Here is a 50,529-nt window from a genome sequence, read left to right on the forward strand (position 1 = left end):
GGAGGGCCAAGAATCCTCCATCTCTTACGCAGCACCACATCAAGAAACTGCGCCTACACCAGCAGCTCCTTTCGGCGTTCGTGACACACTCAGGGGTAGAGGGGTCGCTCCCTCCACCGGATGTCCAACGGAGAACTCTCCAGGACCAACCGGGGACACGGCGTGCACGGAAACCGTCCGGAACCGGTACAAGCCCATGAGCTGGGATGAGTCCCTTCGCGGCGGCAGGGGAAGATGCAGCCCTGGCAAGGATTGCTCCACCGCTCCGTTGCTGCTTTGAGGAGAACCGAACAGAGAGCGGGTTCAGCTACCGCACCACGATCATCAATGTCAGCCGCCTGTTCGACTATGATCCGTTCTAGGTCAAGATCGTCAAGGAGGAGGGATGTTGGCCGTGACCGAGCCCCTTCAGGCCATCACAGCCCGCATGTCCGTCCCCGAGGGCCAGTACGCCGTCTCCGGCACCGGCACCGGCCCCGACGCCGACACCGCCATTCCCTGCCCTGACAGCATCGACCCCACTGGTCTGATGGCTGCGGGCACCGACGGCGCGCTTGTCATCACCGGCGCCGACTATGAAGAGATCACCCTCACCGTGCAACTGTGGGACACCCCTCCTCCGCTGGAGCTCACCCCGTGGAGCGATTGCGTCGAGGACTCCTACACGGCCACCGGCCAGGTCTACCTGCACGACGTCGAGGGCCGAACGCCGCGGAACCTGCCGGACCTGGCCTTCGCCGGTCCCGGCAGCTACCGTTTCCGCCTCAGCGTCCGGGGTCGCGACGAGGCGGCCTTCGGTGCGGAAGATGCCGAGAACGAGGCCCCCGGCAGCTGCGCAGAGGAACACCTCCTGCAAATCTGGCCCGCCGCGCCCGCCCCCGCTGTGAGCCACAAGCTCACCGACCAGGTCGGCGCCGAGTGGCGCAGAAGCAGCGCAGAGCGCTAATCAGGGCTGACCAAGCTCGGCCCGGAGCTGCGAGAACCGCTGCCAACGACACGGTCGGCGTGGCTGGGTGACGACGGGCGCTGGTGCCGTCAGGGTGGCCGAATACCTCTTGACCGTTACCCATTGGACCTCACCGATGCGCAGTGGGAGTTGATCGAGCCTTTACTACCCGAGCCGAACAGCGGCGGGCGCCCGGAGAAGCATCCGCGCAGGGAGATCGTGAATGCAATCCTGTACGTGGTGCGCTCGGGCTGCCCTTGGCGGTATCTGCCTACCGACCTTGTAGGTGCCGAAAACCCCATCCATGGGCTGTGACCTACCGGTTCTCGACACAGCTGAAGACCACAAGGCGGGGTACGCCAGGATGATGCATCGTGCTGCTGCGACTGCCCTACCTGGCGCTCACGAGCCTGTTCGCCATCGTACGGCTGCTGCCGATGAGCGACACCAACAAGGACATCGAAATCTTGGCGCTGCGCCACCAACTCGTCGTCCTGCAACGTCAGATTGACAAACCCCGCCTCACCCGATCCGACCGGGCGTTCCTCGCCGCTCTGCTCCACCAACTCCCCCGGCTCAGGCTGCGACAGCTCCACCTGATCGTCTCCCCCGACACCGTCCTACGCCGGCACCGCGACCTACTACGCCGCCACCACGCCAAGGCATCCCGCCCGAAACGGCCTGGCCGGCCGCCCACCCACCGCCGCATCCAAACCCTCGTCCTGCGCCTGGCCCGGGAGAACCCGAACTGGGGCTACCGACGCATCCATGGCGAGCCGGCCATGTCGGCAATCAAGGTCGCCCCCTCCACGGTATGGGAGATCCTCCACCGCAATGGGATCGAGCCCGCACCTCAGCGCGACCGCCAGACCTGGAGCACCTTCCTGCGCAGCCAAGCGCAGGCCATTCTCGCTGCTGACTTCTTCGAGACCCAGACCCTGACCCTGACCGGCGTGCGGCTGTACGTCTACGCCGTCATCGAGCACGCCACCCGCCGCGTCCGCGTCCTCGGCGCCACCGCCCACCCCACCGCAGCCTGGACCACCCAACTCGCGAGGAACCTCGTCATGGACCTCCACGACGCCGGCGCCACGACGAAGTACCTGGTCCGGGACCGCGACCGCGACAGCAGGTACGCGGCCGCATTCGACGCGGTCTTCGAAGACAAAGGCATCGCCATCGTCAAGACCGGCATCCGCGTACCGCGCATGAACGCAATCACGGAACGCTGGGTGCGCTCGTGTAGAGCCGAGCTCCTCGACCGCACCTTGATCGTGAACCTGACCCACCTGAGGCACGCGCTCCGCGAGTACGAATCCTTCTACAACGAACACCGGTCCCACCGGACTCTCCGCGCCGCGGCTCCCTTGCGCCCGCCACCCAACCGATCACCGCACCGGAACAGCTGAACGGCCTCGACGTCCGCCAGCGCGATCGACTCGGCGGCATCCTCCACGAGTACCAACGCGCCGCCTGAGCTGCACGGATGAGGTTTTCGGCACGTACAGGCACATGCGCCACAGTTCAGGCGGAGCCATACGCGCCATGACATGAAACGCAGGCGAGCAGGCCCCGCCACATGTTCAGGCGGACCTGGCGGTAAGGCCGCCGGGGACGAGCAAGTCCCGGATTTCGTGGAGAATTCGGGGTTCAAGAAAACGATGGCGGGCGTTCAGCTCATTTATAGCCTTGACGAACGAAGGCTCCTCACCGAACTCACATGACGCAACCATGTTGCCGCCGTAATCCTGCCCGCTTATCCGTAAGGTTCCGGCCCTAACCACGTCGATCGCGGCCGCAGCGTCGCGAAGCAGGGACGGCGTCGGATCGGTGATAGGGAACTCCAGTGCCCACCTGATGCCCGTAAGGGACGTCCGGCGAGGGTCCGGCCAGTTCTGGAGCGCCATATTAAGCAGCTCGACGTAGGTGTTGCGGCCGGAGGCCACGATGGACAGCAATGTCGTCCCCGAGACGCGAGGATTGATCTCGATCACGTGGTAGACGCCATCCCGGTAGATCATCTCAACCTCGAGGGCACCGTTGACGTCCAACTCTGAGCAGAGCCGGACCAAGCGCTCGGCGACGTCCTCGAAGTTCCTCTCGGCCTCCGGTCTGGGCCCGGCATAGCGGACCAATCCAAACAGGAAAGAGGGCTCGCCTCCCGTCCTGCCCTTCCACACGAGGGGTTGCACGTGATAGGTGCCGACCCTGCCAATGATCTCAACCGAACATAGTTCGCCATCCAGACACCGCTCCAGCAACGTGTTGCCGTCGAGCGGGGAACGGAGGTACTCCGCCAGGGCGGCCGGGTTCCCCAGGTAGCGGATGCCGTTCCCAAAGCTGTCCCACAACGGCTTGCTGAGCAAGGGGAAGCCGATCTCGTTCGCCCTGCGGGCAAGGTAGTCGCGGTAGCCAGGCATGGGAACGGTCCTCCCGTTCAACACATCGCCGTCAACCGCGACGTCGTCAGGCACACAGAACCCGGCGCGGCGCAGGAGCGCCTTGGTCTCGGCCTTGTTGGCCAGCAGACACGTAGTCTCCGCACCGTGCATGACATTCGCTACACCATCGGCGGCCAGTTCGGCAGCGACCAGGGCGTCCCGCAACGCGTTCTCATCACGCAGCGAGATCGAGACAAATGCGTTGGCTCCCCACCGCCGGATCTGCTCCGCGATCTGGCGGGGAGTCGCGTCTGTGGGCACCCTCTCTGACGGGCCGGGGAAGTCACCAGGGCCGCAGTCTCCGTCGGTGAAGAACAGTTTCGCTTCAGCCCCGGCCGCGCGGAGGTGCTCGTCCAGTTGCTGCACGTGGGGCGCGGCCCGGTGGATCTCGACGGTGCGGAGGAACGCCACCCGTCCTGCTTCAGGCGTGGACACGTCGGCTCCCGGCCTCCGCTCGCCCGCGGATGTTCCAGAGGCTGCGCCGGATGTAGGTGCGCTGCAGCCAGCGGTCTCGACCGTCGTACTGAGCGCTGAACTGGGTTCGGGCGTGCAGACCTTTGCGATTGTTGATCAACAGTGCCTGGCCGGGCATCAGCCGCACCACACTGGCCACCTCCGGAGCCCGGCAGGCGACCTGGAGCTGCTCCAAGGCATCAGCCGCCTCGGGGGTGAGGCAGCGTACGCCGTTGGCCGCGACCGCGATCTCGGGGGCGTGACCAGGCCCGGAGAGTATCGCGATGGGGTCGGAGTAGACCTCCTTGCCCCCCGCGAACATGCGCACGTACCCGCCGGGCGCGTTGAGCTGGAACAGCGGCGAGCGCAGGATCTCCACAGCGTCTCGGTCGAGGACGTGCAGGACATCTCGAGCGTCGGCGTACCACGTCTCGGCCTCAGCGACCGGGTCGGCGCGCAAGCAATTGAGTACTAAAAAGTCCGGATTGCTGATGTCGTAGCGGCCACTCGGGTCGTGGACGATGTCATTGTGGAAGTTGAGGAAGACTTTCGAGCCCTGGCTGGTCTGAGTTGTGGCGCCAGGCTCGGTAGGGATCACGTCGTGCACCACACGGCCTTCCTTCTCCGTGACGAATCCGACCGGCTCGCCGAGCAGCCCTGATAACCCGAGCAGCACACCTTCTGCGACGAAGCTCGACTTGCCGGCGCACGGCCCACCGTTGGGAGGCGTCGGTGGGAGATCCGGCTCCGTCGGCAGATTGCTGATCAGCATCACGCCGGGAGTGTCGATGTGACGTCCGAAGTCGAGGATGGCCCGCAGCATCGGAAGCGGGAGCAGGGCAAAGATCTGGTGGGCGCGTGTCATGGCATCGTCGACGTCCAACGTGGGGTCGGGCAGGATGAGCAGCCGGTGGAGAATATCGTCGCGGACATCATTGGTTAGAGCCAGCTCGATCAGGCCATTACCCGGCCGCTGCTGCTCGGTCATCGTCATGGTTGTTGCCTTCCTTGTAGACATGGTCGGGATCGCTGTCATTGCGCGGGCTGCCATGATCGTGGCTGTCGAATCGGCGACGGTTGTAGTCGAGCATGCTGAGCAGGCCAGCGGAGGAGATCCGGGCCGTTCGGGCGGGCGAGTACGCCGCGATGGGCATGCCTCCCGTCGATGCCCACTGCAGCCGCCCTACGGGGTCGATGATCGCCCGGGCTTGGTTGGGATTGTCGGGATGCAGACAGTAGGGCACGTCGAGCAGCCCTCGCCGGAAGGCAGAGACCAACGCGGTGCCCACCGATGAGTGCTGTTCGAGCACGGCATCGATGAGTGTGCGGGCCTCCTGGTAGATGTCGTGGCCGTCATCGTGGGCACCGCCGAGCGCCGTATCCCGTGCTGCAGCGGCCGCCCACTTCAGCGCCTCCACGTTCTCCCCGATGGTGGGAATCCGGAATGCCTCGGCGACGGTCTTTACGATGAGGCGCTCACTGCCGGTGAGCGCCGCCAGCCGGGCGCTCTGGCCAAGCAGGGATAACGCTCCCTTGCGGCTCTTTGGGTAGACCCCCATGTAGGTATAGATGGTGACGTGCCAAGCGGCCTCGCCGATCCGTTCGTCGGCCAGCCTGCGCAGGGCCCTGATCGCTTCGATGTCTTGCTGCTGGTTTGTCTGCTGCGCGTAGCTCAGTGAGATGCTCCGCACTCCGTGCTGGAGGAAGAAGAGCGCTTCCAGGATGTTCAGGGCGACCAGTAGTCCAGGGGGGCAGAGCTGCCCGAGCATGCAGCCGCCGAATGTCTCCAGGTGGACCGGACCGCCCGGCCCTTCGTAGGCGGCCAGCAGTTCGCAAGAGCGCGCCCATTCTGCCACCACCGCGTACAGCGGTTCCCTGCTGTACGGCAGACAGTACGAGATCGGACCGCCCTCTGTCGCGGTAATACCAGCCGCAAGCATCTCCTGGAAGATCGCGTACGGTCGCGCGGAACCGTGCCGGAGCTGGATCGGGAAGATGCTCTGGTCGAACTCCGCGATCAGCTCGCGGGTCATGGCCGCCCCGTGCGCAATTAGCGGAAACCCGTTCAACGGCGTGCCATGCAGCAATTCCTCGCGGGCCCGCCGTAGATCGCCCGTCCTTGTGAAGCTGTCCAGCGTGATCGTGCCGACGGCCTCGACCCCTGCGTCGCGCACGGACCGCAGGCCCTCCAACATGCGCACCGGGTCGGAGAATCCCATCCGGGACTGCACCACCATCTCGCCGCTGCCCGCGACCCGCCCGCCAAAGAAACCCAGACCTATCAATGGATCTCCACCTCATCCAGCAGCAGCTCTGCCGAGGTGGGTGAGAAAACGCTGGAACTCCCGCACCGAATCAGCGGTGGCGAAGACACCGTCGAAACCCAGGCGCAGTAGCATCTGGATATCGTCGTCTGCCACTGTCCCTTCGACATTGAGCTTGCCACCGATCACTACAGCAAGACTTCGCAACTCGGCGCGTTCGCGGACCTGGCGGATATATCCGGGCGCCTCGATGAGCCCATGGCCGTTGACCGTGCTCAGGACGAGGAGCTGGGGTCGTTCCTTGAGGCAGCCGGCGACCAGTTCTTCGACTGGGACGCAGGCTCCGAGGTTCCGCACCGTGAATCCGTATTCTTCGAGCAGGAGCTGCAGGAATACGAGATTCCAGGTGTGCGCATCTGATGCAATGGTGGATACTACAGCACGAGGCTTATTCAGCTCTTTTCCTATAGTTCTCATCCATCCCCGTTCAAATGAAGTCGAGCGTGTTTAGAAATACGACCACGAGGGCGGGATACACCTAGGAATATGAGTCATATTTCCGTCCCAGTAGGCGAAACGAGCGCCACGTCGATGTCCATTTCCCGAGCCAGGCGTTCGACGCCGGAGAAGTCTCGGACCAGCAAGGAGTTTCCGCTGTCGCGTTTGCAGTCCTCGACGATATCCGTGGCCTGCTTGATCCCAACATGTTGCAGAATCCTCGGCCACGCCTCGTAATCCTGCGCGGCGAAGGCCCGGACTGCCTTGGGCAGAGCTTGCCCGAAGCTGCGCTGCTGCACCGGACTCATGTGAGCGTAGAGCTCTCTGGCTACCTCCACCATCACGGACCCGTGCGCGGCCTCATCGCGAGCGTGCAGCCTGGGCACCAGGGCGTGCATCGGTTGGATCGTCTCGTCCCGGGAGAGCAGCTCCAAGTAAGCGTTCACACTCACTTCGGTCACCGTGGTCCACACCAGAGCGAGTAGATCTCGGTGCCAACCGTCGGAGACCTTTTCCTGCTCAGCCACCAGGTCCCGATAGGTCACCGCGTGCGGATAGACCGGCTCGCATCCGAGCTCACGCACCTCACGGGTGTGGTGCATGGCCATCATGTGCATGTAGGTGTGCCACGTCTCGTCAACGTGTGCCTGCTGCACTGCCTGCTTGACCTCGATGCGGTCGCTGCCGGGAAACACTCCGTGCACGATCTTCGCAAACGTGGGATTGGCTATTTGCTCCTCGGCGGTTATGACACGGGCGTTGTACATCAACCAGGCGTGCGTGAGCACGGCCTGACGCTTTTCGAACGGAGCGTCGACGAAATCGGGATGTTCAGCGAAGGGCAGGAATTTAACTGGATAGTCCGGCACATGCGGGTCGTGCTCTCTCGGGGCAGCCAGGACATCCATATGACTGCGAATGGTTGCTCTCCGCGGCCAAGCTGCGGATAGCCGCCGCAGCATGTCCGCCCCGATCTCGGTGTCTGTCATCGCATCGCCGCCTTCCTCGTGGAGACGACCTCTTGAATGGTGTCTTCGAGAATGTCCATGCCGCTGTGCAAGGCCTCGTCGTCGATGGTCAACGGTGGCATGATCTTCACGACCTGGTTCGCCGCGCCGGAAGTTTCGAGCAGGAGGCCTTTACTGAACGCTGCCAGCGAGATCTCGGTGGCGAGAGACTCTTCAGCGAAGAACAAGCCCTTCAACAGGCCTCGGCCGCGCTCCGCAGCACCGAGCGAAGTGAGCCTGTGCACCCGCTCGGCCAGCAGCAAGCATTTCTTGTCCAGATCGGCAACGAACTGCGGCGACGACCACAGGTCGAGAGCCGCCGTGGCGGTGACAAAAGCGAGGTTGTGCCCACGAAAGGTGCCGCTGTGCTCGCCGGGGCTTTGCAGGTCGAGGTCAGGCCGGATCAAGGTGAGCGCCATCGGCAGTCCGTAGCCACTGATCGACTTGGCCAGGCAGACGATGTCAGGCCGCAGGCCGGACTCCTCGAAGCTGAAGAAGGAGCCGGTACGGCCACAGCCGGCCTGGATGTCATCGACGATCAGGACGATGCCCCGTTCGCGTGCCGTTCGTTCCACCCTCCGCAGCCATCGTGGTCCGGCGACGGCCAGCCCTCCCTCACCCTGCACGGTTTCCAGGACGATCGCCGCCGGCGCATCAATCCCGCTGCCAGGGTCGTCTAGCAGCCGTTCCAGGTAGTCCACGGTGTCGACGCCCTCGCCTAGATAACCGTCGTACGGCAAGCGGGTGACCCCGTCCAAAGGCAGACCGGATGCCGCTCTTTTGCCCAAGTTCCCCGCCAGGGCGAGGGCTCCTAGCGACATGCCATGGAAACCGTTGGTGAAGGCGATCACGTTGGTACGGCCGGTCGCCCTACGCGCAACCTTCAGCGCGGCCTCAATCGCGTTGGCACCGGTGGGACCGGTAAATTGGACCCGGTAGGCAAGTCCGCGGGGACGCAGGACGACGCCGTCTAATCGACGCAACAGGTCTGCCTTGGCCTCGGTGTGAAGGTCCATGGTGTGGACGGGGCCGTCGGCCGCCAGGTAGCCGAGGAGCGCCGCCTTGATCGCCGGATGATTGTGACCATAGTTCAGCGCTCCCGCCCCGGACAGAAAGTCGATGTAGGAACGCCCTTCCTGGTCCCAAAGTGTGTGCCCGCGCGCCTTGACGAAGACTGCGGGGAACCTCCGGCAGTAGGTCCTGACGTTGGATTCAAGTTCGTCGAAGATGGTGGTCATGGCTGTCTCCTGGTTCGTTAGTCGTCGTACGCAACGCAGTCGGCTGCAGCGCTCTCCAGGTGTCGGATGACCGGGGGCAGCACGGCCGGATGATCGGCCTCGGCCCAGATGGTGAACACCCGCTCTAGGCCACCACGCCGCCAGTCGAGCGACTGGCCGATCCGCACACCGCCGTCCACCGCCCAGACCCCTGGGTGGGAGCGGAACGAGAAGGGCTCGCACGCCTCCCGCACGGTGACCTGCCTGAGCGGCGGCAGGACGCGGAAAGCGAGCACGCACCGATCGAAGACCGGCTCCCTTGGCTTGACGTCCTGGTCCAGGGCGATCTCAAGCGCAAGCCGGATCGGGTCGAGATCACTGGCCCGGCGCAGCAGCCGCCCCGTGGTGCCGCCCATCCGACCGTTGACCTCGATCACCCGCGGCCCATCCGGGGTGAACTTGATCTCCACGTGGGAGATACCAGTGGTGATGCCTACCGCGTGGATGGCCGCCTCGGCCACCTCCAGCACCTGATCGCGGTAAGCTCCTGGCAGGCTGTCCGGCGCCACAAAGCCGGTCTCTCTGAACGGCGGGGTCAGCGGAAGCCGTTCGACCACCGCGAAGTGCCAGCAGCGGCCGCGGCTCACGGCGGTCTCGACCGAGCAGTAGTCCCCAAGCCAGGGCGAGGAGGGGTGCTGGCCTGGGGATAGCATTTCCTCCACGACCCAGTCTCCCGAGTCGGACGAAGGGCTGATCGCCCGGACATCGGCCCAGGACGCACAGGGGTATACGTCTACGCTTGCTGTGCCACGCGCGGGCTTGATGACGGCTGGCAGGCCGATCTCCCGCACGGCCCGTTCGAAGTCCTCCGGCCCCTCGACAGTGACCTGCCGGAGCGGCGTCACCCCACTGCCGTTCAGCACCGCCCGTTGCCGTGCCTTGTCAGTGAGCGCGGTGACGACCTCCGGCGAGTGGAAGGGCAGCCCGAGATGACGGGCCAGCCGCGCGGTCTCGGCCAGCATGAACTCGCTGTAAGTGGTGATCCCCTGCACACTGCCCGCGAGCAGAGTGCCAATGGCCTCGTCCGAGAGGTCGGCGAGGTCGAACGTGTCAGCCATCTCCTCCATGAAGGGCAGGACGAACCGGGTGTGCTCCTGGTTGCTGTCAACGACGAAGGCCACCTCGCACAGCCCGTCCGCGGCATCCATGATCTCCGCGGGGCTGGCGGAGCCGAGGGCGTACACAACCAGGACGGTCGAAAGCGCTGAGGTCACGCTCACTCCGCCGCAGCGAACTGGATGTGCGTCACGCCCCGCGGCGCCATCACGCTTGCGACGAACGAGCGCGTGTCCTCGGTAGTGTTCGGGCCGCAGTCGGTTAACCCGGTGACGGCCGGATCGCTCCAGAACTCGTGCAGCGCAGTCTCGTGCGGAGTCAGCCAGTCACTGGCTATTTTGAACACTGGTCACCTTCTTCAGCAGTTGCGACAGCGTCTTACTGCGGCTAGCGGGTGTGGCCTGTATGTTGTGGTCGAACGTGCTCTGCTTGATCCAGGCCGCCATCTTCGCCACGGTGTCGAGCTGGACCAGCAACGCGTACTGAATGCCGACCCTGAACCGGTCCTTGATCCGGCTGATCAGCCGCAGGCCCATCAGAGAGTGGCCGCCAAGCTGGAAAAATGTGTCCTCCCGGCCGACTGTGGCCACGCCGAGCACCTCCCGCCACAATCTCGCGACCTCCGTCTCGACGTGGTCCGCGAACACCGGATCCGCCATCTCCTCAGGGGGCGGTGTCTCGGTCGGCGCGACTGAGGCGATCCAGCGCTCGTGCCGTATGTGAACGTCCATTTTTGACACCACGGTTACCGCAGATCTTGCTCCGGTCACGATCGCCTCGATCATCCGGAGAGACTCCTCGGGTGCCAGCGCGAACCGATCGAGCTCAGTCCGCACTTTGCGTTCCGGCTCGCCGGCTAACCGCCAGCCGTCCCAGGTGGCGGCGAGCCAGCGTTCGTCACCGGCAAGCCACCGGCTCTCCGCGAACGCCTCCAGTGCGGCGTTGGCGGCGGCATAGGCGGCAAGGCCCGGACCGCCGAACCGGGAGGCGTTCGACGAGAACAGCAGGCAGAAGTCCGCCTCTCCCACGACTTTCGCCAGCGCCTCGGCACCGTGCAACTTCGGCCTGTGCTGCATGTGGAAGTGCTCGGCGCGCAACGCCTCGCCGAGCACGCGCATGGAAGGGCCGGTGGTGACCGCCGCCGCGTGGAACACCCCGGCGACCGGAGCGACACGGTCGAACAGAGCGGCCAGCGCGTCCTGGTCACCGACATCGCAGCGGGCGATCTCAACGCGGTCGCCGTACGACGTTTGGAGGCGCTGAAGCGCCGCCGCGGTCAGCTCGTCGAGGCGATCCGGCGCGCCGCTCCTACTCGTGAGGACCACACGCGCGTCATAGTCGGCGCACAGGTGCCAGGCGAGGTGCAGGCTGAACCTGCCGACGCCGCCGGTGAAGACATATGTGCCACTGCGGCGAAACTCTCGGGTGGGCGGGCCGACATTGGCCGGCACCAAGGCCTGGCCCCAGCGGCCAGACGGGCGGACCGCGCGCAAGGCCCGGTCGGCGGGTTCCCCGATCTCAGCTCGCCACGCGGACATCTCGCACAGATCAATCGCCTGCCAGCTCAGGCCCGCGTTCTCCTGCGCCAGCACGCGCAATGCGCTGACCACGCCGTAGCGTTCGGGCACAATCTCGTCCCCGTCGTCCACTGCCACGGCTGAGGTGAGGACTAGACTGACGCCCACCTGGGCGGGACCGACGGCGTCGACCGCAGCCGAGACAAGCTCGGTGACCAGCGCGGCGTCGCCGCCCGGTGCGATCACGAGGTGTACGGAGCCCCGCACCAAGGCGCGCAACTCCTCGCCGGAGGCCACATGCGGACCATCGGCGCCGGGCAGCGCCTCGCCCGCGAACATCAGACTTGCCTGGTTGAGTGGCCGAGCGGCCCTGATCCTGGGCAGCCGTACCCAGCTGGGCATGGTGAGCCACGATGCGGGATCGGCCAGCACGCCACCAGTTGGAGCGGCGGGACCGACCGCGGGCCAGTGCCGTACGCGGTCGAAGACCGTCCCTCGCAGCGGAACCCGGCGGAACACCTCGCGCCCGTACAGCTTCCCCGGATCGAGCCGCACGCCGGCAAGGTGCAGCTGGGCGAACGCCAGTGCCAGCACCGCACCGTCCTCAAGGGGCTCCCCTGCGTGCCGCATCGAACCGAAGGTCCGCACGCGCCGTTCCCCCGCGACTGCGCGAACGAACCCGCCAAGCGGCCGGCCAGGCCCGATCTCCAGGAAGGTGCGCGCGCCCGCGTCGAGGAGAGTGGCGACGCCCTCGCCGAACCGCACGGTCTCCCGCATGTGGCGCACCCAGTAGTCCGGATCGGCGAGTTCCGCGGTCGTGATGAAGCGGCCGGTGGTGTTCGATATCCATGGGATCTTCGGTGCCGTGAAGCGGATCATGCGCACCACCTCGCCGAACTCGTGCAGGATGGGCTCAAGCAGCGACGAGTGGGCCGGCGTGGCAATCGGCACCATCTTGGCCTCGACACCGAGCGCCGCAAGCCGTGCCGCAACCTTCTCCAACTCGTGGCGGTGGCCGGAGAGCGTGCAGATGTCGTCGGCGTTGACCGCGGCCAGCGACACGGTGTCGAGGTGGCCGCCTGCGCGCAACCACTCCGCCGAGGCGAACACGCTGAGCATGCCGCCCTTGACCTTCGCGAACAGCTCGGCGCGGCGGATCACGAGGCGCAAGCCGTCCTCAAGCGACACGCTTCCTCCGATCACTGCGGCGGTGTATTCACCGAGGCTGTGACCGAGCTGCCACGTGGGACGCACGCCGCGCTCCAGAAACGTCCTGGCCAGCGCGACCTGCACCAGGAAGATCGCGCTGAGGCCGACCACCGGATCGTCGTAGTCCGGCTCACCCGTCAACACGTTATCGATCACGTCGATGCCGGTGGCCGCGCGGAACGCCGTGCGGCACACCTCCATCTGCGCGCGGAACACGCGGTCGGATTCCAGCAGTTGGCGCGCCATTCCCGCGTACTGCGTGCCGCCGCCCCCGTACATGAAGGCCACCTCGGCGTCGGTGGCCCCGCACACGTCCCTGACATACCGGTCCTCGGTGCGGGTGAACCCAGAGAGGTCGCGGCCGATCAGCGCTGCCCGGTGCGGGCGCGGCGAGCGGCCCTCGATCAGGGTCGCCGACGCGTCCGCCGGTGTGAGGGACGGGTCCACCGCCGCCAGCTCACCAGGCAGGTCGTCGAGCATCCGGTCGAGCGCATCGGCGGACCCCGCGCTCAGCGGCGCGACGAAGTACCCGCCGATGCCCTCACCCGGCGCGGGCGCGGGGCGTTCGGGCGCCTGGGCCACAATCACGTGCGCGTTTGTGCCGCCGAGACCGAGGGAGTTGACGCCGGCGATCCGGATGTCCGCGGACCACGGCCGCAGCTCGCCGGTCACGTAGAACGGGCCCCCATCGAGCTGCGTATTCGGCGCGGTGAGGTGCAGCTGCGGTGGGATGATCCCGTTGCGTACGGTCAAGACCGCCTTGATCAGGCCGGTGACGCCCGCCGCCGCATCGAGGTGACCGACGTTGCTCTTAACCGACCCGAGCGCGCAGAAAGCGTCATCGCGGGAGGCGGTGCCGTAGACGCTGCGCAGCGCGGCGATCTCGATACGATCGCCGAGTGGGGTGCCTGTGCCGTGACCTTCGATGTAGCCGACGTCATCGGGGCGGATGCCGGCGAGCGACAGGGCCGCCCTCATCGCGGCGGCCTGGCCGGTCTCGCTCGGCGCGGTGTAGCCGATCTTGTCGTGGCCGTCGTTGTTGACCGCGGAGGCCTTGACGACGCCGTGGATCCAGTCGCCGTCCGAGAGGGCGTCGTCCAGTCGCTTCAGCACGACGGCCGCGACTCCATTGCCGCTGAACACACCGCGAGCGTCCACCGTGTACGCACGGCACCTCCCGTCCGGCGAGTACACACCGCCCTCCACCCACCGCTGCCCGCCCACCACGGGGAACCGCACTGCAGAGCCGCCCGTCAGCGCGACGTCGCACTCGCCCGCGAGCAGGCTCTGGCACGCGAGGTGCAGCGCGACCAGCGAGCTGGAGCAGGCGGTCTGCACGGTCATACTCGGGCCGGTCAAGTTGAGCTTGTAGGAGACCCTGGTGCTCAGGAAGTCGGCCTGGTTACCGATGCCGAGCAACATCCCATCTTTCCAATCACCGTCACCGAACGCGTCGCGCAGCACGGTGTCGCGGTAGGTGTTCTGGCTGCAGCTCGCGAAGACGCCGACCGGCGTGGTGTATCCGTCTGGCGCATAGCCCGCGTTCTCGAAGGCGTTCCACGCCACCTCGAGGAAGATCCGGTGTTGCGGGTCCATGTACTCGGCCTCACGCGGTGAGTAGCCGAAGAATGAGGCGTCGAACCGGTCTGATTCGCCCAGTACGCCGCGCACCCCAGCGAAGCCCTCGCCGTCCACCGCATCCGCGGGCATCCCGGCGGCCAGGAGCGTCTCGCGGGAGAACGTGGTCGCGCACTCGCGTGCTCCTAAGATGTTCTCCCAAAACTGCTCGACGTCGCTCGCCTCGGGGAACCGTCCTGCCATTCCGATGATCGCAATGTCGAGCTCGCTCATATGCCCTGCCTCCGCTTGCGTAGAGTCGCCAGCACATCGGCGCGAGTTCTGCGGGCCGGTGCGGGCTCAGGCTGTGACGCCGGAGTTCCTGACTTGTCGATCAATTCGGCGAGTGCCGCGATGGTCGGTGTCCGGAACAGGTCGAGCAATTCGATGACCGCGCCGAACCGCGAGGTGATCCGGTCGTGCAGGCCGACCAGCAGCAGCGAGTGCCCGCCCGCGTCGAAGAAGTTCTCGGTGCGACCGATTCGGTCCACTCCGAGCACCTCAGTCCACATTTCGTGTACGCGGCGCTCGGTCTCGCCACGCACGGGGACGACCTCTGCTTGCGCGACGGCGATCCCGGCGGGTAACGCCACCCGGTCGACTTTTCCGTTGGAGGTCAACGGAAGGGTGTCCATCAGCTGGACCTGGTTCGGGACCATGTGCTGCGGCAGCGCCTTCCGCAGCGCGTCCCGCACCTCGGTGGCGGTGGTATCGGTGACCACGTACGCGACGAGCGCGTCGAAGCCGCCGCGCCGCACGTAGAGCACGCAGGCGTCCCTGACGCCGGGCACCTCGCGGGTGACCGCCTCGATCTCACCAAGCTCCACGCGATGGCCACGGACCTTCACCTGGCTGTCGTCGCGGCCGCGGTACTCCAGCACCCCGTCGCGCCTGCGCACGACGAGGTCACCGGTGCGGTAAAGACGTCCGTCGGAGAACGGATCGTCAACGAACCGTTCGGCGGTGAGTTCCGGCTGGTTGAGATAGCCGTGCGTCACGCCGGCGCCGCCGACGCACAGTTCGCCGACCACACCGAACGGCACGAGTTGTAGGTGCTCGTCAAGCACATGATTCGTGGTGTTGGCGATGGGGTGCCCGATCGGTACGTCCCCCGGTGTGTCGGCGGCCTCGAAGATCGTGCAGCCGACGACGGTCTCGGTGGGGCCGTACTCGTTGACGATCCGGCTTCGCCCCACCCATGGCCGTACCCGTTCGGCGTGCAGCGCCTCGCCACCGACGACCAGGCAGCGGGCCATGGTCCGACGCGGGATCTCCCTCGCCAAGGCGACGTTTAGCACGCGCAGGTGTGCGGGCGTCAGCTTCACGACCTGGTACGGCTCGTCGGCGTCACGCAGCGCGGCAGCAAGATCCTCGATGTCGTCGCCCTCGACGATCTCGATGGTCGCGCCAGCGATCAGCGGGGCGAGCATCGTCGTCACGGTCAGGTCGAACGTGATCGGCGAGTGCAGCAGCACCGTGGTCCCGGCGGCGATGCCGTACTCGCGGCAGGCGAACGTGGTGTAGTTCACCACGCCCCGGTGATGCACCAGCACGCCCTTGGGCAGGCCCGTCGAACCGGAGGTGTAGATCACGTAGCAGAGCCGATCACCGCCGCCGTGCTCCGGCAACGGCCGACCGGTGGGCGTGGTGCAGGCCCGCACGTCCACCAACCGGACCGGCAGCCCCGCCAGTGCTTCGCGCAGGTTGTCCGAGGGGCGATCATTGACGATCACGGTGGTGAGCCCGGCGTCCTCGATCAGACGGCGCAGCCGCGCAGGTGGCAGCTGGTGGTCGAGTGGCACGTACGCCGCGCCCGTGCGCAGCACGCCGAGCAGCCCGGCCACGGTCTCGAGCCCGCGCGGTATGCAGATGCCGACCAGCTGCTCGCCCGATCCGATCCGCTCGGCGATCGCGGCTGACCAGCTGGCGAGCTCGCCGTACGTGATGCGCCGCTCGCCCTGGACAACGGCAGGCGCGCCCGGGGACCGCTCTGCCTGGCGCACGAAGAACTCGTGCACGCCAGCGTCCTCAAACTCGGCGGCGGTGTCGTTCCACCGGGTGAGCAGCTCCCGCTGTTCAGAGTCGCCGAGCATCTGTGCTTGGGTGACCACGAGGTCATCGCTCTTCGCGAATGCCTGGATGAGGCGGACGAGGTGCGCCGTCATCGTCGCGGCGGTCTGCTTGTCGAACAGCGACACGTCGTACTGCCACGTACCCTCGAACGACCCGTCGTCGTGCTCTTGGACGTTGACCGACACGTCGTACTTGGACAATCCGTGGGACAGGCGCTCGGTGGCGGCGGTGACGCCTTCCGCCATCCATCCGGTGTCGCGGCTGCCCGGCACGCTCATCCCGAACATGACTTGGAACAACGGTGAGTGGCTGAGGTTCCGGCTGGGGTTCACCTCCTCGACGACTTTCTCGAACGGCGCCTCCTGGTGTGCCAGGGCATCGAGCACTGTGGCCCGGACCCGCTCGACCAGCTCGCCGAACGGCACCTCGTCCACATCGACGCGCAGCACAAGCGTATTGACGAAGAACCCGGCGACACCGTCGAGTTCGGCAAGCTCGCGGTTGGCAACCGGCGTGCCAACGCTGATGTCGCGTTGCCCGCCATACCGTCGCAACAGCACGATGAACGCGGCCAGCAGCACCATGAAATTCGTTGCGCCGTGCCCGCGTGCGACGCGCCGTACCGCTTCTCCCGTGGCGGCGTCGATGTGGAAGGGGATCACGCCGCCCCGGTGCCGTTGCACCGCCGGCCGCGGCCGATCGAACGGCAGCGCGAGCGGTTCGGCGTCCATGAGCCGCCGCTTCCACCACTGGACAAGCTCGTCGAGACGGGCGGCGCCGAGCTGATCGCGCTGCCATGCCGCGTAGTCCAGATACTGCAGCGGGAGGGGCGGAAGCAAGCGGCCCGCGTACAGCTCGCCGAGCTCCTTGGTGAAGGTGCCGACCGACTCACCGTCGAACGCGATGTGGTGCACGCTCACCAAGAGCAGGTGGTCGTCCTCGGCGTCCCGGATCAGCGCCGCTCGGACGGGAGGTTCGGTGGCGAGGTCGAACGGTAGGCTGAGGAACTCCTCTGCGTCCCGCGCCTCGGACAGCTCGAAGTGGGCACCGTCGGGATATTTCACCACTTGGTGCCCGTCGGGGTAGGTGGTGCGGAGCACCTCATGTCTGCTGATCAGCTCGCGCAGGGCGGCAGTGATCCGGCGCACGTTGAGCGCGCCGCGCAGTCGCACGGCTACGGGGACGTTGTAGAACGCGGTGCCAGGGTCGAGCCGGTTGAGGAACCACAGGCGCTCCTGCGCGAAGGACATCAGGTACCGGGCGCCGTCGGTGCGTTCGAGCACCGGAATCGTGGTCCGGACGGAGGCGGCCTGCTCCAGTATGGCGGCCAGGCCACGGATCGTCGGGTGAGTGAAGCAGTCCCGCACCGCCAGGACACGTCCGAGCTCGCTGCGTACGCGTGCCACCAGGCGGATCAGCAGCAGTGAGTGGCCGCCCGCCTGGAAAAGGTCATCATCGAGGCCGACTGGATGGCCGAGGACGTCCTGCCAGATCGCGCGGAGGCGTTCCTCGATGCCGGAACGCGGCACATCGGTGACGGATACGGCGGCGTGCGGGGCAGGCAGGGCGGCGTGGTCGACCTTGCCGTTGAGCGTGCGCGGGATCTCGGGCACCACTGTGATCGTCGATGGCACCAGGTGGGCGGGCAGCAGGGTGCGCAGCGCCTTGGCGAGCTGAGCGGTGGTGACGTCGCCCACCGCGTAAGCAGCCAGCGCGGTCACCGTCGCGCCGTCGCGGATGGGCACCACGACTGCCTGCCTCACCCCGGGCTCCGCGGCGATCGCCCGCTCGACCTCGCCGAGCTCGACCCGATGCCCCCGGACCTTGACCTGCCCGTCGGTCCGCCCGACGAACTCGATCTCGCCGGACATGAGCGTACGCACCAGGTCACCGGTCCGGTAGAACCGCCCGGACTTGCCTGGCAGCGCGACGAACCGCTCCGCGGTGAGCCCTGGCCGGTTGAGATAGCCGCGGGCAACACCGGGGCCCGCGATGTGCAGCATCCCCACCACGCCGCGCGGCACCGGCCGGCCGCCGGAGTCGAGCACCGCGAGCCGCGTGGCACCGAGCGGCCGCCCGATCGGCACTGGTCCTGACCCGCCGTCCACACGTGACATCAGCGACCCGACGCAAGTCTCGGTGGGGCCGTAGTGGTTGTAGACCGCGCAGCTGAGTCCGGCGATCAGGGAGCGCGACAGCATCTCACCGCCGAAGATCAGCGCTCGTCTCGGCACGAGCGCGTCCGGGCCGGTGGCGGAGTGGTGGAGCGCTGCGAAATGTGACGGCACGATCTTGACCACGTCGATCGCCTGGCCGCTCACGTAGGCGCCGAACAATTCTGGGTCGGTCGCCGTCGCGTGGTCCAGGACATGCACGCAGCCGCCGCCGATCAACGCCGGAAAGATGCTGGTGTTGCCGAGGTCGGCGGACAACGTCGACACCGAAGCGAAGTGCAGGCCAGCGACGTCGCCCAGCGTATCCAGCACGCTGCGCGCGTAGTGGGCCAGGTTTCGGTGCTCGACGGCAACGCCTTTCGGCCGGCCGGTGGTGCCGGATGTGTAGATGACGTAGCACAGCCGGGACCCACCCGAGGCGACCGGCACCGGACCCGCCGCAGGTGCCCGCATGTCGACCAAACGCGGTCGTGGCACAAGGCCCTCCAGCGCTTCGGCCAGTCTCGGCGGCGCCGCCCCGTCGACCACGATCGTCGCGAGCCCGCCGTCAGCGATCATGTATTGCAGCCGCGCGGCGGGCAGTTCCGGGTCCAGCGGCACGTAGGCGCCGCCGGCGCGCAGGATGCCCAGCAGACCGGCGATGCCCGCCGGCCCGCGGGGCACGCACAGTCCGGTCAGCCCCGGTCCCACGTGCGTGGCGATCGCGCCGGTCCAGTCGGCCAGCTCACAGTAGCTGATCCGGGTCGGACCCTGAGCCAGCGCCGGTGCGTCTGGGGTCAGATCGGCCTGGCGCAGGAACAGCTCGTGCACGCCGACGCCGTCGTCCGCCCAGTCCGCTGTGGAATTCCACGCCGATGCGAGCGCCGCGCGTTCGGCGGCGTCGAGAATCGGGGCCTGGCTGATCACCTGCTCCTCCGCCGCGGCGAACACCGACGCCAGGCGGACCAGGCGGGTGGTCATGGCGACGGCGCTCACTTGGTCGAAGATGTCACCGTCGTACTGCCACGCCCCGCGATAGGAACCGTCGGGGCGCTCCTCGATGTCAACCGCGATGTCAAACTTGGCAAGCTCGTGCGACAGCCGCTCGAACGAGGCGTGCAGGCCCGGCACGGGGCAGGCGATCTCGCCCGGTGTGTTCATCGTGAACAGCACCTTGAACAGTGGTGATCGCCCGAGGCCGCGGCTCGGGTTGACCGCCTCGACCACCCGTTCGAACGGCACGTCCTGATGGGCGAGCGCGTCGAGCGCGACCTGGCGCACCCGGTCGACCAACTCGCCGAACGTCACGTCGGCGACATCGACCCGCAGGACCACGGTGTTGACGAACAGGCCGATCACGTCGTCGAGCGCGTCGTGGTCACGGTTCGCGACCGGGGTGCCGACGCTGATGTCGCTCTGGCCGCTATGGCGGCGCAGCAGCACGAGGAAGACGGCGAGCAGCACCATGAAGGGCGTCGCTGAGTGGCGGCGGGCGATCTGCCGCAGCGCCGCTCCGGTCTCGACGTCGATGTCGAACGACACCAGTCCGCCCTGCTCGCTCCGCGCCTCCGGGCGTGGACGGTCAAGCGGCAGGGAAAGGGGCTCCGCGCCGGTGAGGCGTTCCCGCCACCATTCCAGTGAAGACGACGGGGAGTTCCGTTGCCACGCCGCGTAGTCCACGTACTGGACCTTGGCCGGCTCTGGAACTTCGCCGTGGTAGGCGGCGATCATCTCGCGCACCAGCACGCCGACCGACCAGCCATCGAAGGCGATATGATGCACACTTAACAGGAAGAGGTGGTCATCGACGGCGTGCCGGACCATGGCCGCGCGCAGCGGCGGCGCCGCACGAAGGTCGAACGGCAAGCGCAGGAACTCCTGCGGCGATGACACCTCCGAGAACCGGACGAACGAGCCATCGGCGTGGCGGACGACCTGGCTACACCCGTCCGGCGTGGACTCGTAAACCGTGCGTAGCACCTCATGCCTGCTCACGACGGTCTGCAGCGCGCGTTCCAGCGCGGGCACGTCAACTGGACCGCGAAAACGGACGCACACAGGCACGTTATAAGACGCGCTGGAACCCTCCAACTGGTCGAGGAACCAGAGACGTTCCTGCGCGTGAGACATCGGATAGCTGCCATCCGTAAGCCGTGGCACTACGGGAATTTTCGCGGGCTCGGCGAGCACCTTGGCCCTGAGCTGGGCATACCTATCACTCATTGGTGCGCCATCCTCTGGCCGGCGGTCGAGAGACTGCTGATGCACCGAGGTACCGCCTGCTCGCCGTCCCTTTCAACAAGATCAATCGGCAGCGGCTCGATACAAAACTGCTCATGCGTTGACGGCTTCGCTGGGGGCGGGGCGCGCGAGTAACGGGTTGTTGGCGTGGATGCGCGGCAGAAGCACGGCAAACACGACCGACGCGACGACAATGATGGCCAGCAGGCCCGTGTGCACGGTCAAAGTGCGGAACACTGCCAGTGCACTCAAACAGGCAAGAGCCTGGAACACGCCGAGCCAGCGCAGCACGATCACGTTGAAGCCGACCAGGTGCGCCTCCGGGATCTCATTGCGGATGATCGCGTCGGACGGCGCGAACACGCCGACGTTGAGCCCGCCGAGGAACAGGAGCGCGTAAACCGACCAGACGTTCGGCGACGCTAGGTAGGTCAGCGCGATCAGCACATAGGCGACCGGGAGGAACGTCGTCCACGTACGGGCGGGCACGTACTTGCGAATCTTGTCGAAGCCGAGGCCCAGCAGCATTCCGGGGGCACGCAGCACAGCGAGAAGGGTGATGCTGGTGCTCGCCGCCATCACCCCGAGTTCCTGGTTGATCAACGGGAGGTAGTTCACGAAGGCCGCGTTTACGCCGTGGAACAACGGAATCGCAATGAGCACGGACACAAGGCCCGCACGCAGGTCGGGCGCCGCACCAGAGCGTGTGGTGGTCTTCTCCGCGATCGGCACGGGTGCCACCGATTCGGGGTCGCGGCCGACCTTCCACATTGTCACCGAAAGGACGACGAAGGTCAGCGCATCAAACAGCAGCACATATCGCCACGTGCCGCTTGCCACGACCGCCGCAGAGAACAGAATCGCCCCCAGAGCAGCCACGATGTCGAGGCCGGCTTTCAAACCTGCAAGGCGCGCATATTCTTCTGCCTTGACAAAGTAGCGATACATTGCGACCTGGTAGAGGATGCGCGGAATACCTTCCTTCGCAAATGCGTAAAGCGCTACGAATAAAGTCGAAATGACGAGCGTGGAGATCGGCCCGCGAAACAGGAGGGTGAGCAGCGAGATTACGACTTCGGCCACCGCGATCCCCATCAGCAGGCGCGCGTAGTCGACCCGCGCGGTGCTCTTACGCCGACTGATGCGCTTGCCGAAGAAGCTGGCACCGAGCACGGCCAAAGCCGGGACCAGCCAGAAAATTATGGTGTTCTCGATCCGCCCGGTCTCCAGGCCGACGCCGAATGGTATGGCCGTGACTACCATGACATCTCCGAGCGTGGAGATGAAGTTGGCAATCAGAAATGATCGTGAACGCGAGGTCAAGTCCAAGTCTCCCGACTGGGTTAATATACTGGCGCACATGAGCGACGTGCTGGCCGAACTAAGCGCAGACTGGCCTAGTCTCAGCCACGATCTACCCGTTCCGCAAGTACTACATGTTAGGAATATGTGTGATCCACATCACATTGGATAGTAGTGATCATACATGCAACAATCACACAGACTGTCCGCTATTTGCCCTGTAAGAGCGTTAGAAATATTTCCAGCGTAACGGGACAGGGATATTTCCAAGCCCACCCGTCCTCACCAGGGACTTCGGAGTGACCTCAACCTGTGGACACCTTAATCTCGCTGTTCCACCGTGCCGTCGAACAGAACCCGGATTGTCCTGCCGTCACAGATGACGCGTGCACCCTCACCTATGCCGAGCTCGACCGGCGGTCCGACTCTGTCGCGACCGCGCTGCGTGAACACGGGTTCGGCAGCGAGGACCGCGTGGGCGTGCACGTCCACCGGTCCACGCGCCTTTTCGTTGCCATCCTCGGGATCCTCAAGGCAGGATGTGCCTACGTCTCCGTCGACACCCGTTACCCTGGCTCGCGGCGTGACCTTATGCTGCGCGAAAGTGGTGCCGAGGTCGTGCTCACCGACGCCGATTTCACCCCGGCGCTGAGCGTGGTCGTGCCCACGGTCATGTTGGTCGATGAGATCGATGGTCACGATGGCGAGACTGCCGCCGCTCCCGCGAGGCGGAGCGACCCAACGCCCGCGTCTGCGGCGAGCGTGCTGTTCACCTCGGGCTCATCGGGCACACCGAAGGCGATCGTCCTCGAGCACCGCAACCTGGTGTCCTTCGCGACCAACCCGAGCTTGCCTCAGCTCACCCGCGATGACCGGGTCGGCCAGATCTCCAGCGTTTCGTTCGACGCGTTCCACTTCGAGATGTGGAGCACGATCGCCGCGGGCGCGGAAATCGTAGTCTTGCCACCGGTTCCGGATCTGCTGGCCGCCGACTTTCAGCGCCAGATGCGGCGCTACCGGATCTCCGCGATGCTGGTCCCGACCATGGTGATCAACCATGTGGTGTACGAGGACCGCGATGCGTTCGCCTCGCTTCGGCTCCTGCAGGCCGGCGGCGACGTGATCCTGCCGTCCGCATGCCGCGACCTGCTCAGCGGTAGGTTCGAGGGCACGTTCTACAACCTCTACGGCCCGGCCGAGATCACCACGTGCTGCACTGCGCACCTGATCACCGCAGAGGACGCGGAGACGGACAGTATCCCCATCGGCTTGCCGCTGCATGGCGTCACGCTGCACGTCCTCTCCCCCGACCTCATGCCCGTAGCACGCGGAAAGGTCGGCGAATTATTCGTAGGTGGCTCCGGCGTGGGACGCGGCTACCTTGGCGCGCCCGAGCTGACAGCGCAGCGGTTCCTCGAGATCGGCGGGGAACGCCTGTACCGGACGGGAGACCTGGTGCAGCAGCGCGAGGATGGCGTCTACCTCTTCGTCGGCCGCACGGATGACCAGATCAAGGTACGCGGCTACCGCATCGAGCCGGGCGAGGTCGAACGCGGCCTACGCCGCCACCGTGGTGTCCAGGATGCGGCCGTGCTTCCAGACAGTGAGGGCGACGACCGACGACTGGTGGCGTTCGTCGTGCTTGAGAATTCCCTATCGCTCAAGGACCTCCGCGCGCACGCCCAAGCTGAGCTGCCCGACTACATGGTGCCGAGCGACATCATCGTGCTCACCACCATCCCGGCGAGCGAGCACGGCAAGCGCGACACCGGCGCCTTGCGTGAGCTTTTGGGCAGGCACCGCGAACGGACGAACTCCTATGTCGCGCCTTCCACGGACACCGAACGTTACCTCGGGGAGCTTTGGGCGGAACTGCTCGGCGTTGAGAAGGTCGGTGTGCAGGAGGACTTCTTCGCACTCGGCGGTCACTCACTGCAGGCGTTCCGGGTGCAGCGGCGGATCAAGCGCGAGCTGGGTGTGCGCGTGGACAACTCGACGCTGCTCAGCAACACCGTACTCGGCGATCTCGCCAAGGTCATCGACGCACTGATCGATGAGGCACTCGCGCGGTGACGCCCCAGAGCACTGTCGACCTCACCGACGTCGACCTCTTCGTCCGCAACAAGCACCCAGAAGTCTTCACGTGGCTTCGCGAGACCAACCCGATCTACGAGAACATCACCGCTGATGGCAGCCGGTTCCTCGCGCTGACCAAGTATGACGACGTGTTGTGGGCCTACCGCGATCACGAGCTGTTCGGATCGACGCGCGGGGCCGTCCTCGGCGGGTCGTTCGGCAGCGAGGAGGACTCCGCGGGTGGCCGGATGCTTGTCGCGAGCGATCTGCCCCGTCACCGAATGCTCAAACAGGTCATCCAGCCTGCGATGTCCGCCATCGTCACTGCGCGGGTCAGCGACCAAGTCCGCGTATTGGTCGGCAAGGCGGTGAACCGCGCAATCGCCGACGGCGGCTGCGACTTCGCCACACAGGTCGCCACTGAACTGCCCGCGGGTGCGCTAATGGTCGTCATGGGCATCGGTCACGCCGAGGCGCACGAGCTGATCGACCTGACCCGCCGGATGGTCGGCTTCCGTGACGAGGTGTTCGTGGACACCAGCGGCGATGTCCGGTTGCGGCTCGCGTGGCTGCAGGCTGAGATCTTCGAGTTCTTCACGAACATCGTCACCGAGCGCCGTCGCAGGCCTGGCGATGACCTGGTCAGCATGCTGTTAGCAGCAGAGGTCAACGGGCGCCCGATGAACGAGGAGGACATCCTCTACAACTGCATGAACGTCGCGGTCGGCGGCAATGAGACATCCTCCTACACAGCCTGCACCGGCATGCACGCGCTGATCGAGAACCCTGCCGCATACGACCGGTTCCTCGCTGAGCCCGCACTGCTCGACAGCGCGATCGAGGAAATGCTGCGCTACAGCTCGACGAACGCCTACGTCCAGCGCGTCGCGCGCCGGGACGTGGTGCGGCGCGGCGTGCACATCGCTGCTGGCGACTCGGTGACGCTGTGGAACTTCTCCGCGAACCGGGACGAGGACCAGTTCCCAGACGCGGCGGCCTTCGATATCGCCCGCACCCCGAACCGTCACCTGACCTATGGCTCAGGTCTGCATCGCTGCATAGGCGCGCCGATCGCCCAGGCCGAACTGTCCCTCCTCTTCGGACGGCTGGCCGAGTCGCGGGCGCGGTTCCGTCTCGCCGGAAACGTACGGCGCCTGAGGTCGAACTTCATCCTCGGCATCACCGAGTTGCCAGTGGAACTGGCATGACCGCGAAGACCTGACGCTTCACCGCCACCGCCTGGTCGACCAGTAACTGGAAGGCATCGCACGATGAGTCACGCGCAGGACCTGCTCGCGGGTCTGAGCGAGAAGCAGTTCGCGCTGCTGATCTCCCATCTGGAACCTCTTGCCCCCAACCAGGTCCGGCTGTGGATCGACCAGGAGCTCGACCTGGAGTCCAATGCCTACAACGTGACCCGGTATCTCCGGCTGCGCGGCGCGCTCGACACCGGCGCCCTGATGAAGGCCGTCAATGCACTAATAGAACGGCACGAAGTTCTCCGAACCATCTTCGTAGAGTATGACGATCAGGTATACCAGTTGGTGCTGGACGCGACGCCTGTGCTGACCCAGGTTGTCACCCTGCCCGAGCACTGGCGGGACTTCGCGCTGCGGCCGTTCGACCTGCGGGCCGAGCCGCCGTTCCGCGCGCTGCTCGGGAAGGTGTCCGACGGTGAGCACGTGCTGCTGCTGACGCTCCACCACATAGGCACGGACGGCTGGTCGTTCGGAATCTTCGAGCACGAACTCGCCGAGGCTTACCAGGCGTTCTCAGCAGGAAGCTTGTGGCACCGTCCGGAGCCCGCGCAATTCAGTCACTTCGCTCAGTGGCAGCGGGAAACGCTCACGCCCACGGAGGTGGAGCGGCAACTCGCGTACTGGAGATCCATCCTGCCCGCCAACCCAGCGCGCGTTCTCCTCGCCAGCCGCCCGCTCGGCGCGACCGGGCCCGGCCGCGCCGCCGGCTACGTCGTGGACGTCCCCGCAGCGGCCGTCGCTGCTGTCGAAGAGCTGACAGAACGGTTCAACGTCAGCACATTCGCCGTGCTACAAACCGCGGTGCAGGTATTGGCATTCCGCTACTCCGGCACGCCGAACGCGATACTGGGCACGACCACTCTGAATCGTAAGAAGCCGGAGTTCGAGTCAGCGATGGGCTTCTTCGTCAACACCGTCGCCTTACACACCGACCTGAGCGACCTGCCGTCGTTCGGCACGGCATTGGCTCGCGCAAACGACAGCGTGATCGGCGCATTGTCGCACGACGACGTGCCGTTCGACCAGGTGGTCGAGGCCGTGTCGTCACGCGGCCCTCTGTTCGACATCGCGATCGAACTGCAGACCGCACCCGACGGGGAGCGACGCTGGGGTGAGGTTGCCGTCGAGGCGAGCAGCCTCAACGACAAGCAGGCCAAGTTCGCGCTCGCGTTGTTCTTTCTGCGTCTGCCAGATGGGCTGCGGCTGATGGTCGAGTACGACTCATCGCTGTTCGACGAGGACTACGTGTCCAGCGCCGCACACGCACTGTTCACGGTCTTGATCGAGGGTGCCCGCGACCCCGGTACGTCCATTGCGGACATCCCCTTACTCGACGAGGACGCGGAGCGGGCGCTGCGCACCAAACGGGCTGGCGCCGACCCGCTGGATCCCATTCGGCCGACCAGCGACCTGATCCGTGAGCTCGGCGGTGACCGGATCGCGGTGCGTACGCAGGATGAGCAGCTGACCTTCGACGAACTCGTCGGCCGCGCCGAGGCAATCGCCGATATCTTGGTCGGTCGCGATGTGCCGGCAGGCAGCTTCGTCGGGCTTGTGGCCGACCGGTCGGTCGACTCGATCGTCGCGCTGTTCGGCTGCTGGCTGGCCCGGTGCGCGTACGTGGCGATCGACCCCGATCTGCCGGAAGACCGGAGGCGGTACATGATCACAGACTCGGGCGTTGAGATCATCCTGGGGCCCAAGGGTTTTGAGTCGCACTATGCCGAGCTGATTGACGTGCGGGTGGTGTCTGCCACGCCTACGCCGGTGCACCCGAAGCGCACCACCGAACTCGACGACCTCGCGTACGCGATCTACACCTCCGGCACCACCGGCCTGCCCAAGGCAACACTCATCACCCATGCCAACATGCACAACTTCGGCGCGGGCCTGCGCGAGACCTACGAGATTGCCGACTGGCGCAATGAGACCGCCTCTCTCAACGCACCGCTGATCTTCGACGTCAGTGTGCAGCAGATCCTCGCGCTGCTGGGCGGAGCCACACTAGTGATCATCCCGGCGCACTTGCGACTCGATCCGGATGCGATGCTCGACTACGTCGCCGACACTCAGGTCACGCTGCTGGAGGCCATCCCTCCACACTTGCACCTGCTGATGGAGGCCGGGTTGCTGACCCGATCCGACCTCAAGCTGCGCACGCAGGTCGTCGGCGGTGAGGCCCTGCCCGCTCCGCTGTGGGGACCGCTGGGACGCGCTGAGCACCTCAAGGTGTTCAACGTTTACGGCCCCACCGAATGCACAGTGAACTCGTCGTTCCAGAGAGTCGATGACCGGGTCGAGCGACCGTCGATCGGGACGGAGCTGCCAGGAGTCTCGCTGTTCGTCGCCGACGAGCGGCAACGGTTGGTGCCGTATGGCGCAATCGGCGAGCTTTACATCGGTGGCAAGGGCGTCGGCCGCGGCTATCACAACCGGCAGGAGCTTACAGCGGAGAAGTTCCTCGACGCGCCGTGGGGCGCAGACGGCGGACTGATCCGCGTTTACCGCACCGGCGACAAGGTACGACTCGCCAAGGGCGGCGTCGTCGAGTATCTGGGCAGGCTGGACGACCAGGTGAAGATCCGCGGCAACCGGGTCGAGCTCGGCGAGATCACCGCCAAGCTCGTGGCCCATCCCGACGTGACCACTGCCGTGACGATTCTCGACGCCGGTGATGAGCGCGGCCCGGCGCTGCACTCGTTCGTCGTAGGCCACGCCGGACCAAAAGAATTAAAGCAGTACCTACGTGGTTTCCTGCCCGACTACATGGTTCCGGCCCGAATTTCCGCGCTCGACGCACTGCCGGTCACCGTGATCGGCAAGATCGACTACCAGGCGCTGAACAAACTGGCGGCTCAGACCGAGCAGGCCCAGGTCGCCGATCGGGTCGAACCCGTCGACGGCCTCGAACGGCGGCTGGTAGAGCTATGGTGCGAGGTGCTCAGTCTGTCCGATGTGGACCCGAATTCCCACTTCTTCGCGCTGGGCGGCCACTCGCTACTCGCGGCGCGGGTCATCGCGAAGGTGCGCCGCGAATTCGGCGCGCCGCTGACGATCGCGATGCTACTTGAACGGCCGACGCCGCGTCGGCTGGCGAACCACTTGCGTGGTGCGCCGGTCGAGTCCATCGCGGACACGCAGCACCTGATCGAGTTGAACACCGCGGCAGGCGACGAGACGCCCGTGTTCTGCATGCACCCGCTCGGCGGCGACGTGCACGTCTACCAGGAGCTGGTGGACGCGCTGCCAACCGGCAAGATGGTCTATGGCGTGTTCGACGCCATGACCGACCCGCAAACCAGAACTACCTGGTCCGCACCCGAGGAGATGATCGGCACCTATACCGTCGAAATCGCCAAGGTGCTCGGCGGCCGCGGCTGCCATGTGGTTGGTTGGTCGATGGGAGGACTGATCGCTCACGGCGTCGCGGTGGAGCTGGAGAAACTGGGCGTACCAGTCCTTTCTGTGACGATCTGGGATGCGGGCGTCTCTTCTGGAACCCGTCCTCGGGCTGCGGAACCGGACTGGTCGCACGGCGAACGTGTGGTGCGCGAGGCCCCCGGCCTGGCTGGTGCCGAGCCACAGGCATGCGCGGAACGTGCCATCGTAGCGTCGCTGCACAACTGGCTCTTCACCAGCTGGCAGCCAGGCGTTTGCGACGCACCGCTTTGGGTGGTATGGGCGGGTGACTCGCTGGATCGGGGTCTTGTCACGAAGACCGACTGGGGCAGGCACACGAGGTCGGCCATACGCGACGAGCGCGTGGAGGCGACCCACTACTCGATGACCAAGGACCCGATGGCCAAGGAATTGGCCATCGGACTCGCTTATCTCATTGCGGATCATGATAGGGCGAACGAGGATAAATGAGTATCTTTGACAAGCTGGAATCCGAGGTCCGCAGCTATTGCCGGGTTTGGCCCGCAGTATTTGATCGGGCGGTTGGAAGTTTCGTATACGACGAGACCGGGAAATCGTACCTTGATTTCTTTTCCGGCGCCGGTGCGCTAAACTACGGGCACAACAACCCGGTGCTCAAAAGAGCTTTGATCGATTACCTGACCAGCGACGGCATCGCCCACGCGCTGGACATGAGCACGATGGCGAAACGCGATTTCTTAGAGACGTTCCACGAACTCGTGCTAGCGCCGCGCATGCTGGACTATAAAGTTCAGTTCCCTGGCCCGACTGGGGCCAACACCGTCGAGTCGGCGCTCAAGCTCGCCCGCAAGGTCACCGGTCGGCAGCAAGTGATCTCGTTCACCAACGCATTTCACGGCATGACGCTCGGCGCACTGTCGGTGACCGGCAGCGCGGCCAAGCGCGCCAGCGCCGGTGTGCCGCTCCCGCACACCACGCCGATGCCGTACGACGGTTTCTTGAACGGCACAGGTCCGGACTTCCCCTTCCTGGAACAACTGCTGAGCGACAGCGGCAGCGGGCTGGACAGGCCGTCTGCAGTGGTTGTGGAAACCGTGCAGGGCGAAGGCGGAGTCAACGTCGCACGCGCAGGGTGGTTATGTGGCCTCGCCGACCTATGTCAGCGATACGAGATACTCCTGATAGTCGACGATGTGCAGATGGGCTGTGGCCGGACCGGGCCGTTTTTCAGCTTCGAGATCGCCGGCATCACACCGGACATCGTGTGCCTGGCCAAGTCGATCGGAGCCTACGGCCTGCCGATGGCGCTCACGCTCATCCGGCCCGACCTGGACGTCTGGTCGCCCGGCGAGCACAACGGAACGTTCCGCGGCAACAACCTGGCATTCGTCGCGGCCACCGCAGCGCTGCGTGAGTACTGGTCCGACAACGCGTTCGAGCGCGACGTGCTCGCCAAAGGTGAGCACGTCCGGGACGCGCTGACCACGTTGTCCTGCACTGTGCCGGGCACCTCGGTGCGGGGACGCGGCTTGGTCCAGGGCCTGGTGTTCGCCGACCCATCGCAGCCTGACGAAGTTGTGGCTGAGGCCTTTAACCGCGGCCTGCTGGTAGAGACCTCCGGCTCGCAGAATCAGGTGGTGAAGCTGATGCCGCCGCTCACCGCCACCATGGAGGAACTGGACCAGGGCCTTGGGATCCTGGCGGAGTCGGTCCGCTCTGTGTCTGTCGCTTCGGCCTGAAGAAGCGCGTCCGGGTTTCACCCGGACACGTCTTCATAATTCACCGCTCGAGAAGCATCTTCCTGGCAAGCGCGCGGATCTCGGGCCGAGCCTCGCGGAACGTCAGCCGCTCGTCGGCGCTCTGTGGTGTCGCCACCGCCTGACCGGCGACGACCTGGTGCAGAGCCTCGACTAGGGCGTCTGCGCATAGCCCGTTGAGCAGGTGCACAAGTTCGGCCAGCGTTGTTCCCGGTGCCGGGGAGATCTTTCGGGCAATCAGAACCGGGCCGGTGTCTACGCCTGTGTTGATGAGATGCACGGTCACGCCCTGCGGCAGATTGTGGATCACCGACCAGATGTACGGGTTGTTGCCGCGCACGTCCGGAAGAAACCCAGGATGCACATTGATGATGCCGCGCGGCACCGCATCGATGATGTTCGGCTTGAGGACGCGCGTATCTCCTAGGATGGCGAGCTGGGAACCGGTGAGCAACTCGACGACACGCGGGTCATTATGATTTGACACGGTTTCGTAGGCAATGCCCTGCTCGGCGCAGACCTTCGCCGTCTCCGGGAGCGGCGCGAAGCCCGCCACTTGCTCCAGCTCGGCGAGCTGCCCAGCCCGGCCCGCCGCCGCGAGCGGCGAGTCCTCGTCGATCACCAGCCACGGCACGAATCCCGCGCCGATGAGCCTTTGCAGCATAAGCTGACCGCGCGGATGGTCGCGCAAATTGAGGTAGACGAAACGTAGATCGCCAGCACCAACAACGCCGGGAATAGTTACTCGCACGCTCGAATCATAGACCCTTTAACCTTGCCCTGGTTCCGCAGTTCATAATCACACACGAAAATCGATTCTGGATTCTCCTGGCGGCGACATGCGGAGGGCCGGAGGCGGTCTGCCACCCTGACGATCATCTCGACAAGCTGATTGGCCCGGTGATAGTGGAGATGCCCATACCGATGATGAGCAGCTCTCTGATTTTCACGTGATGATCGGCGACAACCTTGAGGTACCGTTCGAGGCGACCGTGCTCAGCCTTCAGGTCGCCGTCACCGCTATCGACTCCGTGCAGGGAGCGGCATCGTGGCGATCTGCCGCCACGGCCGACACCTGTACCGCTCAAAAACATGATTTCGTACTGTGAGCTGAGGTTTTGCTGCGCGATCAGGGCAGAGGCTGCGACCATCGTAAGGTGTTATTGTCGCTTGTCTACCAGTTGGTGAGGGGCTTGTCCGGCCTGCTACAGATCTTGAATGGCTAGGTTGATCGTTGTCGGGGTCGGCGTGTCGCCGTGATCTTGGCGGTGGGATCTTGTAGGCCGGAGTGATGAGGTACCCCGACAGTGGCGGCCTGTCCGCGCAAGGACGGGCCAATAGAGAGGCGGTTCGCCTGCAGGCGGCGGGCTGGTTCGCCGAAGGCGTGCCGGTGCCGGTGATCGCTAGACGGCTGCGGGTGTCGCAGACCGCGGTGTACGGCTGGCAGAAACGCTGGCGAACCGGTGGCGAACAGGCCCTGGCGACCAAAGGGCCCGGCGGTTCGCGGTGCCGGCTGGACGATGCCCGGCTGCGGCGCCTGACCGATGCCCTAGGTGGCTGGTGTTTTTTGATCTATCTCGCGATACCTCGTCCTGATGTGTCAGGGTGATCGGTGTTGGTCACCGGGCGTGGGGATGGGGTTGAGCGATGGCGGTGGGCCAGACTCCGATGCAGCCGGGGTTGCTGTCCTCCACGGTGAGTTTCGTCGAGGGGCGCATTGCGCCGAACTCGATCTACGCGGTGCTGCACCGTGAGTGCCGGAACCTGTTTCCGGATGCGATGTTCGCCGGCCTGTTCGCCGAGGATGGGCGCAGGTCGGTGCCGCCGATGATCGTGGCGGTGGTGATGGTGCTGCAACGGCTGGAAGGGCTGTCGGATCGCGAGGCGGTGGACCGGTTCGCCTTCGATGTGCGGTGGAAGTACGCCGCTGGCGGCTTGGATTTCGATCATCCGGGGTTCGTGCACACGGTGCTGGTGGACATGCGGGCCCGGCTGGCCGCCTCCGATCGGCCGGACCGCATCTTCGAGCGGACCGTGGAGGTGGCCGCCCAGGCCGGGTTGATCGGCCGCAAGCGGGTGCTGGACTCGGCGCCGATCTACGATGCGGTGGCCACCCAGGACACTGTCACGTTGATCCGCTCGGCGATCCGGGGCTTGCTGCGCGCGGCTGAGCGGCCGCTGCGGACCGAGTTGCGGGCGCTGATCTCCAGCGGGGACGCCTACACCGATCTGGGCAAGCCGGTCATCGACTGGACGGACGCGGCTGAGCGGGAGGCGTTGATCGACTCCCGGGCCCGGGACGGGTATGCGCTGCTGGCGCATCTGGACGGGCGTCGGCCGGAGCAGGAGGTGGCGCAGGCCGCCCGGCTGCTGGCCACGGTGCTCGGCCAGGATCTGGAGCAGGACGAGGGCGGGGTGTTCCGGATCGCCCGCAAGGTGGCCAAGGGCCGCATCGTCTCCACCGTCGATCCGGAGTCCCGGCACGGCCGCAAGACCGCCAGCCGCTCCTTTGATGGCTACAAGGGCCATATTGCCGAGGACCCGGACAGTGAGATCATCACCGCCACCGTGGTGAGCGCGGGCAACGTCGGCGACGCCGACCCGGCTGTCGACCTGCTGGCCGACATCCTGCCCGAGCAGGCCGAAGTCGAACAGGCCGCCGAAGTCTATGGTGATGCCGCCTACGGCACCGGGCCGCTGCTGGCCCGGCTGGCTGAGGCCGGCATCGACAGCAAGATCAAGGTGCAGCCGGCCAACGCGCCGGGCGGCCGCTTCACCAAGGACGCCTTCACCATCGATCTGAAGGCCGGGCAGGTGAGCTGCCCGAACCGGGTGAGCGTCGCCATCCGGCCGCAAAGCGATGGCAGCGGGGTGGCCCGCTTCGGCGCCGTCTGCGCGATCTGCCCGCTGGCGGCCCGCTGCACCACGGCCAAGGACGGCCGCGAGATCAAGATCAGCCCGCACGAAGAGCAGCTGGCCCGAGGCCGGGCCGACAGCCGCGATCCCGGCTGGCTGGCCAGCTATCGAGCCACCCGGCCCAAGGTCGAACGCAAGATCGCCCATCTGATGCGGCGACGGCACGGCGGACGTCGCGCCCGCGTCCGGGGCACCATCAAAATCGACGCTGACTTCTCCTTGCTGGCCGCTGCCGTCAACCTCGCCCGTCTGGCAGTCCTCGGTATCAGCTCCACCCCAGGCGGGCGGTGGGCTGCAGCAGGGGCGTGACCAGGGCGAACGCCTAGATCGCCGACCGGAGGCGGCCACACAGGGCGCCCCCAGCGGCCTTGTGGACAACTCCGGAGACCGCATGATCGCCGGATCCGCGCCGCCAGGCCCTTGTCTCAGCCTGCATGCAGAACCGGTGCTGAGCGAGTCACCCAGAATCGTCCGGTCGAGATGACCCGCTTAACACCAGCCACCTAGACCAGGGGCCGGCGGTGCACGGGTTCGGCGAGGACCAGCGGTGGACCCTGGCCCGGATATCGGATTTGATCGCCCGGATGTTCCACACGCGCTACACGCTGCGCGGGACCGCCTATCTGCTGCACCGCATCGGCTGGTCGGTCCAGGTCCCGGCGCACCGGGCGGTCGAACGCGACGAGCAGGCCATCGCGACCTGGCGGCGGGAGGCGTGGCCGGCGGGAAAACGGTAGCGGCGCAGCGCCAGGCGTGGATTTGTTTTGAAGACGAGGCAGGTCAGACGCTGCGCCCGCCGAAGGTGCGCACCTGGGGCCGCCGCGGTCACACTCCGATCGTCTCGGTCTCGGGCAAGGGATCCGGGCGGGTCTCCATCGCCGGACTGGTCTTGTGCCTGCCGAAAATTCGATCCATGCAGGTCAAGCGGCATGTGAGTACTCGTGAAGGACGCCGCCAAGCCGGTCTCGTCGGCGTATGTTCAGGTCAGTGATTCGCTCTGGATCCGTGATCGGGTCCGGGACAGTACGCAGCGGGGCGGCTTGGGCCAGAGCTTGATGGGCTCGGTGCCGGTTGTAGAACAGTTCGTACTCGCGTAGGGCGTGCCGCAGGTGGCGTTCGTTCCAGAGCAGGCAGCGGTCCAGGAGTTCGTGGCGACAGGACTGCACCCATCGCTCCATGATGGAATTCATTCGCGGCATCCGGATACCGGTGAGTACGGTCTGGATGCCTGCATCGGCGAGGATTTCGTTCATGAGGGCGGGGAACTTCCCATCCCGGTCTCGGATCAGAAAGCGTGCCCGGCAGTTCGCATGCTCCAGGTCCATCACGAGATTCCTGATCGCCTGAATCACCCAGCCGACGGTCGGGTGAGCGGTGGTGCCCAACACACGAATGCGCCTGCCGGCGTGCTCGATGACGGCCAGGATGTACTGGCGCTGCCCGTTTAAGGTGACGGTTTCGATGAAATCGCAAGCCAGTAGGGCGTCGGCTTGCGAGCGCAGGAAGTCGGCCCATGTGGTGGATGCCCGCTGGGGTGCTGGATCAAGGCCTTCTTGCTTGAGGATCTCCCAGACCGTGGACGGCGCGACCTTGATGCCGAGTGTGGCGAGCTCACCATGCACCCGCCGATAGCCCCAGCCGGGGTTCTCCCGAACCAGGCGCAGGATGAGAGTGCGGATGGAGCGGACCGTTGGTGGGCGCCCAGGCTGCTTCGGCCTGCAGGTACGGGCGTGACGCCGTTTCATCAGATCGCGGTGCCACCGTAGGACGGTGTCCGGGCGGACGAGGAGTTGCAGTCGGCGTAGGACCTCGCGGGGCAGCGAGGTGAGGAGCGCGGCGAGCAAGGCCCGGTCTTCGGGTGCGAAATGCACTCTGGTGTCGGCGCCGAGGTGGCGTTCAAGGACGGTGATCTGGTGGCGCAGGGCGAGTATCTCTATGTCCTTGTCCAGGTCGCCCATGGGCAGCAACCGCAGCGCGGCGAAAGTGTACGTGACGCTGAGGTAGGCCAGGCGAAGGAGCACGGCTGATCATCCTGCCGTACGTGTTCCGTCTTCTGGGTGGCCGGAGCTCGCGCCGCCACGCGAAGCCTTCGCAGGGTCATGACCTGGGCGGATGTAATTTTCGGCAGGCGCAGGGTCGGGATCCAGCGCGACGATCCACTCAGCCAACGCCGAACGCAACTGCCCGGCCCGGCTGCGGGCCCGGCGTACCCACGCCCGCACCGACCACACCGATCGACCCACCCAGGCCGCGATCCGCCCATAACCCTCACCCGCCGCGGCCCGGCCCAGCACCTGCCCGATGACCGTGACCTCATCGGCCCGGCGCAACAGCAGATTCGCCGGCAACAGCACGTGCGTCACCAGGCACGCACAACACCGCGCCCGCCGAGGCCGCACGATCAGCCGCGCGCCGCACGCCAACCTGCGCAGCACCCGCCGCACCCCATGACTCCACGGCCGCAACTCACCCGCACACCCCGGACACCGCAACACGCCCGAGACCAGCTCAGACTCGACCCGCGCCGGACAGGTCCCTACCGTGAGCACCGCAGTGTGATCTCTGCATGAGGGACGGTTCTCTCCGGCGGCTGGGCAAGTCCATCCGGGGAGGGCCGTTCTTCGTCTTCGTGCTCACGATGTCGCCGGGCATGAACAGCGACGATTGAGGTCGCGTCCCGGATGCGGTGTAAATAGATCACGAGCGTAGGTTCCGTGTTGAACCGCCAAGTTCTGCACGAAAGAGGTCCCCCGCTCGTGACCCGTCGAGTATCGCCTATCCAGACCATCCGTGCCGAGATCGACGCCCTGTTCACCTCCGATCGTGATCTGGTCGAGGTCATCGAGGACGTCGCGCGGCTCGGTGCCCGCTTGATCATTCAGACCGCCGTCGAGGCCGAGGTGGACGCGTTCCTCGGCCGCGCGCGTTACCAGCGCACCACCACCGCCTCCGTCGCCGGCAACAGCGGGGATGCGGAAGAGACAGTGGTGCGGCCCGGCCATCGCAATGGCCACTGCCCGACCACCGTCAAGACCACCAGCGGCCCGATCACCGTGGCCCGGCCCAAGCTGCGCGGCACCACCGAGAAGTTCGCCTCCCGCCTGTTCGGCACTGGCGTCACCCGCACCCACGCCCTCGAGACGCTGGTCATCGCCTCCTTCGTGCGTGGCCTGTCGACGCGTGACGTCGAGGGCGCGCTGGCCGACGCGCTCGGCCCCGAAGCCGCGCTGTCCAAGTCGACGGTCTCGACGATCTGCCAGGCCATCGTCGCCGAGTACGACGCCTGGTGCCGGCGCGACCTGACCGACGTCGAGCTGGACTACCTATTCCTGGACGCCTCTCACTTCAAGATGCACGAGGCCAGCAGCCGGGCCGAGCCGATCCTGGCCGCCTGGGGCATCACCACCGAAGGCAGGCCGGTCTTCGTCGGCCTGGCCGCCGCCGGCGCCGAGTCCACCGACGCCTGGGACGACTTCCTCACCGACTTGATCGCCCGCGGCCTGCGCCCGCCGCTGCTGATCATCTCCGACGGCGCACCCGGCCTGATCAGCGCGGCTGAGCAGGTCTTCCCCGTCTCGCTGCGCCAAAGGTGTCTCGTTCACCGCGCCAGAAACGTGGTCGCGAAGGTCTCCTGCGATGACCAGGCTGAGGTGAAGGCCGACTTCTGGAAGATCTTCGACATCAGCGACCTGGGCGAGGACGTCACAGTCGGCCAGCCGCTGGTCGAGCTCGTCCAGCGGCGCATCGACGCCTTCGCCGAACGGTGGAACCGCCACTATCCGGCAGCGGTCAAGTGCCCGCTGACCGACCGGGCGTCACTGACCCCGTATCTGCGCTTCCCGCTCAAGCACCACAAGCGCGTGCGGCATTCCAACTCCATCGAGCGCACCTTCGGCGAGACCCGACGCCGGGTCAAGGTCATCGGCCGCTTCCCCGGCGAGACCTCCTGCGTCAGCCTGGTCTGGGCCGTCCTGGACCGTGCTGCCCGCGGTTGGCGCGGCTTCACCAGCACCAGCAAGGGCCTGCGCGTCCTGCAGGACCTCCGCCGAGCCCTGCTCCACCCGCCCGCACAGCTCCGCCCGACCGACGACCCGGCCTTGGCACCCGCTACCGAGGCCGCCTAAGATCCACTCACGGCACCTATCTCGTCGAGCCTTTTACACCGCTCCGAGGACGCGACCACGATTGACTCAATCACACTCAAGATCATGGACAACGGCCATGTCGCCGCACGTCATCTACGTGCTCAAACGGAGTGTCGTTCTACACCCCGGACTGGCTGGCCAACCATCCCCGAATCCGGCAGGTCTTCATCCCGGTCGGCGCCTGCTGGCTCAACCTACAAGAAGCCTGGTGGCGCATCTTCCGACGGCACACCATCGCCGGGCAGTGCTTCGTCGGCCCCGACGACATCGACTATGCCACCCGAATCGCCACCGCCCAGCTCAACGCCCAGGCCAAACCCTGGGTCTGGGGACGCCCACCACCGCCACCACGGCAGCTACGCCGACGGTTCACCTACACCCTTTGAGGAACGCAGCACTAGACCGCTGCCTCGTATGGAACGAACACCACCTGCGGCACGCCCTGCGCGAATACGAACCCTTCTACAACCAGCACCGAGGCCACCAAGCCCTGAACCAAGCAGCCCCGCTGCGTCCCGTCCCAGACCCGATCACGGATCTCGAGCGAATCACCGACCTGAACATACGTAGAAGAGACTGGCTCGGCGGCGTCCTGCACGAATACTCACATGCCGCTTGACCTGTATGGACGGAATTATCGGCAGGCGCAAAGACGAAGCGCGAAGGTCCGTATGGAGGTGCGGATAGGAGGCATGGCCAGTTCGCCCTTGGTCGCGAAGGTCAGATGCAGCGGCAGGCCGGTGGTGATCGCGGCGACGGGGTCGCTCATCTGTTCAGTGGGTTTCCATTGCCGTCCGCCGATCAGCGCGTGCCCCGTGGCGGCGCGGACGTAGGCCAGGTACACGGTGTTGATGCCGCCGGCGACGCCTATGTGCTGGCGCTTGACGCCCGCCGTGGCCACGCCTTTCTTCTCCTGGCCGGCCTCGTCCAGTGCGCCCGATGGTCAGGTTGCCCGGCCAGGCGGCGGCATCGAGTTCGGGTGGTGGCGAAGCAGAAGCCCGCTTCCAAGTATAGGACGAACGATGCTAAAGCGACTATTGAAGGGATTGCTTCTTAAATAGTCACCGAATTACGAGTGGCCTTCCCAAATACCATCTCCGTGGACGCGGGCTCTCCCTTGTCCCGTTCCGGAACAACGGCTGAGCAACGACGCCACAGGCTTCGCTTCATGCTACGGACCGCGTCGTTGCTTCCCCTTGAAAGGGCCTTTTACGCTGGGCTTCGACCCTGCCCGTTTCCAGACGAAGCCGCCAGCCTGTTACCGGCCCCCTGGTAACTACCCGGACCAGACTTCCACCGACAAAGGGACGACGAGCTTATAAACAACCAGATCCACCGCTACGTCACGGCCGCGCCTCCTACTCTTCTGGGCACACGAGATCCAATGTAGCGGAAGGTGTCGTATCAAATACGCGCGGTACCGAAAGCCTGCCGACCTCGCCACTCTATATTTTTTCTACATCCACAGGCGCGCGAGCCGCTAGTCAATCTACTCTTGACGACACTTCGAACCTCCTTCACGATTCTCCTGGAGTTGATCTCCTAGCATGACACGAACGAACGCCGACTTCCGGGAGCTGCTTTTGAGAGTCCATGCAAGTTCACTCGAGCTCTGTCTCGTGTTACTGGGGACTTTTACTACGAGGTCTCCGGCATTTGCGCAGCTCCGCGTGGCATCACGTGTCCATAATGTTCCCAACGAGAAAGATCCGGTCGAGGCTTCGACCGCGGCTCGGACTTCCAGCAATCCGGTGGAGGTGTTGAGTCATCGGCCCAAGACACGGACCGCGTGGGCCATGGATGGCACGTTCACGATGGAAGCCAGCGCATCGCCTCAGCGCATACGCAAAGGTACGGTGTGGGCCGCGGTCGACACCTCTCTCCGGATCCAGTCCGACGGCTCCGTCGCGCCGGGCGCGACCGCTGTGCGCGAGTTTCTCAGGCGGTGGGGATGCCCCCTGACAACGATCTACACTCATGGGCTGGCGTGGACCGGCTGACGCCGATGCCGTCGCCTTCCACTACGCGATCAACGACATCAATGTGCGGCAGTGTGTGCGGGCGCCGACAGGCACCGCCTCGGTGTTGATCACACCACCGAAGGATTGACTGAACACAGTGTACGCGTGGCCAATCGACCAGGCCGGGCAATGTCGGCCGACTTCCAGTTCTACGGCTCAATCATCGTCGACGGCCGTCTCACATTGAAGACGCGCTCGCCGACCGCCAGCCATTCTGTCGGCGGGCGGAGCCTCACCGCCACGAACGTCACATTCGGTGGCGGCAGGTGGGTCAAGACCGCACAACTGAAACGGCACTCCAGCTATCCGAATGCCCTTCTCATCTGCTCAGGTACTTACTCTCACCCAAATATGAAATACCTCACATTGCATATACCGGAAATCCTGATAGAAAGTACAAATACGAGCTCAAGGAAAGGTTTACGGTGACGAAGCGCTTACGTTTCACGCCAGGCAACAGGATCGCACTTACGGTGGCGGTCATCACCTGCTCCGCACTTCTTGTTCATCCGGCTAATGCCGAGCCCGAACCTGCGGGTTCGGCGGTAGCCAATCAAGCACAATCATCATCCGCACCCGCCCCGATCAACGCGCCTCTGACTGGCGAGGCGTTGGCAGCTGCAAAAGTGATGGGCAAACAAGAGCCCTTGCTGAAGGCCGCCGACGTCATCCAGTTCGCCGCGTACGAGCATGATCCAGCCGGCTTCACCGGTCTGCAACTAGCTGGCGACAAGGTTATTCTCTGGTGGAGCGGTGACGTTCCGGAATCCTTCAAGCCGACGATTGAGCAGGCCCGCGCAACAGCACCGGTGGAGATCCAGCATGCTCCCTATTCCGAAAAGCAGCTCAATGCTGCGGCGGATCGGCTCAATGCTGTGGTAGGACTGGCGGCAGGCGGACCGGCACACACGATCCATGTCTCCGCCATCGGGTCTGGGTTGCAAGTGCTCACGTCGCCAGGATCGCAGATCAGTAAACTCCGCACACCCGACGTCGGAGTCCCTGTGGAGTTCAAAGAGGCACTGCCGCCGGAGATGATCAGCCGGTGCAATGACGCGAGCCCCTGGCAGGGAGGAATCGGTTACCGAAACAGCTCGCGCACCATTACAGGGGGCCCATGTGTAGACAACTCTTCGGAGACGCACACGTGCTCGACGGCCTTCGGCGTCAAGAATTCGGCTGGGACGACATATCTCTTGACGGCCAGGCACTGCGGTATGGTCGGTGATGTCATGAAGGACACTACCGGCGAAACGATCGGCACGGCAGCCGTCGGCAACAAATCCCAGGACGTGATGCTGATACGGGCCACGATTCGCCCATACATCTGGGACGGCGGTTCGACGTCAGCAAGCCTTCGCGCAGTGACGAACTACGGGAACACGCCGGTCGGCACCTCGCTCTGCGCTTCGGGCGCCCGCACCGGGACGACCTGTAACTACACGGTGACCCAGTGGCGGGCCCGCAGCCTGAATTGGCGGGACTTCGACGGTACAGGCACGACGAGCACGGACTTGACGCTCGCAGTAAAGGGTTGCTCGCCGGGGAACACAGTGGACCTCGGAGACAGCGGCGGAGCGGTCTTCAATTACAACAGCAACAACACCGTATCGGCCCGGGGCGTAGCAAACGCCAAGGGCGACCACGATGGCGACGGCTGCACCGACTCCATGTACCTCATGGACTGGGGACGGATGAACCAGGCGTCCGGATTCGAAACAATTACACCCGTATACCCGTAACGAGCTGAACACGAAGAGCGCACAAAGTCGGGCGTCCGGGCACGGTCCCGGGCGCCCGCTCGTCTCCGCGTGATCGCTCAAGAAGTACAGTGAGATCCGCTCCGGCAACCAACCTGGAAGATCATGCGTCTAAGGGATATGAGAAAGGCCATCCCAGCGATGGTGTGCGCACTCGGACTGCTCGCTGCAAATGCATGCGCCGCACCTGCTCCGCCCCCAGCGTCAGCCGCGTCGGAATGCCCAACCCGATGGGAGGGGAAGGCACCAGGGGGTTGGGTGCCAGCCACAAGCTCGGGAAACCGCGAACGTCTCGTGCCAGGCGCCCCTCTAGAGGCCGATATTTGCGCCTACAATACACAAGGATTGCGAACGACCGCACCGCGACGACTGACTGACGGTCTCACCACGATGGTGGCGGATCTCAATCATCTTCCCACCGCCGCACCGTCGTGGCGAGCCTGTACCATGATCGGTTCCATACCGCACAGCTACCTCATCCGCCTGCGCTACAGCGATGGCGACGTGTCGTGGATCGGCACTGCTTATGACGACAACCAGTGCGTAGACACCACGAACGGCGTATTACGCACGAGGTCCTATATCGGAGACGCGGTGCGCACGGCCTTCGACAAGAGGCACTGGCCATCCCTCACCCCGATGGACGAATGCGAACCGGGGCGCGGCAGGATCGGGCAGGACCAGCACCTGGTGCCCGAGGGTGCAATCGCCCTTACCGTTTGCAGGCTCAGCACCATGGCGCCGCAGGGGAAGACCTACGGTGCGGACGTTGCGAAAGAAATATCGTCCCAGATCGCCTCTCGGCCGACGCAGGAATACGACGGGACCTGTCCGACTGGGGCGGCGCCGTCGATACGTCTTGTCTTCCGATACGCTCAAGGGCCTCCCGCCGGAGTGACAGTCTGGACCAAAGAGTGCGGCATGGACAACCGCATCCTCGAAAGCGAGGCCCCACCCGCACTTACGGCCAAATTGTCAGGCCTTCTTGATTGACGGCCGGCGTGCGCCGATCAAATAGCCTCATCTATGCACGTCAGGGGGGCCGCGCATCGCATCCAAAATCGTCTGCGAGTCATCCTGACTCCGTCGTCAAGCGGGACTCGAACCCCTGGGGCAGGAGACACTGCGCCTGCCGAAAACCTCATCCACCCAGTTCAAGCGGCATGTGAGTATTCGTGGAGTACTCTGCTGAGCCGATCTCGTCGGCGTTGTTGGGTGCGAGAAGTTGGTCATGGTGGTTGACCTTTGGCTATGCGGCTCGGGCATGGTGTGGGCTCGGGCATTGCGCCTGGCCGAGTAGCCGGGGGCATCGCAGCCCCCGGCCCTCACAGATCCGGACGTGACAGTCTCCCGTCATCCGGCTCGTGCCGTCCCTGCTGTCGGGTCAATACCGCAGCAGCCAGTGCGCGAACAGCCTCGGGGCACTATCCCGCACCCGTCGCAGCCAATTCTTCGCACGTCTATTGCTGCGTTTCAGTCGCTTGTACTTCTTCCGCGCCCAGCGCATCAAGATGCGATCAATACGCCTGCACAGCGGGATCACCCTGCTCGGATAGAACACGGTGAAATAGGCGAACCAGCCCCGCAGGACCGGATTCGCCCGCCGGGCGATGTCCTCCAGTGTCAGGGTTGTGTGCCGAGGGATTTTCCACGAACTGACCTTCCGCCCCATCTCCGTAATCTTCTCCGAAGATGGCGCAGGCAGAAAGTTCGTGTACCTTTCCTTCCGCGCTCTATCGAAGGCTTCCCGAGGACGAAACTCATACCCGCAGAACGTAAGCATTCACGTCATGCGCATGGTGTAACGGTTCGACTGGATGTGTAACCGTCCGTTACTTTGATCAATCGGCTTGCAGATGATGTGATCTTCGGGTGTCCGGCCTGGAGGAGATGTCCCGCGAGGAGCTGATCGCTCTGACGCGTGCCCTCATGGCCGAGAACGCTGCGCTGAAGGCGGAGGTCGCTCAGCTGCGGGAACGCGTGGCCAAGCTGGAGCGGCTGGTCTCGCGCAACAGCGGCAACTCGGGAATGCCGCCCTCGGCTGATGACCTTCCCGGCCGGAAGAAGCCGAAGGATCGGACGGCCGGCAGCGCTGCCCGGCGCAGGCCGGGAAAGCAGCCCGGTGCCGAGGGCCGGGCGCTGGCCTGGTCGGATGACGTCGACGACGGCGACGTCATCGATCACTACCCGCAAGGGCCGTGCGGGTGCGGGGTCGATCTCACCCAGGCGGCCGACCTGGGAGTGACCGCCGCCCACCAGCAGATCGAGATCCCGCTGGTGGTGGCCCGGCGGTTCCAGCACAACCTGCACACGGTCGCCTGCCGGTGCGGCCGGGTGCACACCGCCGAGCGCCCGGCGGGAGTGAGCACCGCGCCGGTCGGTCTCGGTGTCAATCTGCAGGCCTGGTGCGTGTATCTGCTGGTCGTCCACGCGATCCCGGTGCACCGGTGCGCCGAGCTGGTCGCCTCGCTGACCGGCGCCGAACCCTCGCCCGGGTTCGTGCACGGCCTGATAGGGCGGGCCGCCGCGGCGGTCGCGCAGGCCAATGCGCGCATCCGGATGCTGCTCACCCTGGCCTGCGTCGTGTCCTGCGACGAGACCCCGCTCCGCGTGGGGCCGAAGAAAGCCAAGAAGTATCTGCTGGTGGCCTGCACCGAGCTGCTGACCTGGTACATGCTCGGCGGACGCGACATGGACACCTTCAAGCGGTTCGTGCTGGCCGACCTGACCGGCGTGGTGGTGCACGACCGCTACCAGAACTACGACGCCGCCGACCTCGGGACGCGAGACCATCAACTCTGCGCGGCGCACCTGATCCGCGATCTCGAAGACTGCACCGAGACCTACCCCGATGCCCGCTGGCCCCGGCAGCTCCAAATGGCGCTACGCGGCCTGATCCACGCCGCCAACCTCGCCCGCGAACAGGGCAGGGACGCCGTCGCGGCCGGCACATTGGCGATGTTCACGAAGATGTTCCGAGGCGGGGTCGCCGTCGGCCTGTCGGAGGTCAAGCGTGTCCCCGGCCCGGCCAAGACCGTCACCCAGCCGGTCGGCCGCCTGCTACTGGAAGTGTTGCGCGACCGCGCCGGCGATGTCCTGCGCTTCGCCCACGACCTGCGCATTCCACCCACGAACAACCAGGCCGAGCGCGACCTGCGACCAGCCAAGACCCAGCAGAAGATCTCCGGACGGCTCCGCTCCGAGCAGCACACCCGGCATCGGTACGCCATTCGCGGCTACCTGTCCACCGCGATCAAGCACGGCCTTGACGTCATGGCCGTCCTGCGCGACGCGCTCATCGGCAAGCTCTGGATGCCGCCTGACCCGGCTACGGCCTGACACTCCGGACAGCCGTACTCACGCGCGTCTCGGGATGATCACACAGCGCGATCACCGCAACCCGAAACGCGCTGAACGTGAATGCTTACCGCAGAACGTGAAGGACGTGACCGGGTAATCCCGACGACGTTTCCCGTCCTTGCAGTACACGATCTTCGTTTTATCCGGGTGCAGGAGCAGCCCGATGTCGGCGAACCGGACGCCGAGCCTCTCCTTCACCTCCAACGCCTGGCGTTCGGTCACACAATGGATCACCGCATCATCTGCGAACCTTTCGAAACGGCAGCCTGGATACTCTCGCGAGAGCCAGATGTCCATCCCGTAGTGCAGAAACAGATTGGCGAGTAACGGTGAGATCGGGCCGCCTTGCGGCGTCCCCTGAGTTCGTGCGGCAAGGGCACCATCAGGCATCCGCATCGGAGCCTTCAGCCAGCGTTCCACATACAACAGGATCCATGTCTGATCCGTGTGCCGGCCAACCGCCTTCAATGCCAGATCCCAGCGGACCGAGTCGAAGAACTTCGACACATCAAGGTCCACGACCCAGTCCTTCTCCCAGCACCGCTTCCGGCAGACCTCGATCGCGTCCAGCGGCGACCGATCAGGGCGATACCCGTAAGAGTCCGGGTGGAACACCCGCTCCACCTCAGGCTCCAACGCCAGCACCGCCGCCGTCTGCGCCACCCTGTCCACGACATTGGGAATACCGAGAACTCGCGTCCCACCTTTCTTGGGAATCTCTACCGCCCGGACCGGACCAGGAAAATACGAGCCTGACGACATGCGGTTCCACAGCTTGAACAGATTGTCCTTCAACCTATCCGCAGCACCGAACTGCTCGATCGTCACCCCATCGACCCCGGCCGCTCCCCCATTTCCCTTCACCTTCAGCCACGCATCCCATACCAGCCGTTTCGGAATGCGATGCGACTTGCCTTCCAGCAGTGGCTCATTCATGCGACTCCTCCCTTCCGGTTGATCGCACTCATTCACCTAGACGACCCCGCCCCTTGGCTCCACCCCCACTGCGATACGCAGAGGCTTCACAGCTACTACAGGCAAGTCCGCCAGCGCGCCCCGCAACACGTACTCAACTCCTCACGGGTTCACCGCTTGGAGGTCTCCATCTCACCACCCACACACAGGCGGCACTTTCGGGACACGCCTTCACATGTTCCATACGAGAGCCCGGACCGGACTCATGCTGCCTCTACGCCGGACCCCACCTGAGCAGTAAACGGGTAACCCTCAGGCTCATCCCGGGATCTATCGGAAACCCCGGTTTTGGATGTCATCTAATGTAATTTCGACGCTTCAGACGGCAGAGGGCTTACACCCATCGCTCATCTTCCCGGTCCACATCTGACGCAGTCACAACCACGCCTTTTCCCACGCCGTTCAACACCACAGTCTTCAGCTAAGTGGTCTCGCCTGGAAGTCTCTCGGGGGTTGACTTCTGACTGGTGGGGATGCGGTTGAGTGATCAGAGGTCAGCATTGGCGACGTGCAAGTCACAGGCGAGGTCGAAAACGTCCTCGACCTCGCCTGTGAACCAGACCTGGTCCTCATACTTCCCGTTGCCGGCCACGTAGATCGCCGAGCCCCACCGGTGAGCCGATCCGCCGTAGCGCAGGCGGAGCAAGGGCAGCCGCTCACCGTCGCGCAGCTCGCCGTCGACATAGGCGAACTGGGCACGGAAACGGACATTCACCCCGATCAGTTGCGGCCAGTTCTGCTCGGCACGCTCCCACAGCCGCTGCTGCAAGGAGATCTTGGTGGACTCGGGGATCGCGGGCATGCAGACCATCGTGCCCTAACGGCGTGTCGCACCGGCACATCCCGACCGTGATCGGGCAACCTCGGCGAGGTCTGCCCGCCCGATCCCGAAAGACCCCGGTGCCCGCTCCCTCCGCTCGCCAGATCACCATGACCGCCGCCGAACGGCGACGGCTCAAGCAGATCGCCCACTCCCACACCGCCCCTCACCAACTGGTGATCCGTGCCCGGATCGTGCTGGACGCCGCACACGGCCACTCCAACAACGCGATCGCCCAGCGGCACCAGGTGAGCGTGGACACCGTCCGCTTATGGCGGGGCCGCTACGACAGCCGCAACGGCCCGGCCAGCCTTCGCGACCGGCGCCGATCAGGCCGGCCCCGGCAGTTCACGCCCATCCAGATCGCCGAGGTCAAGGCGCTGGCCTGCCAACTGCCCGCCGAGTCCGGCGCACCGCTGTCGCGCTGGAGCAGTAGCGAACTGGCCCGCGAGGTGGTCACCCGAGGCCTGGCGGTAGCGATCTCGGCCTCCAGCGTCCGCCGAATCCTGGCCGAGGACACCCTCAAGCCCTGGCAGCACCAGTCATGGATCTTCATCCGTGACCCGGCCTTCAGCGTCAAGGCAGCCCGCGTGCTGGAGTTGTACGCCCGCCACTGGGACGGCACCGCGCTCGGCGACGACGAGTATGTGATCAGCGCCGATGAGAAGACCTCCATCCAGGCCCGCTGCCGCTGCCACCCCACCCTGCCGCCGGGACGGTCGCGGATGATGCGCGTCAACCACGACTACGACCGCGGCGGCGCGCTGGCCTACCTGGCCGCCTACGACGTCCACCACGCCCGCGTGTTCGGCCGCACCTCGGCCAAGACCGGCATCGTCCCGTTCATGGACCTGGTCGAACAGGTCATGACCCAGCAGCCCTACGCCTCCGCGCGCCGGGTGTTCTGGATCACCGACAACGGCTCCAGCCACCGCGGCAAGGCCGCCGCCGACCGACTCACCGCCCGCTTCCCCAACGCGATCCTGGTGCACACGCCCGTGCATGCCTCGTGGTTGAACCAGGTGGAGATCTACTTCTCCATCGTGCAGCGCAAGGTCGTCACACCCAACGACTTCACCAGCCTTGACCAGGTCGAAGACCGGCTTATCGCCTTCGAGCGTCGTTACAACGAGACCGCCCGGCCCTTCAGATGGAAGTTCACCCCGGCCGACCTCGAGGACCTGATGGCCCGGATCGAGCGACACGAACAGAAAGAGCGCAACCTCCAGCAGCACGATCACTGCGAGCACCAGCCTGCCGTACTCGCCCCAGCCGCGTAACCCCCGAGAGATTTACGGAGACGACCACTAAGGCACCGATGGGTGATTTGGAGCCTCCTCCACGTAAGGCGACTCCGGAGGATCAGAACCCCTCCATCTGCTCGTACAGCACCGCAATCAGCCGGTCACACTCAACCCACCTCTCACGTTCATGTTCACAACCGATAATTACATCCGCCCAGGCATGGCCATGTGGGGACTTCGCGTGGCGCGCAAGCTCCGGCCTCCAGAAGAGGCAAACGCGTGCGGCAAGATAATCGGCCGTGCTCCTTCGCCTGGCCTATCTCACCATCACGAACGCCTTCGCCGCACTGCGGCTGCTACCCATTGGCGATCGAGACAAGGACATCGAGATCCTCGCCCTGCGCCACCAGATCACCGTGTGGCTTCCGAATGCGGATACGGAGCTCCCGTTTTCAAGGGAAGTCAAGATCTTGACTTGATCCAAAAGCTTGCGGAAGATCAGTGAGCAACTCGGCTCCAAGATCATAAGGCAAAGGAACGACATGCAGATCCGAGCAACACTTACAGCGTTACTCACAGTAACGATACTCCTACCCGCAGGTTTAGCCCAGGCGGCAAGCAGCCCTTCGCCGAAACCCGAAACCACCACTCACCCTTCCACCCCCGGCACGCAAGCCCTCGTCCTCACGCGCGACCAGCAACCCAAACCCAACCGGCCCACTCTCGACAGGCTCGCACACGAGGCCAAAGAGAAGGGCATTTCGCTCAAGAAAGCCCTAGACGAACACGCAGCGAAGATGATCCGGGAAAACCCCAGCCTGCAAGCTGACCTGCCTGACGGCCCCGTACCGGACCCGACCATCAGAGTCGATGGCATACCCTTCGCCGAACTCATCGACCTCAACCGCCTCGCAGGGGTCAAGGGTTACTCCTTCGAGGAGGCCATCGACCGCTACGCCTGGGTGCCAGCCGTCGATGCGGTCGGCGCCAAGCTCAACGAGCTCTTCCCCAACGAACTGTCGGGGCTGGTTTACACCAACGGCGGTCGCAGCCTACGCATCGGCTTCAAAGGCGAAGTGCCCGCCAAGGCGATAGAACTCGCCAAGACGCTTCCGGGCGAAGTGGAGTTCATCAGCAACAAAGGATTCTCTCAGGCGGAGCTGAAGGAAACCCGCGATGCCCGCCATTCGATTCTTGACAGCAACCCGAACGTCGGGGACCTGATCGGACGCTTCAATGTCGAAACCGGCGCCATCACATTCCAAGCAGAACTGAAAGCGACGAATCAGCTCGACAGTGTCGACAAGGAGCAAATCGAGCAAAGCATGGAGCAGGCTGCACCCTCAGAAAACCCCAACATATCAATCAACGTGACTGTCGTCGATGATCTGAAATCGAGGCTTCATGACAACTACCTTCGAGGAGGAGGTTATATGGTAATTGATGGCCAACCCCACTGCACGGCTGGGTTCAACATCACGTCCAGCTCCAACGTGCGAGCCACAACCACCGCAAAACACTGCGCCGACAATCCATATCTCACCTACGAGAACCACCATGACTACGACACCAACAGGGCGACGCTCAGCCGCATGTTCCGTTCCAGCGCATACGACTTCGCCCGGTACGAGGGCGGCGACTTGACCTACACCCGTACGTTCTATTACGAGCTTAACCTGCCTCGCTACGCGACCGCATTCGCCGGATGGGGTTCTGGAACAGTCGGTCGGCCCGCCTGCTCATTCGGGAGAACCAGCTCAGCAGAAGGACTAGGCGCCCGATGCGGCACAGTGACAGACATCAGCACCGAGTACACCTACGACGGGGTGAGATACCAGGATAATTTCGAGGTTGACTACCCCACACTCGGTGGCGACAGTGGAGGTCCAACTTACTGGGGAGGGACAGCGATGGGACTCGTATCGGGTGGCGACGACGCCCGCACCCAGATAGCCAAGGTCTCAAATTTCCCCACGTCGGGCGGGTTTGGCAGCAACTGGCAGGTTTGGCTCTGCAGCACATGCTGATGGCGTAGAGCCTCCAGGCAGCGCTGAGGATTGCCGGTAGCATAGCCGACACTCCTCACCTCCCACTACCTACGATAAGATGGAGCCATGGTGGCGCCAGACAAACATTTCGTGGGCAGACTAAAACACTTCACGTTGACCTTCATCGCGCTGCCAGGTTTAGCAGCCTGTAACGCCGACCAGATAGAGTCGTCTGCCAACGAGCCACCACTGATCATTGTTCACGGCTCGGGAATGTATCCTCACGCGAGCCTCACGGCTACCGTAGGATATGCCCCTGACAGCAAATGCCTCCGGTTGCTGTACGGCTCTCCACAAAGATCGGCAACTCCCATATGGCCCGAGGGAACAAAACCCGTTGTTGAAGGCGGAAAGCATGGAGTCGATGTCCCCAATTTCGGGCAGGTCCTACAGGGAGATAAAGTCGTGCTCACAGGCGGGTTCGCGGACTGGGGGAGGCAGCCTCCTCAAAATATGAACGTCGGCGCCGCTCGCGTATGCGTTCGAAGCGATCCCGAAGGTACAATTTTCGGCATCGGCCGTGTTGAATCTGCCGAACGGAAAGATCGCTAGAAATACGAGTCCCGGCATGGTCGCTGTGACGACACAGAAGAGGGGGGGGGGGGGGGGGGGCCCCCCCCCCTGTTTTTGGTGGGAAAAAAATTAAAATATTAGATTTGATAAACAGGAGGCGGGGTGGGGGGTAAAACAGTAATAGAAGGAGGGGGTGTGGG

39 protein-coding genes and 1 pseudogene are annotated in these 50,529 nt (G+C 65.0%); 22 read left to right on the plus strand and 18 right to left on the minus strand.

Annotated features, from left to right (window positions below):
* Nucleotides 1-394 precede the first annotated feature (394 nt).
* The 3 genes and pseudogenes from AB0M95_RS33295 (at nucleotide 395) to AB0M95_RS33305 (ending at nucleotide 2,355) form a co-directional block, all read left to right on the plus strand.
* The gene (locus AB0M95_RS33295; protein WP_363773293.1) at nucleotides 395-946 is read left to right on the plus strand and encodes a hypothetical protein; all 552 of its coding nucleotides are present in this window, start codon (nucleotides 395-397) and stop codon (nucleotides 944-946) included.
* A 63-nt stretch (nucleotides 947-1,009) separates the two neighbouring features.
* Nucleotides 1,010-1,225: pseudogene (locus tag AB0M95_RS33300) on the plus strand (transposase); the annotation flags it as partial.
* A 95-nt stretch (nucleotides 1,226-1,320) separates the two neighbouring features.
* Nucleotides 1,321-2,355 carry an integrase core domain-containing protein gene (locus AB0M95_RS33305; protein WP_363773296.1) on the plus strand — a complete coding sequence of 345 codons (1,035 nt, stop codon included), beginning with the start codon at nucleotides 1,321-1,323 and terminating at the stop codon, nucleotides 2,353-2,355.
* A gap of 174 nt (nucleotides 2,356-2,529) precedes the next feature.
* Here the strand turns inward: AB0M95_RS33305 and AB0M95_RS33310 are convergent, their stop codons facing one another.
* From AB0M95_RS33310 to AB0M95_RS33360, 11 genes are all read right to left on the minus strand, one after another.
* A complete protein-coding gene (locus AB0M95_RS33310; RefSeq protein WP_363773299.1) occupies nucleotides 2,530-3,822 on the minus strand; it encodes an ATP-grasp domain-containing protein in 1,293 nt (430 codons plus the stop codon).
* Complete coding sequence (locus tag AB0M95_RS33315; protein ID WP_363773302.1) at nucleotides 3,809-4,834, minus strand: TauD/TfdA family dioxygenase; 1,026 nt, start codon at nucleotides 4,832-4,834, stop codon at nucleotides 3,809-3,811. Before AB0M95_RS33315 ends, AB0M95_RS33310 begins: the two co-directional genes overlap by 14 nt.
* Complete coding sequence (locus AB0M95_RS33320) at nucleotides 4,803-6,125, minus strand: methylaspartate mutase (RefSeq protein ID WP_363773305.1); 1,323 nt, start codon at nucleotides 6,123-6,125, stop codon at nucleotides 4,803-4,805. Before AB0M95_RS33320 ends, AB0M95_RS33315 begins: the two co-directional genes overlap by 32 nt.
* 12 nt (nucleotides 6,126-6,137) lie before the next feature.
* On the minus strand, nucleotides 6,138-6,581 hold the full coding sequence (locus AB0M95_RS33325; RefSeq protein WP_363773308.1) for a cobalamin-dependent protein: 444 nt from the start codon (nucleotides 6,579-6,581) through the stop codon (nucleotides 6,138-6,140).
* 74 nt (nucleotides 6,582-6,655) lie between these two features.
* Nucleotides 6,656-7,591, minus strand: coding sequence for a diiron oxygenase (locus AB0M95_RS33330; RefSeq protein ID WP_363773311.1), 936 nt, complete (start codon nucleotides 7,589-7,591; stop codon nucleotides 6,656-6,658).
* A complete protein-coding gene (gene ectB, locus AB0M95_RS33335) occupies nucleotides 7,588-8,847 on the minus strand; it encodes a diaminobutyrate--2-oxoglutarate transaminase (protein ID WP_363773314.1) in 1,260 nt (419 codons plus the stop codon). The genes AB0M95_RS33330 and ectB (AB0M95_RS33335) overlap by 4 nt, the downstream gene beginning before the upstream one ends.
* 17 nt (nucleotides 8,848-8,864) lie before the next feature.
* Nucleotides 8,865-10,100 (minus strand): ATP-grasp domain-containing protein, encoded by a 1,236-nt coding sequence (locus AB0M95_RS33340; RefSeq protein ID WP_363773317.1) that lies wholly within the window; start codon nucleotides 10,098-10,100, stop codon nucleotides 8,865-8,867.
* A gap of 2 nt (nucleotides 10,101-10,102) precedes the next feature.
* Nucleotides 10,103-10,288 carry a hypothetical protein gene (locus tag AB0M95_RS33345; protein ID WP_363773320.1) on the minus strand — a complete coding sequence of 62 codons (186 nt, stop codon included), beginning with the start codon at nucleotides 10,286-10,288 and terminating at the stop codon, nucleotides 10,103-10,105.
* Entirely contained in the window at nucleotides 10,269-14,519 is a 4,251-nt protein-coding gene (locus AB0M95_RS33350) for a beta-ketoacyl synthase N-terminal-like domain-containing protein (protein ID WP_363773323.1), read from the minus strand. The genes AB0M95_RS33345 and AB0M95_RS33350 overlap by 20 nt, the downstream gene beginning before the upstream one ends.
* A complete protein-coding gene (locus AB0M95_RS33355; RefSeq protein ID WP_363773326.1) occupies nucleotides 14,516-20,734 on the minus strand; it encodes an amino acid adenylation domain-containing protein in 6,219 nt (2,072 codons plus the stop codon). The genes AB0M95_RS33350 and AB0M95_RS33355 overlap by 4 nt, the downstream gene beginning before the upstream one ends.
* 111 nt (nucleotides 20,735-20,845) lie before the next feature.
* Nucleotides 20,846-22,075, minus strand: coding sequence for an MFS transporter (locus AB0M95_RS33360; RefSeq protein ID WP_363773329.1), 1,230 nt, complete (start codon nucleotides 22,073-22,075; stop codon nucleotides 20,846-20,848).
* Nucleotides 22,076-22,366: 291 nt separating this feature from the next.
* Here AB0M95_RS33360 and AB0M95_RS33365 point away from each other — a divergent pair, with 291 nt between their 5' ends.
* The 4 genes from AB0M95_RS33365 to ectB (AB0M95_RS33380) all read left to right on the plus strand — a co-directional run bounded on the left by AB0M95_RS33365 (nucleotide 22,367) and on the right by ectB (AB0M95_RS33380) (nucleotide 30,509).
* Nucleotides 22,367-24,127: a non-ribosomal peptide synthetase gene (locus AB0M95_RS33365; protein ID WP_363773332.1), complete on the plus strand. Its 1,761-nt coding sequence runs from the start codon at nucleotides 22,367-22,369 to the stop codon at nucleotides 24,125-24,127.
* Nucleotides 24,124-25,338 (plus strand): cytochrome P450, encoded by a 1,215-nt coding sequence (locus AB0M95_RS33370; protein ID WP_363773335.1) that lies wholly within the window; start codon nucleotides 24,124-24,126, stop codon nucleotides 25,336-25,338. The genes AB0M95_RS33365 and AB0M95_RS33370 overlap by 4 nt, the downstream gene beginning before the upstream one ends.
* Nucleotides 25,339-25,401: 63 nt before the next feature.
* On the plus strand, nucleotides 25,402-29,259 hold the full coding sequence (locus AB0M95_RS33375) for an amino acid adenylation domain-containing protein (protein ID WP_363773337.1): 3,858 nt from the start codon (nucleotides 25,402-25,404) through the stop codon (nucleotides 29,257-29,259).
* Nucleotides 29,256-30,509 (plus strand): diaminobutyrate--2-oxoglutarate transaminase, encoded by a 1,254-nt coding sequence (gene ectB, locus AB0M95_RS33380; RefSeq protein WP_363773340.1) that lies wholly within the window; start codon nucleotides 29,256-29,258, stop codon nucleotides 30,507-30,509. The genes AB0M95_RS33375 and ectB (AB0M95_RS33380) overlap by 4 nt, the downstream gene beginning before the upstream one ends.
* 40 nt (nucleotides 30,510-30,549) lie before the next feature.
* Here ectB (AB0M95_RS33380) and AB0M95_RS33385 read toward each other — a convergent pair whose 3' ends face one another.
* A complete protein-coding gene (locus AB0M95_RS33385; RefSeq protein WP_363773343.1) occupies nucleotides 30,550-31,278 on the minus strand; it encodes a formyltransferase family protein in 729 nt (242 codons plus the stop codon).
* A 199-nt stretch (nucleotides 31,279-31,477) separates the two neighbouring features.
* On the opposite strand from AB0M95_RS33385, the gene AB0M95_RS33390 reads away from it, so the two are divergent.
* The 4 genes from AB0M95_RS33390 (at nucleotide 31,478) to AB0M95_RS33405 (ending at nucleotide 34,180) form a co-directional block, all read left to right on the plus strand.
* Entirely contained in the window at nucleotides 31,478-31,636 is a 159-nt protein-coding gene (locus AB0M95_RS33390) for a hypothetical protein (protein ID WP_363773346.1), read from the plus strand.
* Nucleotides 31,637-31,818: 182 nt separating this feature from the next.
* The gene (locus AB0M95_RS33395) at nucleotides 31,819-32,136 is read left to right on the plus strand and encodes a helix-turn-helix domain-containing protein (RefSeq protein WP_363773349.1); all 318 of its coding nucleotides are present in this window, start codon (nucleotides 31,819-31,821) and stop codon (nucleotides 32,134-32,136) included.
* Nucleotides 32,137-32,174: 38 nt separating this feature from the next.
* Nucleotides 32,175-33,752: an IS1182 family transposase gene (locus AB0M95_RS33400; RefSeq protein WP_363773351.1), complete on the plus strand. Its 1,578-nt coding sequence runs from the start codon at nucleotides 32,175-32,177 to the stop codon at nucleotides 33,750-33,752.
* Nucleotides 33,753-33,964: 212 nt separating this feature from the next.
* Nucleotides 33,965-34,180, plus strand: coding sequence for a winged helix-turn-helix domain-containing protein (locus AB0M95_RS33405; protein WP_363773354.1), 216 nt, complete (start codon nucleotides 33,965-33,967; stop codon nucleotides 34,178-34,180).
* A 183-nt stretch (nucleotides 34,181-34,363) separates the two neighbouring features.
* Here the strand turns inward: AB0M95_RS33405 and AB0M95_RS33410 are convergent, their stop codons facing one another.
* On the minus strand, nucleotides 34,364-35,464 hold the full coding sequence (locus tag AB0M95_RS33410) for an integrase core domain-containing protein (RefSeq protein WP_363773357.1): 1,101 nt from the start codon (nucleotides 35,462-35,464) through the stop codon (nucleotides 34,364-34,366).
* A 280-nt stretch (nucleotides 35,465-35,744) separates the two neighbouring features.
* Between AB0M95_RS33410 and AB0M95_RS33415 the strand changes: the two genes are divergently transcribed.
* The 3 genes from AB0M95_RS33415 (at nucleotide 35,745) to AB0M95_RS33425 (ending at nucleotide 37,974) form a co-directional block, all read left to right on the plus strand.
* On the plus strand, nucleotides 35,745-35,894 hold the full coding sequence (locus AB0M95_RS33415) for a hypothetical protein (protein WP_363773360.1): 150 nt from the start codon (nucleotides 35,745-35,747) through the stop codon (nucleotides 35,892-35,894).
* A gap of 305 nt (nucleotides 35,895-36,199) precedes the next feature.
* Entirely contained in the window at nucleotides 36,200-37,567 is a 1,368-nt protein-coding gene (locus tag AB0M95_RS33420) for an IS256 family transposase (RefSeq protein WP_363773363.1), read from the plus strand.
* Between the two features lie 131 nt (nucleotides 37,568-37,698).
* Nucleotides 37,699-37,974 carry a hypothetical protein gene (locus AB0M95_RS33425; RefSeq protein WP_363773366.1) on the plus strand — a complete coding sequence of 92 codons (276 nt, stop codon included), beginning with the start codon at nucleotides 37,699-37,701 and terminating at the stop codon, nucleotides 37,972-37,974.
* 11 nt (nucleotides 37,975-37,985) lie between these two features.
* Here the strand turns inward: AB0M95_RS33425 and AB0M95_RS33430 are convergent, their stop codons facing one another.
* The gene (locus AB0M95_RS33430; RefSeq protein WP_363773369.1) at nucleotides 37,986-38,186 is read right to left on the minus strand and encodes a hypothetical protein; all 201 of its coding nucleotides are present in this window, start codon (nucleotides 38,184-38,186) and stop codon (nucleotides 37,986-37,988) included.
* 36 nt (nucleotides 38,187-38,222) lie between these two features.
* On the minus strand, nucleotides 38,223-38,489 hold the full coding sequence (locus tag AB0M95_RS33435) for a hypothetical protein (RefSeq protein ID WP_363773372.1): 267 nt from the start codon (nucleotides 38,487-38,489) through the stop codon (nucleotides 38,223-38,225).
* Nucleotides 38,490-39,565: 1,076 nt separating this feature from the next.
* On the opposite strand from AB0M95_RS33435, the gene AB0M95_RS33440 reads away from it, so the two are divergent.
* The 4 genes from AB0M95_RS33440 to AB0M95_RS33455 all read left to right on the plus strand — a co-directional run bounded on the left by AB0M95_RS33440 (nucleotide 39,566) and on the right by AB0M95_RS33455 (nucleotide 42,362).
* Nucleotides 39,566-39,697, plus strand: a complete 132-nt coding sequence (locus AB0M95_RS33440; RefSeq protein ID WP_363773375.1) for a hypothetical protein — start codon at nucleotides 39,566-39,568, stop codon at nucleotides 39,695-39,697.
* Between the two features lie 17 nt (nucleotides 39,698-39,714).
* Entirely contained in the window at nucleotides 39,715-40,038 is a 324-nt protein-coding gene (locus AB0M95_RS33445) for a hypothetical protein (protein ID WP_363773378.1), read from the plus strand.
* Entirely contained in the window at nucleotides 40,035-41,351 is a 1,317-nt protein-coding gene (locus tag AB0M95_RS33450) for a hypothetical protein (protein ID WP_363773381.1), read from the plus strand. The genes AB0M95_RS33445 and AB0M95_RS33450 overlap by 4 nt, the downstream gene beginning before the upstream one ends.
* Before the next feature lie 408 nt (nucleotides 41,352-41,759).
* Nucleotides 41,760-42,362, plus strand: coding sequence for a hypothetical protein (locus AB0M95_RS33455; RefSeq protein ID WP_363773384.1), 603 nt, complete (start codon nucleotides 41,760-41,762; stop codon nucleotides 42,360-42,362).
* 391 nt (nucleotides 42,363-42,753) lie between these two features.
* On the opposite strand, the gene AB0M95_RS33460 is transcribed toward AB0M95_RS33455, so the two are convergent.
* Complete coding sequence (locus AB0M95_RS33460; protein ID WP_363773387.1) at nucleotides 42,754-43,152, minus strand: group II intron maturase-specific domain-containing protein; 399 nt, start codon at nucleotides 43,150-43,152, stop codon at nucleotides 42,754-42,756.
* 89 nt (nucleotides 43,153-43,241) lie between these two features.
* On the opposite strand from AB0M95_RS33460, the gene AB0M95_RS33465 reads away from it, so the two are divergent.
* Entirely contained in the window at nucleotides 43,242-44,708 is a 1,467-nt protein-coding gene (locus AB0M95_RS33465) for an IS66 family transposase (protein ID WP_363773390.1), read from the plus strand.
* A gap of 51 nt (nucleotides 44,709-44,759) precedes the next feature.
* On the opposite strand, the gene ltrA is transcribed toward AB0M95_RS33465, so the two are convergent.
* Together ltrA and AB0M95_RS33475 are read right to left on the minus strand one after the other, a co-directional pair.
* On the minus strand, nucleotides 44,760-45,665 hold the full coding sequence (gene ltrA, locus AB0M95_RS33470) for a group II intron reverse transcriptase/maturase (RefSeq protein WP_363773393.1): 906 nt from the start codon (nucleotides 45,663-45,665) through the stop codon (nucleotides 44,760-44,762).
* Nucleotides 45,666-46,191: 526 nt separating this feature from the next.
* Entirely contained in the window at nucleotides 46,192-46,506 is a 315-nt protein-coding gene (locus AB0M95_RS33475; RefSeq protein ID WP_363773396.1) for a hypothetical protein, read from the minus strand.
* A gap of 98 nt (nucleotides 46,507-46,604) precedes the next feature.
* Between AB0M95_RS33475 and AB0M95_RS33480 the strand changes: the two genes are divergently transcribed.
* From AB0M95_RS33480 to AB0M95_RS33490, 3 genes are all read left to right on the plus strand, one after another.
* Nucleotides 46,605-47,804 carry an IS630 family transposase gene (locus tag AB0M95_RS33480; RefSeq protein ID WP_363773399.1) on the plus strand — a complete coding sequence of 400 codons (1,200 nt, stop codon included), beginning with the start codon at nucleotides 46,605-46,607 and terminating at the stop codon, nucleotides 47,802-47,804.
* Between the two features lie 263 nt (nucleotides 47,805-48,067).
* Entirely contained in the window at nucleotides 48,068-48,247 is a 180-nt protein-coding gene (locus AB0M95_RS33485; RefSeq protein WP_363773402.1) for a hypothetical protein, read from the plus strand.
* A 63-nt stretch (nucleotides 48,248-48,310) separates the two neighbouring features.
* Entirely contained in the window at nucleotides 48,311-49,795 is a 1,485-nt protein-coding gene (locus AB0M95_RS33490) for a S1 family peptidase (RefSeq protein ID WP_363773405.1), read from the plus strand.
* Nucleotides 49,796-50,529: the final 734 nt, after the last annotated feature.

It is taken from the genome of Sphaerisporangium sp. NPDC051017, from assembly GCF_040683095.1.
Lineage (GTDB): Bacteria > Actinomycetota > Actinomycetes > Streptosporangiales > Streptosporangiaceae > Sphaerisporangium.

What these genes read in the sequence shown, in the direction of transcription:
- AB0M95_RS33315 (WP_363773302.1), bottom strand. Translation starts at nt 4,834, where the DNA reads ATGACGATGACCGAGCAGCAGCGGCCGGGTAATGGCCTGATCGAGCTG.
- AB0M95_RS33325 (WP_363773308.1), bottom strand. Translation starts at nt 6,581, where the DNA reads ATGAGAACTATAGGAAAAGAGCTGAATAAGCCTCGTGCTGTAGTATCC.
- AB0M95_RS33330 (WP_363773311.1), bottom strand. Translation starts at nt 7,591, where the DNA reads ATGACAGACACCGAGATCGGGGCGGACATGCTGCGGCGGCTATCCGCA.
- ectB (WP_363773314.1), bottom strand. Translation starts at nt 8,847, where the DNA reads ATGACCACCATCTTCGACGAACTTGAATCCAACGTCAGGACCTACTGC.
- AB0M95_RS33350 (WP_363773323.1), bottom strand. Translation starts at nt 14,519, where the DNA reads ATGAGCGAGCTCGACATTGCGATCATCGGAATGGCAGGACGGTTCCCC.
- AB0M95_RS33355 (WP_363773326.1), bottom strand. Translation starts at nt 20,734, where the DNA reads ATGAGTGATAGGTATGCCCAGCTCAGGGCCAAGGTGCTCGCCGAGCCC.
- AB0M95_RS33375 (WP_363773337.1), top strand. Translation starts at nt 25,402, where the DNA reads ATGAGTCACGCGCAGGACCTGCTCGCGGGTCTGAGCGAGAAGCAGTTC.
- ectB (WP_363773340.1), top strand. Translation starts at nt 29,256, where the DNA reads ATGAGTATCTTTGACAAGCTGGAATCCGAGGTCCGCAGCTATTGCCGG.
- AB0M95_RS33395 (WP_363773349.1), top strand. Translation starts at nt 31,819, where the DNA reads ATGAGGTACCCCGACAGTGGCGGCCTGTCCGCGCAAGGACGGGCCAAT.
- AB0M95_RS33400 (WP_363773351.1), top strand. Translation starts at nt 32,175, where the DNA reads ATGGCGGTGGGCCAGACTCCGATGCAGCCGGGGTTGCTGTCCTCCACG.
- AB0M95_RS33415 (WP_363773360.1), top strand. Translation starts at nt 35,745, where the DNA reads ATGACCGTGACCTCATCGGCCCGGCGCAACAGCAGATTCGCCGGCAAC.
- AB0M95_RS33440 (WP_363773375.1), top strand. Translation starts at nt 39,566, where the DNA reads ATGGGCTGGCGTGGACCGGCTGACGCCGATGCCGTCGCCTTCCACTAC.
- AB0M95_RS33455 (WP_363773384.1), top strand. Translation starts at nt 41,760, where the DNA reads ATGGTGGCGGATCTCAATCATCTTCCCACCGCCGCACCGTCGTGGCGA.
- AB0M95_RS33460 (WP_363773387.1), bottom strand. Translation starts at nt 43,152, where the DNA reads ATGCTTACGTTCTGCGGGTATGAGTTTCGTCCTCGGGAAGCCTTCGAT.
- ltrA (WP_363773393.1), bottom strand. Translation starts at nt 45,665, where the DNA reads ATGAATGAGCCACTGCTGGAAGGCAAGTCGCATCGCATTCCGAAACGG.
- AB0M95_RS33475 (WP_363773396.1), bottom strand. Translation starts at nt 46,506, where the DNA reads ATGCCCGCGATCCCCGAGTCCACCAAGATCTCCTTGCAGCAGCGGCTG.
- AB0M95_RS33490 (WP_363773405.1), top strand. Translation starts at nt 48,311, where the DNA reads ATGCAGATCCGAGCAACACTTACAGCGTTACTCACAGTAACGATACTC.